General features: G+C 52.6%; 38 protein-coding genes. 36 read left to right on the forward strand and 2 right to left on the reverse strand.

The window, feature by feature from the left end:
* Positions 1-146 precede the first annotated feature (146 nt).
* From ABEB26_RS23755 to ABEB26_RS23790, 8 genes are all read left to right on the forward strand, one after another.
* Positions 147-584: a 2'-5' RNA ligase family protein gene (locus tag ABEB26_RS23755; protein WP_486348329.1), complete on the forward strand. Its 438-nt coding sequence runs from the start codon at positions 147-149 to the stop codon at positions 582-584.
* 1,166 nt (positions 585-1,750) lie between these two features.
* A complete protein-coding gene (locus tag ABEB26_RS23760; protein ID WP_345724578.1) occupies positions 1,751-2,995 on the forward strand; it encodes a hypothetical protein in 1,245 nt (414 codons plus the stop codon).
* On the forward strand, positions 2,996-3,427 hold the full coding sequence (locus ABEB26_RS23765) for a hypothetical protein (RefSeq protein WP_345724579.1): 432 nt from the start codon (positions 2,996-2,998) through the stop codon (positions 3,425-3,427).
* A 161-nt stretch (positions 3,428-3,588) separates the two neighbouring features.
* Positions 3,589-4,296, forward strand: coding sequence for a hypothetical protein (locus tag ABEB26_RS23770; RefSeq protein ID WP_345724580.1), 708 nt, complete (start codon positions 3,589-3,591; stop codon positions 4,294-4,296).
* Between the two features lie 24 nt (positions 4,297-4,320).
* Entirely contained in the window at positions 4,321-5,871 is a 1,551-nt protein-coding gene (locus ABEB26_RS23775; RefSeq protein WP_345724581.1) for an FtsK/SpoIIIE domain-containing protein, read from the forward strand.
* 487 nt (positions 5,872-6,358) lie between these two features.
* The gene (locus ABEB26_RS23780) at positions 6,359-6,799 is read left to right on the forward strand and encodes a hypothetical protein (RefSeq protein WP_345724582.1); all 441 of its coding nucleotides are present in this window, start codon (positions 6,359-6,361) and stop codon (positions 6,797-6,799) included.
* A gap of 101 nt (positions 6,800-6,900) precedes the next feature.
* Positions 6,901-8,214, forward strand: coding sequence for a hypothetical protein (locus ABEB26_RS23785; protein WP_345724583.1), 1,314 nt, complete (start codon positions 6,901-6,903; stop codon positions 8,212-8,214).
* Between the two features lie 712 nt (positions 8,215-8,926).
* Entirely contained in the window at positions 8,927-9,763 is an 837-nt protein-coding gene (locus tag ABEB26_RS23790; RefSeq protein ID WP_345724584.1) for a helix-turn-helix domain-containing protein, read from the forward strand.
* Positions 9,764-9,768: 5 nt separating this feature from the next.
* Here the strand turns inward: ABEB26_RS23790 and ABEB26_RS23795 are convergent, their stop codons facing one another.
* Positions 9,769-10,752: a DNA-methyltransferase gene (locus tag ABEB26_RS23795; RefSeq protein ID WP_486348328.1), complete on the reverse strand. Its 984-nt coding sequence runs from the start codon at positions 10,750-10,752 to the stop codon at positions 9,769-9,771.
* Positions 10,753-11,149: 397 nt separating this feature from the next.
* On the opposite strand from ABEB26_RS23795, the gene ABEB26_RS23800 reads away from it, so the two are divergent.
* The 27 genes from ABEB26_RS23800 to ABEB26_RS23930 all read left to right on the forward strand — a co-directional run bounded on the left by ABEB26_RS23800 (position 11,150) and on the right by ABEB26_RS23930 (position 37,144).
* Positions 11,150-13,177 carry an ATP-binding protein gene (locus ABEB26_RS23800; RefSeq protein ID WP_345724586.1) on the forward strand — a complete coding sequence of 676 codons (2,028 nt, stop codon included), beginning with the start codon at positions 11,150-11,152 and terminating at the stop codon, positions 13,175-13,177.
* Positions 13,178-13,180: 3 nt separating this feature from the next.
* The gene (locus ABEB26_RS23805; RefSeq protein WP_345724587.1) at positions 13,181-14,515 is read left to right on the forward strand and encodes a NurA domain-containing protein; all 1,335 of its coding nucleotides are present in this window, start codon (positions 13,181-13,183) and stop codon (positions 14,513-14,515) included.
* Between the two features lie 442 nt (positions 14,516-14,957).
* Positions 14,958-15,686, forward strand: a complete 729-nt coding sequence (locus ABEB26_RS23810) for a hypothetical protein (protein ID WP_345724588.1) — start codon at positions 14,958-14,960, stop codon at positions 15,684-15,686.
* Between the two features lie 955 nt (positions 15,687-16,641).
* Positions 16,642-16,842, forward strand: a complete 201-nt coding sequence (locus ABEB26_RS23815) for a hypothetical protein (protein WP_345724589.1) — start codon at positions 16,642-16,644, stop codon at positions 16,840-16,842.
* Between the two features lie 719 nt (positions 16,843-17,561).
* Complete coding sequence (locus tag ABEB26_RS23820; RefSeq protein ID WP_345724590.1) at positions 17,562-17,840, forward strand: plasmid related protein; 279 nt, start codon at positions 17,562-17,564, stop codon at positions 17,838-17,840.
* Between the two features lie 136 nt (positions 17,841-17,976).
* Positions 17,977-18,903, forward strand: a complete 927-nt coding sequence (locus ABEB26_RS23825; RefSeq protein WP_345724591.1) for an ArdC-like ssDNA-binding domain-containing protein — start codon at positions 17,977-17,979, stop codon at positions 18,901-18,903.
* 58 nt (positions 18,904-18,961) lie between these two features.
* Entirely contained in the window at positions 18,962-19,312 is a 351-nt protein-coding gene (locus tag ABEB26_RS23830; RefSeq protein ID WP_345724592.1) for a hypothetical protein, read from the forward strand.
* Positions 19,313-19,377: 65 nt separating this feature from the next.
* Entirely contained in the window at positions 19,378-19,962 is a 585-nt protein-coding gene (locus tag ABEB26_RS23835) for a hypothetical protein (protein ID WP_345724593.1), read from the forward strand.
* A gap of 115 nt (positions 19,963-20,077) precedes the next feature.
* Positions 20,078-20,716 carry a hypothetical protein gene (locus ABEB26_RS23840; RefSeq protein ID WP_345724594.1) on the forward strand — a complete coding sequence of 213 codons (639 nt, stop codon included), beginning with the start codon at positions 20,078-20,080 and terminating at the stop codon, positions 20,714-20,716.
* Positions 20,709-20,939 carry a helix-turn-helix domain-containing protein gene (locus ABEB26_RS23845; protein WP_345724595.1) on the forward strand — a complete coding sequence of 77 codons (231 nt, stop codon included), beginning with the start codon at positions 20,709-20,711 and terminating at the stop codon, positions 20,937-20,939. The genes ABEB26_RS23840 and ABEB26_RS23845 overlap by 8 nt, the downstream gene beginning before the upstream one ends.
* The gene (locus tag ABEB26_RS23850; RefSeq protein WP_345724596.1) at positions 20,936-21,367 is read left to right on the forward strand and encodes a hypothetical protein; all 432 of its coding nucleotides are present in this window, start codon (positions 20,936-20,938) and stop codon (positions 21,365-21,367) included. The genes ABEB26_RS23845 and ABEB26_RS23850 overlap by 4 nt, the downstream gene beginning before the upstream one ends.
* A gap of 256 nt (positions 21,368-21,623) precedes the next feature.
* A complete protein-coding gene (locus ABEB26_RS23855; protein WP_345724597.1) occupies positions 21,624-22,196 on the forward strand; it encodes a hypothetical protein in 573 nt (190 codons plus the stop codon).
* Between the two features lie 21 nt (positions 22,197-22,217).
* Positions 22,218-22,439, forward strand: coding sequence for a type II toxin-antitoxin system Phd/YefM family antitoxin (locus ABEB26_RS23860; RefSeq protein ID WP_345724598.1), 222 nt, complete (start codon positions 22,218-22,220; stop codon positions 22,437-22,439).
* Positions 22,436-22,825, forward strand: a complete 390-nt coding sequence (locus ABEB26_RS23865) for a type II toxin-antitoxin system VapC family toxin (RefSeq protein ID WP_345724599.1) — start codon at positions 22,436-22,438, stop codon at positions 22,823-22,825. Before ABEB26_RS23860 ends, ABEB26_RS23865 begins: the two co-directional genes overlap by 4 nt.
* A gap of 21 nt (positions 22,826-22,846) precedes the next feature.
* Complete coding sequence (locus ABEB26_RS23870) at positions 22,847-23,410, forward strand: hypothetical protein (RefSeq protein WP_345724600.1); 564 nt, start codon at positions 22,847-22,849, stop codon at positions 23,408-23,410.
* 161 nt (positions 23,411-23,571) lie between these two features.
* Complete coding sequence (locus tag ABEB26_RS23875) at positions 23,572-24,429, forward strand: plasmid pRiA4b ORF-3 family protein (protein ID WP_345724601.1); 858 nt, start codon at positions 23,572-23,574, stop codon at positions 24,427-24,429.
* 66 nt (positions 24,430-24,495) lie between these two features.
* Entirely contained in the window at positions 24,496-24,888 is a 393-nt protein-coding gene (locus ABEB26_RS23880) for a hypothetical protein (RefSeq protein ID WP_345724602.1), read from the forward strand.
* Between the two features lie 9 nt (positions 24,889-24,897).
* Positions 24,898-25,191, forward strand: coding sequence for a hypothetical protein (locus ABEB26_RS23885; protein WP_345724603.1), 294 nt, complete (start codon positions 24,898-24,900; stop codon positions 25,189-25,191).
* A 46-nt stretch (positions 25,192-25,237) separates the two neighbouring features.
* Entirely contained in the window at positions 25,238-26,440 is a 1,203-nt protein-coding gene (locus tag ABEB26_RS23890) for a competence protein CoiA family protein (RefSeq protein WP_345724604.1), read from the forward strand.
* 101 nt (positions 26,441-26,541) lie between these two features.
* Positions 26,542-27,039 carry a hypothetical protein gene (locus tag ABEB26_RS23895; RefSeq protein WP_345724605.1) on the forward strand — a complete coding sequence of 166 codons (498 nt, stop codon included), beginning with the start codon at positions 26,542-26,544 and terminating at the stop codon, positions 27,037-27,039.
* Between the two features lie 419 nt (positions 27,040-27,458).
* Entirely contained in the window at positions 27,459-31,802 is a 4,344-nt protein-coding gene (locus tag ABEB26_RS23900; protein WP_345724606.1) for a VWA domain-containing protein, read from the forward strand.
* A 158-nt stretch (positions 31,803-31,960) separates the two neighbouring features.
* Positions 31,961-32,644, forward strand: coding sequence for a hypothetical protein (locus tag ABEB26_RS23905; protein ID WP_345724607.1), 684 nt, complete (start codon positions 31,961-31,963; stop codon positions 32,642-32,644).
* A 217-nt stretch (positions 32,645-32,861) separates the two neighbouring features.
* A complete protein-coding gene (locus ABEB26_RS23910) occupies positions 32,862-33,092 on the forward strand; it encodes a hypothetical protein (RefSeq protein WP_345724608.1) in 231 nt (76 codons plus the stop codon).
* A gap of 591 nt (positions 33,093-33,683) precedes the next feature.
* Positions 33,684-34,106, forward strand: coding sequence for a hypothetical protein (locus ABEB26_RS23915; RefSeq protein WP_345724609.1), 423 nt, complete (start codon positions 33,684-33,686; stop codon positions 34,104-34,106).
* A 5-nt stretch (positions 34,107-34,111) separates the two neighbouring features.
* Positions 34,112-35,944 carry a hypothetical protein gene (locus ABEB26_RS23920; protein ID WP_345724610.1) on the forward strand — a complete coding sequence of 611 codons (1,833 nt, stop codon included), beginning with the start codon at positions 34,112-34,114 and terminating at the stop codon, positions 35,942-35,944.
* Between the two features lie 2 nt (positions 35,945-35,946).
* Positions 35,947-36,195: a hypothetical protein gene (locus ABEB26_RS23925; RefSeq protein WP_345724611.1), complete on the forward strand. Its 249-nt coding sequence runs from the start codon at positions 35,947-35,949 to the stop codon at positions 36,193-36,195.
* A gap of 61 nt (positions 36,196-36,256) precedes the next feature.
* Positions 36,257-37,144, forward strand: a complete 888-nt coding sequence (locus ABEB26_RS23930) for a plasmid pRiA4b ORF-3 family protein (RefSeq protein ID WP_345724612.1) — start codon at positions 36,257-36,259, stop codon at positions 37,142-37,144.
* A gap of 149 nt (positions 37,145-37,293) precedes the next feature.
* Here ABEB26_RS23930 and ABEB26_RS23935 read toward each other — a convergent pair whose 3' ends face one another.
* Complete coding sequence (locus tag ABEB26_RS23935) at positions 37,294-37,578, reverse strand: hypothetical protein (RefSeq protein WP_345724613.1); 285 nt, start codon at positions 37,576-37,578, stop codon at positions 37,294-37,296.
* Positions 37,579-38,055: 477 nt separating this feature from the next.
* Between ABEB26_RS23935 and ABEB26_RS23940 the strand changes: the two genes are divergently transcribed.
* Positions 38,056-42,588 (forward strand): tetratricopeptide repeat protein, encoded by a 4,533-nt coding sequence (locus tag ABEB26_RS23940; RefSeq protein ID WP_345724614.1) that lies wholly within the window; start codon positions 38,056-38,058, stop codon positions 42,586-42,588.
* Positions 42,589-42,699: the final 111 nt, after the last annotated feature.

A 42,699-nucleotide genomic window follows, 5' to 3' on the forward strand; every position in this document is an offset into this window, starting at 1 on the left:
GACATGGGGGTGCAATGCACGTCAGATGAGCAGTATTGCCGACGATCGGCCACATTGGGCACGATTGCCGACGATTATTGAGCGCGATTGCTAACGATTTTTGTGTAGTATAGGGCGGAAAGTGACAGCATGGCCATCGACCGCATATCACGATGGCCGCCTATGATACGGTGGATTGGACAGCGTATGGGCAGGTGCTCGGACGATTTGTGCAAGCGCAGCAGGCGTTGCCCATCCGGTTGCATGCCTTGGGTCTTTTTCCTGAGACAGGGGTGGTGTTCCTTGCACCACGGGTTACGGCATCCCTGCTCACCCTCCATACCACACTTTTGGCAGCCTGTGCATCGGTGGAGGATGCGCCTCTCGCCTATGCCCACCATTTGGGTGTGAACACATGGATGCCGCATTGTACGCTCGCACGAGGACAAACACTATCGCAGGCGACGTCGATTGTTGCGACGTGTAGTCGTCACTGGCAAGCGATTGATGGCATGATTGACGGGATTGGCATCCTGATTCCGCCTGCGGTGATCGACGTGGCGCAATACCCCTTTGTACCCATGCCGCACCAGATGCAGGAATAACGCATCACCATCCTGCGCGTTGCCATGGCGTGAGAGGGCGGTGAATCGGTGTGGGCCGTGATCATCCCAGCTGATCACAAACCCCTGCAAAGGACTTGCACGGGGGGAGTGAACAGGGTCAGTGAACACCCAAACGGGCAAATCGAAGCCCGAAACGGGGATACGGAGCTAACGACGATTGCACTTTGGTGGGGGGTATGCTGTCGCCGTTTGACCCACCAGCAAGGGCTAAAGCCTGCTGCGCTGCGCTTGCACTGGTGTTCCATCCGTCGCCATCAACCCCCCACCAAAGTGCAGCCGCCCTGCGGGGCGGCAGGCGCGGCGGCTGCGCCGCGCCACCGTGGGAAATCCCATCGTCCCGGTGCTGCCTATCTCACCTCGCTTCGCGAGCGCCTGCGGCGGTTCTGACGAACGTTGCGATGGACGGCTTAACGCACGCTGGACTCATGGCTGCGCAGCCCCGTTGGGCGACCTACGGTCGGCTTGCTTCGCAACCGCTGCTTGGGGTTCGTCGCGGGGACGCTCCTCACCCGATTTCCCACGGTGGCGCGGCGACGTGCGCTTCAACTCTCAACACATCGAGCCATCACCCAGGGTGTGCAATCACCATAGATTGAGCCATCACCAGGGCGCACTCTGCCTTGCCGCGTCTGCCGCCGTCGCTTCCGCGTGGGAGGTCAGGCCACGCCAACGCCCCTGCACGGCATGGAATCCCCAACGATGATCTGATTAACCAGTGTATCCAGTTCCAACCAGCAAGCTAGAGCGATAGCCGTGCGAGGGCTTATGCCGTGACCCTTCCCGGACGTTTTTAACAGGGCTTCGCGTGGAATGGTCAGTGAAGGCGCGAGAATCTCCGAGAATGAAAAAACACCGCATTATCCACCTGAGGGCACACTAGGAGGCTTCTCAGTGAATCTCTGAGGTTCACTTAAGAGGATTGAATCGGGGCTATCGATGCCTCGATAAGGCGAGACAGAGGATTGTAGAAGTCTCTATTTGAGGAACGCAGAGAACCTATTAAGCCGTGCAAAACGTGTTTTATACTCTGTAATGAATGCGTTTCAATACGTTTCAATACGTTTCAGGTAATTATCGGATACTTGACAAAATGCGTTTCAATTCGTTACAATTCGTTTCACATGGTTACAGGAGGAATAAACCCAATGACAACCCATGCATCAGCGACGATTGACACCGCAACCACGCCCCGCCGTGATCCGTTGACGGTCTACCAATATATGCTCACAGGCCAACCCCTTAAGGACAACAATGCCCAATTGCCTCAAACCGTGGAGGTCAAAGGTCAACCAATGACCGCGATTGGGATTGATCCCGGCAATGGGGAAATGAAAGCAGCGATGATGGGCCTTGATGGACGGCTCGTGACTGTCCAAATCGTGTCAGCCTACCGGATTGCCGTCACGTTGGGCGGTGGTAAAAGCCCGACCACCTACACCGTGAACGGTGGCCCTGCGTTTTGGATTGGCCGTGACGCGGTGCAAATGAAGGGTGACGCACTTCCCATCGGCCCAACCGCGGTGCGTTTAGAAGATCCGCGCCAGATTGACTTCTATGCCGCTGGGGTGGTTGAACTCTTGATCAAAGCGCACTGCGCCCCAGGCCAATACACCCTCGCCACAGGGTTAGCATTGCCAAACATGGAGATGCAAGCCCAAGTCAAGAAGAATGAGTCAGGGGAAGAGGTGGAAGTCTTTGGTGTGGTTCCCGAAACCAAACAGGCGATTAAGGATCACATTTATGGGAAAACCTACCATGTGAATCGCACGGATGAGGATGGGGACGTGACCAACTGGCAGATCACCTTTGGCCAAGTCTATACCCAAGCCCAGAGCTATGGAACCTTCATGGCGTTGACCCATACCATCTTCGGCACGCGCCGCACGGATGGTATTCAAGAGTACGCCATCATTGATATGGGCCGTGGTGACACCCACGAAACCTTGATTCAACTCTCGCCAACCTTCCGCATGATGACCAAGCGCACAGGCGAGGGCACGATCAAGCAAGCCCGCGCCGTTGCCCGCGCCTTGGCTGAGTTTGATTTGAATGATGCCCAAGCCCAAGAAGCCTTGATCACGCGCAGTATTCTGGATGGGGGACGGCCCAAATCGATTAATCATGTCGTCGATAAAGTGGTAGAGCGCGAAACCCAAGAAATGCTCAGCCGCTTGCTACCAGCGCTGCGCAACCGGAATGCCTTCATTGCCTTCACAGGTGGCGGAACGAAAGACGCGACCACGCTGCAAATGATTAACGACCGCATGGACAGCGTAGGGCGCTCAACCGAGAGCTTTGTGATTGTGCATCCCGAAGTCGCCAGTGTCTTGAACGCGGTCGGAACTTTGTTAAAAGTCTTATTTACCGAGCTTGCACGAAAGGGACGATAAATGACAACGACCCCCAAATCGATCCGCGTCGGCGAGCGGAGTATGCAGGTGCTCGATGCCCTGCGGGTTCAGCTTGCCGATCAATATACGAGTGATTCCGCGATTTTGAGTGAAGCCGCCCGCCGTGGCTTACTCGTGATGGCGGTGGAAGCCTGGCATGCCGAGGCGGGTCAATATGGGGGACACAGCCCGAAGGAGCTTGCACGGGTGTTGCGTCACGAGCTGACTGCGGTGTTCAACTTTCTGTTGGAGCAGGACGAATTGCCGCCGATGTTGCGGATTGCGCCTGCTCCAGCAAGTATTGTTGCCGTGCCCATGATGACCACAGCGGAGCCAGTCACTGTGACTGAACCCACGGTTGCGACGGTGGAAATTGATACCAGTGTGATGGATTTGATGCAACTTGCAGGGCAAGACGAGGAGTGGGATTGAGGGATGTTTTCGGATTTGACCATCCTGCTATAATAAGGCAACGAAAATCCCCGCACCACTAAGCGTCAACCCGTGGCCGGGGGATGGACGACCTACAACAACTAGGCCGCCGACCGCAATAATACCATGCGGGACGGCCCCAGCAAAGAAAGGGGCATCGTGTGGATGCACAAGATACGCTGTTGAATCAGGCAGGCGCGGCTGGGAGTACGCTCACCACGGCTGTTGCCACCTTCCCTTCATCAACTCCAACCCAAACTCTTGCTCAAGAACCTGTCCGCCGCACGCCTGCCCGACCCAAACGAACGCCACATTTTAATACCACGGTCGTTTCGAGTGGGATGTATTGGGTGTTTGAAGTCATGGTTGCCGTTGGACTCATGGCCATTGCAGGCTTACTGTGGTATTGGGACGGGGCATTTACCATTAGCTTTATTGCGAAACAATCCACTGCCTTTGCCCAGTGGGGCATCTGGCAATGGACGATTCCGGTCTTTTTTACCGCTGTGACGCTTGGCGCATGGCCACGCAAAGAGATTCGCACCCGATCACACGAGCTGCGTGCGAAGTGGGGCGATACCCACGCCGATGCTGACTATGAGCGCTACGAGAGTATCCGTAAAGAGATTCGGGTACGATGGGCCATGGTGTCGATTGTCGTCCTCGTTAATATTGGCACCTCGTTCTCAGGATTAGTGTTGTGGCTGGCGAATCGCACGGTTGATCTCTTCTTGGGCTGGACGTTTCCTGATACGGGGTGGGGATTGTATGCGCCTGCGACCGTTATCGGTATCATTCTTGCCTTTGGGCCAGAGAAGATTGGCCGTTGGGCCATGAGTCAATTAATGAAATTGTTTGGGCAGTTGTAATCGTCTCATCCACGTGAGGTTTATATGGGTGTAGGAACGACATTACTCTTAGTCACCATCGCCTTTGCCGTCATTGGATGGTATAAGGGGCGTGCGTGGTGGACGCTGTACCGAACATTTCGCGCATGGGAACAACAATATCGGCAAGGGGTTCCCGTTGCTGCGATTACCGTGCCCATGCCACCATTCCCCAAGCAGGTGTCTATTCAGCCAACGGCGATCAACAACAGCGTCAATCATCTGAAAAGCTTTGATTTTCCAGCGCCAACCGACATGACGATCTTGGATGGCGCGGCACGGGCATTAAAGAATCCCCCATCGGACTTGCGGATTTCGATTGCTGAGCTTGATCGGCGTTCAACGCAAGCCCGTTATGGGTTTCCCTTGGGATGGTTTGCGGGGGCTGCGAATCCTGCGCTTGTTTCAGCCGCCTTTGTGGGCGATGTCAACCATATTTTGGTGACGGGGCTAACCGACTCAGGCAAAGATAATATGGTGATTAGCTGGCTCTTGGCCTTAGCCTATCGCTACCGCCCCGAACAAGTGCAAATTGCCTTTGTCGATGGAAAGAACGGCTTGTCACTGAACGGCTGGCACACCAAACAACATACCTTCTTGTTTGCCAAATCTGGTGATCAGTTGGCAGGGGCGATGGAAGCCCTCGTCGCTGAGCGCAAACGCCGCGAACAAATTTTGTGGGATGCCCAGTGCGAAAAGTGGGAAGAATATCCTGGCAGCGATATGCCCTTGTTGATCGTCTATGTTTCAGAGTTGATGTTGCTTCAGAGTGCGGTTGGCAAAACCAGCCTTGGTGATTGGCTTAACGAGGAATTATCAGGGTGTCGCTCGGCAGGGATTCGCTACATTATCGGGACGCAGAATGCGACCAAACTCGATACCCGCTGGCGCAGCCAAATCGGCTTGCATGTCGCGGGGTATCAACAGTCGCAAGATGGCGATGAACCCAATACGGGCTTATCGCCCAAAGCATTACGCGCTTTAGGGACAACGCCCGCCAATATTGTCGTTGGCGTGCCCCCATCCGAATTGCCTGTTCCTCCGAGTGGGGCTGGGGTCTTTACCTTGGTTCAAGGGCGGCGGGTTTTAACGGTGCGAGCACCCTATGTGGATCGTGCGCAGCGATTGTGGTGGTTGCAACAATTGCCTGACCGTGCTGACACCCAAGAACTGTTGCATCAGTTTAAGCAAACGACGATGGTGGGCATGCCACGCTTTCAACCAAGTGAGGCGGTGTTGCCAAATGATCTTGTTGAGGCCCAGCCTGTGATTGCGTTTGCGGCGGTGCAAGAATCATCCCACGACCAAGGCTATGATGCATCGGCACTTGCTGATGTCTTAGCCAGTCTTCGCCAGCGTGATTTAGCAATGAACGAGGTGTTTATTGCTGCCTGTGTTGCTGCTTATAAACGCCATAAGAGCTACAGTGGAGTCATTCGTGAGTTTTGGGGTTCCTACTCTGGCGGTAAGGAGCAAGCTGTCAAGGATGCGCTGGCTAATGCTGATCGGAAGGGTGGAGAAGCTCCAATCCTATCACCAATGGCATCGGCTGCGTAACTATGTACCAACCGCACCGTCCGGACAGAGCAGTAGCACGCAGCCTATTTTGAGCGTGAGCGGCATTCCATCAGTAGCACTATCGGCTATTGAAGGGATTGATCCCGACGAGGTTCAAAAGATTGTTAAGGCTACCCCAAACTACTCATCACGCCGCGTATTGTGTCAAGCCTTATTTGGCTTAAGCGGTGGCGCTCCCTATAACAAAGTGAAGCTGGTGTGTGATGCACTTGGGTTGCTCAATGGGAATCAACCACTGCAACAGGCTGCCTAATAAATAGATATACACGAGCCATTAAAGAGGTATGAAATTAATTTTATGCAACGTACTTCCAAATAGGAGGTACGTTGTATTTTTTACAACTATGCCTTAAGTAATGGATTACAGGATACTTTATCTTGATTTTCCCAATTATAATGTGTTAGGATTATCGTTGTTATGGTAGGACTTGCTTATGGTAATTCTATATTTCTATAGGGGGCAAGTTTGAATAGAGAATATGAAACTCAATGGGATGGAATCGTTTATATCCACAACGATCAACACAGAGATGGTAAAGGTACTAAGTCACAGTGGACTATTTCAAAATCGGAAGAGCTATGTTGCTTTGAACATGCGGCAAGGCTCCTTTTTATTGAAAAGCTAGGTTTGGAAAATACTAGTGAAGGCTGGGGATTGTATCTTATTGATGAACAAGTTGAATATTTAGGAAATTCGTCCACGGAAGGATCGAAATCTTTGAGATTTTTTATTGCTAAATTTGTAGATGGAAATGAAAATGGTAAGTGGCATGGATACCCTGCTGGTCCTGGTGGTAGATCCCAAGATATTCCACCAGGAGATGTGTTACTCTACTGGGTCGGCATGAACTATCTACGACCTGGAGCAATGCGAAAAATAGTAAAAAACCAATACACTAAACCGTGATACTGTTTATATAGGTACTTTTTGAATAACATAATTACAGTGAGTCTTTGTCACAGTAATCATAATAGAGGGAAAATTTTCCTCTACCTGAAGGATAAATTATGAAAGCTATAACTATGACGATTCAAGGTGAATTTTATGATAGCTATATATATGCTGGATTATTATATTTATGGACGCTAGACGGAGAAATTGTTACCATTAATTGGAATAAACTTATCAAATCTGTAAGCGAGTCACAGCCAGATGAGCTACAGTTTGCAACACACTGTGCATTCAATAAAGGCAGTTATTTATATCAAAATGAGTGGATGCTGTTTCGTAAAGATATTGAAATGGTGGGCAGGTTACATGATAGATTTACTACACTTGCATCTACGCCAATAGAATTTGATTCATTTTATAATGATATGTCCAAATTTATTCAATCAAGAGCTAATAATAGTTTTCTTTTCCCTCATGCTGATATACTATTATTTCACGATAATATATTTGTCGGTAATAATAAAGGAATTGAATCTGTAAAAAGAACTTCTATTAATCGTAATTTAAAACATGATAATAATAAAAAAATAAGTGATATTCCAGTATTTAGCCTATCTGCTAATAATTACTTAATTGCTATGGCATCTGGGGAAGATGGTATGTATGAGTATAATATTCAGGATACAGAAAATAAAGACGTGATTCAGCGATCAGAGAATGAATGTTTTTTTGTGCGTTGGATCTATACAAGTATCTTTGGATCATCACACGAAAAAGGATATATTGCTGACTTTGCCCCAGATAATGATGCTAAACAACTTGCTCAATCGATTTCTACTAGAACTGAGATAAGCGAATCACAAGAAACTTTACTTGTGACTTTACCTAAGTTAGAAAGGATTTCAACTACCCACCAAGATCATCTTGAGACACCAAATAGCACACCTAAAAAAAGGAAAGCTCCTAGAAAGTTTAAGAATTTTATATATTCTGCTAATTTATTTGAAAATTCAGACGAACAAGATCGATATGTTTGGGGATCTCATGATAAAATCTGTTTAATCAATAAAGATAATATTTATGTAATTAAGTATAATCCAAATCTATCAAATAGGTATAAACCTATGGGACGTATAAATATTACCAAAAGTGGTTTAAATATACATGAGCTTGGCGATATTGTTAGCTGTGATAGTAGCTACTTTGGTTATATAATTGAATTTGATGAAGGATTAGTAATTATTAATGGTAATGAAGAATTCATGGTTTTGAATGGTGAACCTGTTAATTGGCGTGTTTTCCCAGACTCAAGAGATTATTTAAATCAAATGCACGTTATCTATGATGACTGTATAAAAATATTGTCGTTTTATGATGATTATTTTATTAATCAAAATGCAAAGATTGCTGGATTGAGTAAGCAAGTTTAACCCTTTAATTTTTTACTTGATTATCAAAATAATAATTTTTTCCAGTATCCTTAAAGATGATGGAGTTATTTATGAGCCAACGCCTTGTCGTCGTTGGACAACACATCTGTCAAATGCCCATACCATACTAAGTCAATAGGTGGGTAACATATACCGATCACTCGTGTTGGCAGAGCGTTTTTATGCCATTACAGTGGCATAAAAACGTATCAACGATGATGGGAAAGCTGCATATTCTTGGGCAATACTGCCATGGTGAACGATCGGTATGTGCTACCAAGGCAATGGCTTAGCGTGCCCATACACACGATCACGATCATCTGCCGCTGGTGTGGAATGAAGTCACCATCCAGAGCTGCCTAGGGCGAATGCCGACCTTATACAGCCGTGTCTGTGCCGAAGCCGCCCGCAGCGACTATGACCGCCAACGCAAAGTGCCCTAACGAGCCAACAACGTCACAAGGTTGGAAGTCGATGCACTTTTCCAGTTATCGTGACTCATGGAATATTGTCAGACCTCGCAGCATCAATAATGAGTTCCATATCCTACCTTAATAAGTTCTTGGGTATAGTCGAACCTCATATCTACATGATGTTTATTAACAGGGATAATCGATAAGAACGTACATACAGTACGTGTTATTCCTATTCATAACCTTCTACAGTACAAATACCCGTACAGAAAGTACGGATAGTTTTATCGTAGAAGGTTATGCGCTATAAAACTGCCCGCTCACTCTTTGGACAACGCCTTAAAGCATTGCGGATTGAACACCACCTAACCCAAGAACAACTTGCTGAGCAAATTGGAAAAACAACCGAACATATCAGTTTTCTTGAACGTGGTGAGCGCTCACCATCGTTTGAAGTATTATTTGATCTTGCCCACGTATTTCAAATATCGTTGTCGTATCTCGTTGATATCGATCTTGGAATTGCTACTGATGCAAGCGCAATTTTAACAGCAGGCACTGTTGATGCTGATCAGGTGCTTGCCCTCCCACAGGCAGTCACAACGCATGTCGAGCGGAGCAGCGATCTAGACCGTCTTGAGCGTGCATTTGCAGGCATTCGAGATATGCAACGCCTTGCGAATGATTATGGCATTAATGATATTTTGCAAGATAATGGTGGGAAGGTATTGCAGGTCTTGATTCTTCTTGGGCTGCGAATTTCGCCTGGCCGCGAGGGGAATGATGCGATTGATGCAGAGGGTAATGAGTACGAATTAAAAACGGTTAATCGTGCACTTCGAAAAGGTGCGGGAATTACAACGCATCATCATTTGAATCGTGACATTATCGCGAAATATCGTGCGGTAAAGGCATGGTATATAGCGATTTATGAAGGAATTGAATTAATCGAAATTTATAAGGTCCCTTCAGCGCTTTTAGAACCGCTTTTTACAACATGGGAACAAAAAATTGATCAATCAGGACCGATAAACAACCCAAAGATTCCTATTCGGTATGTCCATCAAGGAGAGCGTGTCTATCCAATAGAACCAACGCTCCCACAACAAACGTCACTATCGTTATCATCTGATTGATCTGGCTATGCTACATCCAATCGTGTTTGATGAAGCTGGTCAAGGTGGATTGGATGGGTTGTTGACTGCAACGTATCATACATCGCCGCAGCCTCTGCTAGCGGGGCATGACTTAAAAACCGAAAGGCAGAGGCTGCCAGATACGCACGATTCTCTTCAAAAGAGAGCCATGTGCGGTTTGTGGCCTCTGCTGCTGCCCCTGTAGTATTCGATCCAGCAAAAATATCAACCACAAGATCGCCAGGATTTGTCAGAAACTCAATGAAAAAGGCGGGAAGTTTTTGAGGAAACCGTGCTGGATGTCCCGCGATCCCAGCCGTTTTACATGCACGAAGGTAGTACGAATTACTTTCTGTATTCGCTATTTGGAGAAGATTCGAGGGAATTGCCCCCCCATTATCGGTTCCAAAGTTACTCCCAATTCCATGGCCTGATGGGCGATCTTTCGGGGTGTAATAGCGTGCTGGGTCGGCTTGTAATTGCTTCATGCGATCAGAATAGGGAACAAGGACATTTCGGATATTCGCTTTCGGAAAATCGGTTTTAGAGAGCCACCAAACGGTGTTTACCGCATCTTTTGCGCGAATCTTGCGTTTGTTAACCCATTCAATCGGGGAAGGAAGTTTTGCGGGGTTGTACCAGAAGAACTCTTCTGCTAAATGGAATCCCAATTCATCACAGAGCTTTATAAGTACTCGGTAATTGTAGAGCGAACGAACTGGCCGTTGTCGTTGATAGGCCCCGCCAAGATCAAGGACAAAGCTTCCATCCTCAGTAAGCACCCGATACACTTTTTCTGCAAATGTGCAGAGCCATTCCACATAGGCTGCTTGATCAACGTTGCCATATTGCTTTTCTCGTTGCAATGCAAAGGGAGGCGATGTCATAACGAGATTCACAGAACGATCGGGTAATTCATCTAACAAGATACGTGAATCGCCCACAATTGCTTGGCCAAGCGCTGTTGTATAGAGTGGTACTGTTTGCATGTCCATACGCCTCATTGTTTAGAACTCATGAACTGATAGCGTACCATATTTTTGACGAATTTTTGCGATGTGTAGCGTCCCTCAAAGGATGATTGGTAATTATAGATAGCGCCCCAAACTTCAGAATATATACCAATGCAATGAAGATATGTCATGGCTTCGGAATCGAACACATGTTGGTCTTGCTGTAATGCTTTGTAATCGCTAGTATAGGAAGCGTATCAACGAGGAAAATGATGCATGCTAATGAAGTATATGGGTGGTATGTAGCCGAGTATCTTGGCCGAAGCTGGATGATGATGGACTGAGGAGAGGACTATTTGATCAATTGCGTATTCAATTTGAGGATCTAGCCCTTTGTAGTACAAACATTTTGATGCAGGAAGGAAGTTCATAAATGCAAATGGGTTTTGTGAATGAGATTGCTAAGATCGCCACGATTGATTTGTTTAAACGGAACAAAAAAACTAACGAACTCGAAACAGGAATGTTTGTTGGACGGCCATTTCATCTTGACTACGATCACGCACATTTATTAATTGCGGATGCATGGAAGCAAAAAGCGGGAGGCATTCCTCAAGGGTCATTCTTGCTCGCATATTATGAAAATGAAGAAGCAATTTCCGAGGCGCTACTTTTACGGGTCTTACATCCAACCAAGCTGCCAACTGACAGTGATGTTATTAGTTCGATGGTGGAATATTATAAGGATAACTTAAAGACAGGGGGACGTGATACCCAACTTGACACCTTTACTCGCTATGAATTTAGCTTTTCGGGTGTAGAGTGTCGTATTCTAGGAACGTTCTATTGTGATCCAAGTGGAAAAATCCAGTTTGGTGCTGATGTAGAAAACTTTTATAGTGCCCATAATTATAGTGTAATCAAACCCAATACCGCTATCTTGGAAGCGATTGTTAACTTTCGCGAAGGTGATCATATTCCTGGCAATGCAACCGATGTTGAAATCGGAAAGGTACGTTACAGTTCCAGCCGGAGATTTCAAGATCATCTTGAAACAGTTCCCGTATTTGTTAGTCCCCAAGATTTTCTCGGGAAACGTACTGCACTTTTTGGGATGACGCGCACGGGTAAGTCGAATACGGTCAAAAAGGTTATTCAAGCAACCGTCTTAATGAGTACAAAGGCTGGGGAATCGTTGCCGAGCCAGAGCAGCGACTCAGCAGAGGAAAACCTCAAATCTTTTACAGATGCTAATATGCCCAAGTATCCAGTAGGGCAAATCATTTTCGATATTAATGGTGAATATGCCAACGCAAATATACAAGATCAAGGAACAGCTATCTTTGAGCTGTATAAAGAGCATGTAACGCGCTATAGCGTTTTAAAAAAGAAGGATTTTCACGTTCTCAAAGTGAATTTTTATAGAGATGTTCGTTCGGGATTCGAGCTTGTCCGTAGTCATCTGTCTACGGATACAGCAGACTATGTGAAAAGCCTTCTTTCCATAGACTTAACTCCACCTGAAGATACTAGCGATAAGTCTGCTATGACGCGCTACGCACGCAAAAAAGCTGCGTACCTTTGTTGTTTATATCAAGCCGGATTTGCACTGCCCAAAGGATTTACCGTCACATTCGCAGGAAAAATAGATCTGAATAAATGGGTCAAAGCTGATGGAAGTCTTGATCCTTCAAAGGGGATTACACTTGAAGAGGCAGTCAACTGGTTTTCAACCATCTGGGATCGATATGAAGATCCATTTTTTGCCTCTTATAAAGACGACAAAGGTCATGAATGGGCCGATGAGGATTTGAAAGCCCTATTAGTATTTTTGACTCGGAAACCAAAACCTCGATCTAGTACTATGATTAGTGGATTTCGTAAATTACGGTCTCTTGCTGATAAACATACCGAAACAGCGGGGAAGCCTTTTGAAATGGAGATTATCGACGAATTACGGAAAGGGAGGATTATTATTGTGGATCTGTCGCAGGGCGATCCTGGAACACAAAAATTATATTCTGAGCGGATCTGCCATCAGATTTTTGCGGATGCTATGGATCGGTTTGTGAAAAATCAACCGAATAATTTCATCCAGTTCTATTTCGAGGAGGCGCATAATCTTTTTCCAAAAAAAGATGACAAGGATTTAAGTCAGATTTATAACCGGATTGCCAAAGAAGGGGCGAAATTAAACTTGGGCCTTATCTATGCAACACAAGAAGTCAGCTCTATTAGTAGTAATATCCTTAAAAATACCCAAAACTGGTTCATTGCACATTTAAATAATGATGATGAAATTAAAGAAATTAAAAAATACTATGATTTTGGTGATTTCACGGCGAGTCTTGTCCGATTTAGCGCCAGTAGTGATAAAGGATTCGTGCGGATGAAAACATACTCGAATCCCTTCGTTGTTCCAGTACAAATTGATCGATTTCCGAAGAATGAAGGGGAGTAAGTGATGGGTTATACCAATAAACGGGGTCGTCGTCCCGCTGAATATGCCAGTAAATCAGCTCATAGCCAAGTGATCAAAGATGAAACAATCCAAGCATTTTTAGCGCACTGCGACCTTCCAAAGACTGGTAATCAGATATCATTGGATGCCCAAAACATTATTTCGTATGCACCGAATGTTCCAAATGGAATTCGACACATTATTGCCCTAGATGGAGGATATACGGAAGTCGCAGTTCGTACCGAATTTCCGTCTGCTACAATTTGCTTCTTCCAGTTTGGCGCATTAATTTTTAGTATTCAAGACTTAGAAGACCTCAATGATCAGTCCTTTATTGATCCTGATGATATGGCGAAACTTAAAAATATTCAGCGGCTAAAACTTGTGCTGCCAACCCAAAATATAACCATACAAGGCCAATCATCGCTGACAGACTCTATTCGTACAGCAATCTACGATTTTTTTTGCCAGCCCCTTGATGATAGCAATCTCGTTGCGACGCTCCAATGGTTTCTGTTCCAAGAATATGCAACACCTACCAATCAATGGATTCTTGCGAGCTGCCCTCATTGTTCAGCAACCCATATTCCACTAAGCCGCCAAGCAATGCAACAGCAGGGGAAATTTCAATGTGCGCAATGCCATGGAGAAATCTTAATTACCGATGTTTTTCGACTCCATGAGGCAATTGATGATGATCTTGGTGCTAGCGGAATCGCAGGCTATGTAACGACCCTCCTTGAGCAAATGATTCTTATTCATCTTATTCGGCTGATCCTGAAAACGAAACCAAGCTTATTAAAACAGATTTTATTTATCAAGGATGGGCCATTGGCGTTTTTTGGACAAACTGCCAATATGCATAAACCCATGCGCTCGCTGATGGATTTTCTTTTTACCCATCATGATATTTTTATGGCTGGATTAGAGAAGAGTGGGGCTTTTGTTGAGCATGCCGACGAGATCGCATCAAGGCTTGACCCAGGATCAATCTTGTTACTCAACAATGAGTATATCTACACCTATATCATTCCTGGTAAAGCTGATCCCGCGAATCCATATGGACAGACAACGTACTATGGTAATAAGGTTATTTTCAAAACACTTGGTGAGCAAATCTATGTAGTATCACTCCCAATGGCAGAACTTGTGGCGAACCCTACGATGAGTGATATCAAAAATCTTATGGTGATCTTAACTAATGTTGAAAAACTTAAGTGCGATATGTATGACAACGCGCTCATGCCTGTTGCTCTTGCCAATAAATTAGTATCTCTTTCGAACCATCCTAGTTCTCGTATTTTGCAAAAATTTGCGGTCGAAGCTTTCAAGCACTAATTCTAAATGAAAAGAGATGCTTTGGTGGCACTTAGAAGCGATAGTTTCTATGATCGATAGGATACTCAGTCCACGCTAAGTCAATAGGTGGGTTACACATACCGATCACTCGTGTTGGCAGAGCGTTTTTATCCCATTGTAATAGGATAAAAACGTATTAATGGTGATGAAAAAGCTGCACATCCTTGGGCAATACTGCCATGGTGAACGATCAGTATGTGTTACCAAGGCAATGGCTTAGCGTGCTCAGTCATTACAAGGGCCTGAAAATGCTCATCCAACTTACCAATGGGAGTGATTCGGATGTGAGACTAACCGCAAGATAACGAGTTTTATTGAGTTTGACTAACACACTTGAAATCATTTGACATAAATATAGATTGGTTATATATTCTGTCCATTATCCCTCACGATACTGGAGTTTTCTATGAGCAAACGCCACGTGATCGTTAACCAACACATTCGTCGCATGCCCATGCGCACGATCACGATTATCTGCCGTTGGTGTGGCAATGAAGTGACCATCCAGAGTTACCCAGGGCGAACCCCGACGCTGTGTAGTCGTGCCTGTGCCGAGGCCGCGCGAAAAGACCACGACCGCCAACGGAGAGCCGCCGAACGCGCCAACAAGCCCGCGCCAGTGTCGCCACGAGGCCGAAAGCCGAAGCCACGACCCACACGGTTTGTGCTGTGGCCGTCGCAGGTGGATCGCAGCCTGGACCGATCGCTTGATCGCCAGTTGAAGGCCATGCAGACCAAGGCCAATGGCAGGCAGCTTGTGGCCACGTTGGAGGTACTCCTGCTCGAATACCTGGCCGTGAATGTGCGGTGGGTAATTTTGGAGTGTCTTGTGCGGGAGCCACAGAAATTGGCCGAACGCACTGAGGTTTCATTGAGCATTGATGATCCCAAGCTCGATTATCGGCGGTGGCAGCGCGAGGTGGATTTGATGCGCAGTGAACTTGCAGGGAATGGAAAACTAAATCAGTCCCAGCGCGATCAGCTATGGTCGCTGGCCCGAACGATTGAAAGCAAGGTGGTAGGACGACATGGGCTGAGTGCGGATTGTGAGGACGGATTAACCGGAGCGCAACGAGCGACCGCCGAGCGAGCGCTGGCAGCGGCCTTGGTCAGACTCGAAGGGCTATTGGCTGGTGCTGAATCAAAATAATATTTATTTTGTCCAGTATCCCTCACGATAGTGGACGATCTTTTTTAATCACCATGCCACGGTCACGATTCGAACCTCCAGAACCGCGCCACGAGCTATGCCAGCCGATAAATGACATTCCCTTACCTCGTGAAATCCCATTGGCCACATCATTCTATTGTGGTGGCGGGTATTCTTCCAGTGCTCTGCACGCCACTTCGCAAGCCAATGCCACCCCACGCTTTGATTGATTCCCGCAACCCCAGCTATATTCACGAACCTGCCGCATCCGCGAACTGTCGTGCGCCGCGAGCTATTCGTGCTACCTCGCTAGGCATGCTGTTCCTTACTTCTCCGTGCCAACTGACCCACCGTCATGCGCCCCGCAAGCGAGCCATAATCACCAAATGCTCATACTCTCTTTTGGGTGGTTATCAGATGGTGGCCCCTACGCGGCAGTTATGTGGTTGGCATTCAAACCCACACGGCAGAACTGGCACGACCGTGGCAATCGGCGTTTTGACACAGGCGATGGCCGCCCTGCGGGCAGCCGACCGACCGACCGACGTGGCAAGCACGCGGGTCAGTCAATCGGCTGTTCCGGCCAGTGTGTCGCCCGCGTCAAAACAAGCACGCGCCGATTGCGTGGAAGCCGAACACGTGGAGACAAAGCGGAAGCGAATCAATGGGGCAGCCTTCCCTTCTCTCCCTCCATGGCAATCAGCGCCATGAAGCGCACCGCACCCCGTACAAGCCCATACAGCGCGTCACAGCCCCCACGAAACGACCCCAACGAGCCAACGCCAAGCCTGAAAATCGAGGCGCTGAATTGGTCGGAATTGGTCGTTTTAGGGCATCAGAAAGCGAAGAAAAGCATTGACAAAATGGGTTAAATTATATATAATATAGTCAAGAAATCAAGAACGGTAGCGAGTGTACCAGCGCCGATGCCGTCTAGCACAAAGGGAGCCAACCTATGAACACCCCGATTGATACCACCATCGACGTAGCGATTTTGAGCGATGCCGAGTTAGCAGCTCGTGAGGCGGCCATTAAGGCCCACATTGACCACTTGAAAGGCTATTTGTGGGAAATCGACGTAGAGCGTTGGAGCCGCAATGAGTTCCCCATGCCCGCGAGTGTTCCCGTGATGGCTGAGTACGAATACGCTGCCTAAGTTGGAATGGAATGGAGAGCCACGAGCGGCCAGCCTTGGCCGCTCGCAGGAGTGAGAGGGGAAGCCCCATGCAACCAACCACCAGCCAAATGGACTTGTTCAGCTACAGCGCCACCGCCCCCGTGATTGTCCAACCCGTCGCCACGCCGTAACCAGCCGCACCGCGTCCAACGGAGCGCACGATCCACGCGAGCCGCTGGATGGGAGTGAGCGTGGTACGCGCGGCCTTCACCAAGCCGAACAGCACCATGGTGCATCTGGTGGTTGGCGAAGCGTGCTACCACTTTGGCGCACGCGAATTGCGCCGTTTGTTGGAAGATGTCGCTGATACCCATACCATCCAGATGAGCGCCGACCCCAAGGGGGAGGCGATCCACATCCAGATCCGCGACGCAGCCCAGCGGATCTATAGCACGATGCGCATTAAGCATGGCGCTTGGCATCGTGAACCCCGCACGCTAAGCCACGACATGATCATGTCGTGGCTTAGCGTGAACCCCGCACGAAGGTTCCTGCCAAGCGGCAGCGCTGGATCATGGGCGATGCAGCGTACACCGCCGCGCATGAAACCGCCGAGCGCGACCGTGCCAAGAAAACCACGGCCCAAACTGTCCGCGTGGTGGTGTATCAGCAGGATTAACAATCCCCGACCGAAGGCAAAGCCGACGCGGCAGCGAATAGACCAGCGTTCGCGCCGCGTGCTATGAAGGAGCCAACCTATGAACAGCCCAATCCGCCCAGCATTCGATGTCGGTCGCGTCCTCTTAACCCGTGGCATCGATGCGCTGAACATTCCAAAATATGATCTGCTTTGGTTACTTCGGCAGCATGTGTGCTGTCAATGGCAAATGGAAGCCGAGGATATCCACGCGAACATGGAGGCGATTAAGCAGGGTTATCGCGTGTTTGGAAGTCTGGTGTTTGACAGGATCACCATTTGGGTGATTACCGAAGCCGACCGCGCAAGCACAACAATCCTATTACCTGACGAATACTAGAAAAGCGTGTTTTAGGGCATAAAAAAGGGAAAAAAGGGATTGACGAAATGGGGAAAATAATATATAATAAATAGGAAGTCAAGAACGGCAGTGCGTGTACCAGCGCCACTGCCGCTGAGCACAAGGGAACCACGCTATGAACACCAAACGCACGACCAGCTTAACCGCCGACGAACGCCAAGCCCGTGATGAAGCTCGCCGCAGCCAGCTTGATAGCGCCTTAATGGAGGGTGTCCAAGCGATTTTGGATAGCGACAGCTTTAAAGCAGCCCTCGCGGCCAATGCCAAGTTTCACACCTATAGCGCGAATAATGCGATGCTGATCTGGTCGCAAAACCCCGCTGCCGAACGGGTGGCAGGCTTTCATACCTGGAAAAAACTAGGGCGAACGGTGAAAAAGGGGGAAAAGGGCATCATGATCTACGCCCCGCGCGTTGCCACAAAAATCGACGCAGCCACGGGCGACGAGCAAACCCATGTGTATTTTGGGATTGAACATGTCTTTGACATCAGCCAAACCGAGGGCGACGACATCCCCTCGTTGGAGTGTCCATTGCTCACTGAGGAACGCGGCCACGACATCTATGATCGCTTGGTTGCCTATGCGACCCGCGACGGCTTGACCGTCAGCAGCGACGCAGCCCACGAATTGAGCGAGGCCATGGGCTACTATTCCGCCGTGTCAAAACGCATTTGGATACGGCCCGCTGCCAAGGCGCAAATGCTCAAGACCCTCATTCATGAGGTTGCCCATCACTTAACCGAGGGCAAGCACACCCGCGAGGCCCATGAAACCATCGCGGAAGGAGTCGCGTTTCAGGTCTGCGCGTGTTTGGGGATTGACAGCGGCGAGCGCTCATTCCCCTATATCGCCGGATGGGCAGCCAGTGAGGGAGGGACGGCCTTAATCAAGCAGGTCTTAGGCCATATCCAAGTCATTACCAAGCAGATCATGGCGATAGTGGACCCAGCGGAGGAGGCGAGCGAGGGAGCGCCCGAACCACCGCCCCCCGCCGTTGCCGCTGCCAAGCGCCGCCGCTCAACCACCGTGATGGCCGCCTAACGAGAGAAAGAATTGGTAGCGGCACAAGGCCGCTACCAATCAGGAAGGAGATCCAAGCATGTCAAACGATGCACAAATCGCCACGCTGTATCAGACCATCGCCGCGCTTGATGCGCAGATTGCCAGCCTGAACACTGAGCGCGAGCAGGCCCGAACGATCTTAAGCAGCCTGATCGAATCCGCAGGAGGCAAGGTCGTGCTTGACGGCATTGCGACGCTCGAAATAACGCGCCCGACCGTGATTGCGAGCTATGATCGGGCAGGATTGGACGATCTGGTGCGGAAATTGGTCGCCAATGGGCGTGGCGGGATTGCGGAAATGATCGCAAAGCAGCGCAAAGAACACCACCGCGCAGGGAGTCTCAGGATTACCAAGGTGAAGGCAACGACGGTCGAAACAGCCGCTTAAAACAATGCGCTGGCGGTGTAACCAGCACCGCCAGCGCGTGTTTAGTACCCAAAGGGAACCAAACTATGAACGCCTTAATTCTACCCGAAGCCGAGCGCATGCGTCAAGCGCTCTATGCCCAGATCGCCACGACCACCAGCGCCCGCGACCTGCATGCGCTGGCACGTTCCTTGTCGGCGATTGATCGCGCTGTGATCCTGATTACGGCCCAGCACCCCCAGGTCATCGACGACCTCTCCGACGAGATGGTGCAGTGCGTCCTGGTCCACGATGGCACGCGCCGCTACCGCGTGACGGTTGGCCACCACCCCTCAGGGGTCGCATGGGCGTGTCACTGTTCGTATCGCCAACGTGGCTATAAGGGGACATGTGTGCATATGCTGGCCGTCTCGCTCTGGTTTGCCGCCGAGCGTGAACGCCAACGCCAAGCCCAATATTATACGGCGCAACAGGTGCTTGGTGTCGCGCTGACGGCCTACGAGGACGCAACAGAGCAGCGCATGAAATGTGAGGAGTGGCTTGCCGAAGCCCACCGCGCGGAGGCCAATGCGTGGCAGGCCGTCTGTGAGCGCCGCGCGGATGTGGCCCGCATTGAGCGGCAGGCTCCCCCGCCGATGATGCCGCGCGAGCGCGAACGCCATGCGGCCTAGCCCACTGCCCGTGCGTCATGGTGGGCATATCCCACCATGACGCAGTCGTTATGAATCGCATGCTTTTGAGGAGGAATTAAGGGATGATACAACCGCATCACCAAGGGAGGCTTGTATGGCCCGACCGACCGACCGAACCTACGCCGATCAGGGCATTCCTGGGCGGGTGAAACAGAGTATCAGCCGCACGACCGGACAACCCGTGACCCTGTATTATGCCGAGCAAGCAGGCATCGAAGCCGATCACCCGTGGGTGGTGGTCTGCGAAACGCATGGGGAGCAGGGGAGTTACCCAACCTTACGCCAAGCGGAGCAGCATATTCCGCTTGGCGATTGGTGTGCCGCATGCATGGCCTCACCCAAGCGAACGATTAAAAAGCGGGAATATACCACGCCACCAAATCCCCACCGAGGACGACGAACGAGTCGTTTTGTTACAGTATCAGGTGATCGGTATATTGCCCTTGGGAAAGAAGCCTATGATCATTTAGGAAACCCTGGATGGATCGACCTCCAGATGAAGGGCAATGAGGTCATTTTGACGGCTGCCGAGGAACCAGAGAAACAGGGGCAAGGGATTCATAAGGTTACGGCAGCAAGCCAGACCAGTGTGTGGTTTGCCGCGATCGCATTTGTAGCTGAACATCAGATTGCGAATGGCAAATACCCGCCGATCTTGAAAGGCAAGACCGTGCGGTTTGTACCAGATCGGACAACTGACCAGGCAATCACTGGAGAAGCGGAGGATGCATAAATTATTATCGACGACCCAAGTGGCCAAACTGTGTAAGCTCTCGCAGCCGATGATTCATCAGGAAATCCTGGCAGGCCGCCTAGTCCCCAGTTTCAAATCAGAAGGCAAGCAGCGCACCCGCTACCTGTTTACGCGCGAGGATGTTCTCGCCTATCAAGCTTGGCGCACGAAAACCTATAACGAGCAGTTTGACCCGCTGCCGGATGAGGAGGAACGCGAATGAATGCCAATCCTATCGGATGGGTGTGTCTCACCATGGCCATAGGCTGTTTGTTCGTAGCAATCATTGCATTGACCATGTATGTGCTGCCTGCGTCCGATCCTCCGCCCTGGTCTCGCACTCTTGCAGCCCGCAGTTTCATGGCCTCGATTGCCTTCATTGGCATCAGCATTCCCATGTGGATCGAGCCAGCCGCCGCTGCGCGATTTGAATTCTGGGTGCTGCATAGCCAGCGGCCCATCACGGGGCCAGCGCTGGGGTGTTTCATCCTTGCGGTTATGAGTATCGGTATTGCGGTTGGGGCAAGCATCGCTGGGGTGTTCAGCAAGTCGATCTGGATCGGGCGATGGCAAACCGCAGCTCGCTCTGCCCGCAGGGCTGCCGTCATGTTTTTGGTGCTGCATGTGGTGGTGTGGAATCTCGCCTCATAGGGAGACGCTGATGAAGGATGGGTTGATCATGCTCATCACAGGGCTATTTGGTGGGTGCGTGCTTGGCGCAGGAGTCGCCACGATCATGCAGTATCTCGTCCCGCTGGAGCGCGTGCTGTGGTTCCGCCATGCATCATTCTGGCTGCTCCGCGCCGCGACCGTTGCCTTGGTCGTGCTGGTTGGAATCAGATTGTTGGGCTAGCACCCACGCCCAGCTATGGGTATACTAGACACCAGTGATGTGAAAGGAATCGCTATGCCAGACGCATTAACCCTCCATCGGGGGTTTATCCAAATGATGATTGAATCGCCAGACCCCTGTTTGGGCTTGGGGATGCTGCTCTGTGGGGGCGTGCGCACGGGCTATGTGGTGATGCGCCCTGCCACGCCGATTCCCGCTCGCGTGACCAATCAGGGCTTTCGTTTTGGCCACGCCATGCTGGGCGATCCGCAGGATCAGGTGATGCTGATGAGTTTGCAGTTTTATGGCGCAACGACCTATCACGGCCTCGTCAATCCGAGCAATCGGGTCGCCTTGGCGGTGATTGATCAGATGCTGGCCATGCGCGATTACTTTTTCATGGTGCTTGACCCCAAGGCAGGGTTGACGGTGTTTCGGTCGCAAGGCGAAGAAGCCAATTTGGTGGGCTTGCGCAGCAATCGCGAAACCTTCCCGACCGCCCAATGCTCGCCCGCCGCCTATACGCGGATGGTGACGATCTTTCGCAAGAATCCCACTCCACCAGGCGAGGTGTTGACCTGGATTGACACCGAGGATCGGCGCATGCTCGATGTCATGAACGACCCATTGGAGCTTCAGGGGAGCTAACCCAACGACACGGAGGCCATCATGACGATTATTGACATAACCAAAGCCCAGCAGGATCTTGCCGCCTTAATTGAGGCCGCCACCCAAGGCAACGAGGTGATTATCACCCGCCCTGATGGCAGTGCCGTCCAACTGATTCCGGTGGCCACGGGAACCCCTCAGTTTGGCAGCGCCCGTGGCAAGATTCGCCTTCGTGCCGATTTTGACGACCCACTCGATGATGGGATGGAGGATGCCGCATGAGGTTTCTCCTCGATACGCATACGTTGCTCTGGTATTTGGCAGGCGATCCCGCGTTGCCCGCAGTGGTGCGCGAGCGGATTGAGCAGCCGAATGCCCAGCGCTTGGTCAGTTTGGCCAGCATCTGGGAAATGGCGATCAAAATTTCGTTGGGCAAGCTCGATTTAGGGATGCCGCTGCGGGAACTGGTGCATGAACTCCTGCCCTCAAATGGCATGCTCTTGTTTGGGATTTCGACGCTGCACCTTGAGCAGATCGTGACCTTACCGCTCCATCACCGTGATCCGTTTGACCGGATGCTGATTGCGCAAGCGCTCGTGGAGCAGATTCCGATTTTTGGGCGCGATAGCGCGTTTGATGCCTATTCGGTCGAACGGTGGTGGGGCTAATGCAGGACAGAGGAGGTTTGGATGGAGTCACCACCCCAAGCGCAGGTTGACCATCTGTTGGAATTGTTAGCGATCCATCGCAAGACACTCCACCATTATTTGACCCAACGCGCAATGCTGAGTCGTGCCCGTATGCCGCCAGAAACCGCACATGGCATCCGCGAGGCCCGCCGCGAGATTGCCGCGATTAAAGCGACATTGCAGATGTGGCATGTGCCCGTTACGGATGATGTGAATGATCTTGAACGTGATGAAGCCCATTGGATTGAGATTGAGCAGCGACTGCGGTCAGGGATGCTCGCCTACACAACATGGTTCTTTCGGATCTACCTGATGACGATTTTCGTATGGGTGACGGCTGCCGTCCGCCATGCCTATCACTGGTATGGCTGGATGCTTGTCCTCGCGATGGGAGGAGCAGGGGGAGTTGGATGGATGATCGGGTCGTCGAGTGCATCGATTTTTGGCGATACCCTCCTGATTGCTGTTCGTTGGAAGGGCAGCGCGTGGTGGAAAAAAGGACTTGCTATTCTGGTGTATGCGAGTCTAGCTGGTATCCCGCTTGGTCTGCTCCTCCTCTTGTAGGACGATCAGCGCGCGCGACGATTGCTTCCTACTCTTATTCCGATGGTAGTACAACCCAAATTGATTCGCGTGGTTAATATGCCCGCCGTTTATCTTGGTGATTGCTGATGGGAAAGGTGGGCGGACAATCGAAAGATCGGTGTCGTACAAAGGAGCCAGTGATGGGTGACGAATGGACACCTGACCCACGGGTGCGGCGCATCGAATTGGATGATCCGCTGGTGGTGCTGTTGCTCATGGAATTGACGCAAGCTGAGCGCGACCGCACAGGCAAAGGAACCCTGACCCCGGCGCAGATGGCAGGCCAGATTATTCATGCGGCCCATGCGGCAATGGTGCGCGATGTGGCTCCCCCGCCACCAATCGCCAAACCCACCGCGTTGCATACGCCAGCGCCGCGCCGCCAGTTGCCTACGTATCGGGGTGCTGATCAGCCCGCGTGGTCGATTGTGCCGCCGTCGCCGTATCACAAAAAGCCCTTACCCACGCCCTCGGCCTATCAGCTGCTGATCGAGTTGCTGCATGTGACCCCACGGGTTTGGCGGCGACTGGTGGTGCGCAGCGATACCACCTTGGCCGATCTGCATGCCTTCATCCAACTTGCCTTTGGGTGGGAGGATTACCACCTGCATCAGTTCACGATTCAGGGCAAGGAGTATGGGATTGACCGCACCGGAGAACTGGGCTTTGTGGGCGATGCTTGGACGATACCCGTGGGGTCGTTTCAGTTTCACCGTGGCGATCAGTTTGCCTACCGCTATGATTTTGGGGATGGGTGGGAGCATCAGATCACGGTGGAAACCTGCCAGGCGCTCAGTCCACGGGCGATGTACCCGCGCTGCATGGATGGGGCACAGTTGGCCCCACCAGAGGATAGTGGTGGGCCGTATGGCTATATGGAGCGGCGTGATGCAGGCGAATTTCCCAAGCCAACCCGCGCGATTGGCCGTGCGGCAATCAATGAGCGCTTGGCGTTGTACGTGGCAGGCTTATTGTGGAATGATGATGAGCAGGAGTAGCGCATATATGTGCGGCCATCGTCTGCGATACTGTTCATGCATGAGGATTGTGAAAGGTCGTGTGCCATGAATCAACCCCCGAAATATGCTGGATCGCAGGTCTATCTGCGGGTCTATAGTCACCTGATTGCCACCGCCGAGCGGCGGGAACGCACCACCTACGGGGCGATTGCCACACTGATGGGCTTACCACCCTCAGGCAATCACATGGGGCGGGAAATTGGAATTATGCTGGGAGAAATCTCGGAAGCCGAGCATGCGCAGCGGCGACCGATGCTCAGTGCCATTGTCGTCAATACGAATGGCATGCCAGGCCCAGTCTTTTTTGTCCTTGCCCATGAGCTAGGGCGCTATCAGGGGACGACGAAGGATGACGAAGCCCGCTTTTGGCATGCGGAAGAAGATGCCGTGTACGCAGCGTGGGATCGGGACGCGGAAGCCGCCCACCACCACGCATAAGGTGGTGGCATGGCCGCCGCCATCTATCGGGTCGGATGGTGGATGGTGCAGGAGGTGGGTCGGATGGTGCTGATTCAGGTGGTCTTTTGGAGCCAAAACCGCCGGACACGGCAAATCAAATGGATTGGGGTTGCCCAGTCACTTGTGCCGAAGCGTTATGCTCGGGTGTTCAGCCAGCGCGATGCCGAGGTTATGGTGGCCCAGCTCCAGCGGTTGGATCGGTTTCGCAGGGCGGTCATGACCCTTGAAACGGCGATGGTGGGGATAATGGCCGAGGGGTATCATGGAGAACCCTTTTCGTGATACACTCAAGCACATCAAAAATGTGTATCACGAAAAGGGTAGGCGTATGTGGCTCGAATACGGCATATCGGACGAGCTTGGACTCATCCATATTAGCGACACCCCGCGCGGGCATACCGATCTCCATTGCCCGTATTGTCATGGGCGACTGGTGGCCAAGAAAGGCCCGACGGTGGCCCATCATTTTGCCCACAACGGCACGACCTGCAACCCCGCCAGCCGAACGACCGATCTGCCACTGTTGCCATTCTTCCACTCCTTTACCCTGCATGTGGCCCCCAGGCTCTTGGCCCAGCTTCAGGCATTTAACGCTGGCCATACCTATGATGCTGATTGGCTGAAAGCGGCGAACCTTATTCGCTATAATGGTTTTACCTTTGCCCATGAACTGACCAAGCTGGGTCAAATCCCCCTTGGGCTGTTATCGGTCAATTTGTTTAGTGCGATCCATGAAGAGCGCTTGGCGGCCCAGCATGATCGACTCGATCAGCGCTTGGCCAGCGCATGGCGGGCAGGCAATGCCGTCGCACTCGCCGAGGCAGAAACCGATTTAATGCTCTATCGAACCCAGTGGCAGCGGGTGTTACGCAGTGCCTTGTATCTCGTGGAGATCGAGACCCGCAATGGGCGCTTCCATAAAGTCGGGATAACCATGCGTCCAATTGCGGAGCGGATTGCCGAGATTCAGGCCGCCCTGCTCCCCCATGTGGGTACGATGACCATGAAGGTGCTGAATGTGTTTCCGCATCGCGGCCATGTGGAGCCGTATGTGAAATTCAAGTATGCGAAGCAGCGCCGCGCGATCGGCAATTTCACCGAATATTTTGATTGGCTCGACCGCACGGGCACGATCCGTGATCTGCGGCGGATGCCTGCCAAGGTGTTAACGAGTCTTGAACAAGGCGTGCTCGATGGGATGCCCTCACCAACGATGCAGGCGATCTTCCAAGCGCACCAAGAACAGGAAGCCGCTGCGCAGCGTGCCGCTCGGGCAGCCGCTCGTGGGGCACGCACCAAGGCGGGGATGGATGCGGCGCGGCAGGCAGGCGTGCATGTCGGGCGGCCCAACGGCTCGGGAGAATCGGCAGCGGCAGTGTTGGCCAAGCCGTGGAGTCGGGCGATTCTCCAGTGTTTGGCGGATGGGATGTCGCTACGCGAGACGGCGGCCATGGTAGGGGTCGCGCTGAACACGGTGCGCAAGGTGAAGGCGGCGGCGGAGCAGGTGGCCACGACAACCCATGATGGATGAGGTCTCGGCAGCGCGGCTTCACGCCCACGCTCGCCCCGCCCGCGAGAAACCCAGGTGCGTCATGACGGCGATAGAACGAGCACTTAACGGAGTATCCATTGATGCGCGCGACCCCGACATTCCACCCGCGTGACAGCCTCATGCTGCTGGGTATGTATGCGATTGGCCTGATTCCTGGGGCTATCCTTGATGGATTGACTCCTGCGGGCGAGCACCTGAGTTGGCTGCCCCTGATCCTTGGGAGTCTGCTGGGAATTGGGATTGGCGGCGGTCTTGGATGGCTGACACGGCGACTGATCCGCCGATCGGGCTACCGTGATGTGGTTCCGATCATGCTGCTGATCTATAGTATGGCGTGGACAGGACCAGCGCTGGTGCGCTATCTTAATAAAGGGTTGGATCGCAGTCCTGCCATGGCGCACATCACCACGATTGTCGCGGTGAACCGCCCGAGCAAGGGGCCAAACCAGATCGTCGTCACCGATTGGCGCGATCCGCGTGAACAGATTACGCTGGTGGGGTCAGGCGCGATTGGCGAGCAGGTGACGGTGCGCAGCCATCGCGGGTGGCTTGGGTTTGCATGGATTGAAGGGTGGTAAGAGTATACAAACCGCAGCCAGGAGCAGGAAGAGAAAAACCCTCACTACACGATGGGTGATTTGCTGGCCTGATAGACAAGAGACTACCACCCGCTGCTCGATTAAGGGCTTGACACGAGCATTGATATCCGCTACGCTAGTCCTCGAAGGAAGGGGATGTTCCCCACGATGTGTAGCAGCCATTTTGCGCAGAATCACCCTTGATTGGTTAACCCACTACCCTCTACGGACTGGTCGCCGTCCTGCTAGGGCGTTCTCGCTTTGCCGCATCCTTGGGTGATGGCACGAGACGCTGGATCGACGGTGCGCCTGCATGGTTGCCTGCGCCTGTATGAGGAGGTTTGAGGGATGCGATTATGCGTTGTATGGTTGCTCGCACGGCCTCCTGTGTGCGATGAGGATACCCTATGCAGCGAACGATGCGCCGTCTTTTGTCATGGATACTGTTGGTGGTGGTGCTGGGCAGCCAGCTTCCCCACGCAACCTATGGGACGACCACCGGAACCATCCTGTTGGTTGTCGGATCGTCCTCGTTAAGTACCGCCGATGCCGCAATTAAGAGCCGCTTGGAAGGCCTTGGCTATGGCGTGACCGTTAAAGCCGCAAAGCAAACCCAAACCGCTGATGCGGCGAGTGTCCAAGCGGTATTGGTCTCATCGAGCGTGACTTCCAGTGATGTCGGGACGAAGTTTCGCGATGTGACGATTCCGGTGATGCTGTGGGAAATGGCCATCTACGATGAGATGAGGCTGACGGGCGCGGTCGTGGGCCAGCATCAAGGGACAACGGAAGCGCTTACCAGCCTTACTGTCGTTAACAGCACACATCCTCTGGCAGCGGGGAGGAGCGGCACGATTTCGGTGGCCACCACAGCCCAGACGATGCCCTATGGTGAACCAGCTGCTTCAGCGGTAGTGATTGCACGGGCAGGCGGGAATCAGCGCAGTGTGGTGTTTGCCTATGAGCGTTGTGCCGTCATGATCGATGGGCAAACGCTTGCCCCCGCCCGTCGGGTTGGGTTTTTCTTAAATGATGCAACACCACCCGTTTTGACAACCGATGGCTGGACACTTTTTGATGCAAGTGTGCAGTGGAGTATGGCCGGATTGCCGTGTGGGAGTACAGTCGCCACGCCGACCGTCTCTGTTCCTACAACAACGGCAACCCAACCCCCAGTGCCTAGTCCAACGGCAACGGCGACCGTGATTCCAAGCAGTACGCCTACGGTTGGGACTCCCACTGCGATCCCCACGGTTCCTCCAACCTCGCCTGCTCAGGCCTTATTTGTGGTGGGATCACTGACCTTGTCACCCAGCGATGCGGCGATTCAGACCCGTTTGCAGCAGTTAGGCTATCAGGTGGTCCTGCGTGATCAAGCGGCAGCAACGACCGCCGATGCCACCGAGAAAACGCTGATTGTGATCTCGGCCACCGTCAATAGTGGGACGATCAATACCAAATTCCGCACGGTGCGGGTTCCGGTGATCACGTGGGAACATGCCCTCTATGACGATCTTGGGATGACGGGATCAACCTTGGGGGATGATTATGGGAATGCGAGTGCGAGTCAAACGACGACCACGATCACGTTTAATGACCCAACGCTGCCCATTACTGCTGGATTGACGGGCACGCACGCGGTCTTTACGACTCCCCAGCCGCTGCCCTTTGGTTTAACCACGTCCGATGGCTATCGGATTGCCAGCTTTGCGACCAGCACAACCAAAGCAACCTTGTTTGCCTATGATCTCTTAGTCCCGATGGTTGGGATGCGTGCGCCTGCCCGCCGTATTGGCTTCTTTCTGTCAGAAGCCGGAGCTGTTCATCTGACTCCTGCCGGATGGGATCTGTTTGATGCGGCAGTGATGTGGGCCGTGGCGCGGATTGATACCGATGGCGATACGATTCCTAATGATCGAGAAATGGCCGTTGGCACAAACCCGCTGGCGGCAGATACCGACGGTGATGGCCTCAGTGATGTCGATGAATTGTTTGCGACATTTACCGATCCGACCCGCCCTGCAACGCGCAATCCAGCTATTCTTGATGGTGCGGATGATCCTGATGGTGATGGGCTATCGAATCGCCAAGAAGTAGATCGATCGACCCATCCGGTAACTGCGGATACTGACGGTGATGGATTAAATGATGGCATTGAGGTGACTAATCAGACTGATCCGACCAATGCCGACACCGATGGCGATGGCCTCACCGATGACAGTGAACAGCGCGTCCTGACGAACCCACTGGTGGCCGATACCGATGGTGATGGAACCCCCGATGGCCACGAGCGCTTTCTCACGACCGCTGCGATGACGACGGGAGCGGCCTTGGTGGAGATGGATGGGATTGGGGATGTTGCCAAAACGGTCACCTTTCAGGATCTCTCTGATGATTCCTTATTCCAGCAGTTGCCAGGCCAAATAACCGCAGCGGTCGATATTACCGCGACGGCTCCCTTTACCCGTGCGCGGGTGAAACTCCGGTTTGATCCGTTGCTGGTGCCGAATAACGATACCGCAAACCTTGAAATTCGGTATTACGATGAGGTTGATCGGGTTTTTAAGCGCCTCGATGCATGGGGCGTTGATCTGGCGACGGGCTATGCGTGGGCGGATACGACCCACTTTACGACGTTTGTCTTATTCTATATTCCCGCGTGGAATGCTGCATGGCAAGTTCCGATGGATGGCGATCAGAATGCCGCCACACCACCGCTGGTGGATGTGATGTTTATTCTGGATACATCCGCCAGTATGGATTGGAATGATCTCAATCGGGTGATGGTTGCGGCAACCCGAACCTTCATCGATGCGCTGGTGCTTGATGATCAGGTGGGGATTGTTGATTTTGATTCGGATGCGGTGTTACTCCACCCGTTAAATACGAATCGGGCCGCGGCGCGAGTTGCGGCTGAATCTTTTTATTATGACGGTGGGAGTAACCTTAGTGCTGGGGTTGCCCTTTCAAACCAACAACTCATCGCCCATGGAAAGCCAGGACATACCAAAGTTGCCATTTTGTTGACGGATGGGGATGTGCTCTATGATACCGCCTTGACGAGTCAAGCGCAGGCGGCGGGCATTGTGATCTATACGATTGGAATTGGCCCCAGTGTGAATGCCGCGGTCCTTCAAGGCATTGCCGCTGGGACGGGCGGAACCTACGAAGCGATTGCCTCAACCGATGATCTGCCAGCGGTCTTGAATCGGCTTGGGCAGCCGATGACCAATGATGGCCTTGATACCGATCAAGACGGCATTCCTGATGCGATTGAAGTTGGCGGGATTCGGCTGGGAACCGGGGCAATCCTGACCACTGATCCCATGCTCTGGGATACCGATGGGGATACCTTGCCCGATGGGTTTGAAGTGGGAACGCGCGAATACGCTCACGATGGAGCGTATTATCGTGGGATTGCTGACCCAACGCGAGCCGATACCGATGGCGATGATCTGATCGATGCGGAGGAGTATACGCTTGAAACCAATATCTATCGGGCTGATAGTGATGGTGATGGCTTAAGCGATAGTGTTGAGGTTGAGGCCAACTTTGACCCAACCCATGCCAATCCGGATGGAGATCCCTGGGGTGATCGCGAAGAAATGTTCCATGATCTCGATCCCTTCTATTATGATTTGCGGGGCTGGGATTATGGGGAGGCAGCACTGGCCGGATTCGTGTATGGGGATGGTGGGCAATGGGCGGTTGATATTGGCTTGGTTGATCACAGCTCGTTAGCCAGTTTTGCCTATATTGCTGGCTGGTTTGCGAGTGGCGTTTTTTCGATTGGCGATATTCGGGATACCTTGGTTGCGATTATCGATGGCAACCTGGGCGATGCCTTGGTCAATGCACTGGGCATCCTCCCGCTCGTCGGCAATGTCGCCAAATCATCCGCGATTGTCACAAAGTATAGCTCATGGATTCCCACGGCTAAATCATCGTTGCTGGGGTGGCTCGTTGGGGAATTCAAAGATTGCACCTATGCTGCCTGCCGCGATTTTATTCGCTTCTTTATCGGTTTTTTTGGGATTACCGATGATCTTGCCTTATTAATTGGGAAAACCGAACTCGATGAATTGGCAGCAGCACGCAATGATATGCACGCTCTTGGGAAGCTCTTCTTTGATAATCCTAATAAATTTGAGTTAGTCCAAGGGAGTCCGGTATCACTGAGTACGATTGATGCACGAATTACCAGCGCAAATGGCTGGAATCCAGGGTTGCAAGGGAAAGCCCTGTCGCATGCCCGCGGAACCGAGACGGCCAAATTGTATTTGGAAGGACGGGGGTATCAGATTCTCTATGCGGACAGTAATATGCCGATTGCGCAGTTAAACGGGTTACCCCCGATGTCTACCGTCCAAGGACCGGATATTATTGCGGTAAATCCTGCGACGGGGAAGGTTGTTGTGGTTGAAGCGAAGGGTTATAGTACGAAGCTGCGGCTTGGACGTGGAAATTTACTGAAGCGCTTAGCCCTTAATCCAGTCCAAGGAGCGCTAACGGCCCAAAATTCTTATGTATGGTTATCCAATGATAGTTATCGATACCTTGATGCCATGAAAAAAGCGGCTGACCCGAATGTTCGTGAGGCCCATAGACGCTTATTCAATGTCATTAACCAAACGGAAACGTATGAAACGATTGTTGTGGCATCAGGAGCGAATCCAAAACTTGGTCGTGGAATGGATGAAGTTTTGATACAACTTGACGAGAACACAACTGCCGTAGAAATCATCAAAATTCCGTGGCGATAGAGGTATAAAAAGATTCGATGATTGTATGGCGTTTCAGTCGTACTATGGTATATCATCCATATATACGTTTGAAGCGCCATACGAGTACTGTGGGTAGCAGGACGATATCCCCCATACACGATGTCAGTGTCTCCTAAAATAAAAAGGGATAGAATTCAATGATTCAACTGAAAACGAAGGCCTTGCAAAAACAACTGAGGTACAGCCTCAATCGCCTTGATCCCATTCAGGATGCTCAGGAAACCGCACTCTGGAGCGATTATGAGATGATTGGGCGGTGTTATTACTATCTGCGTGATGAACGAGCGACCGAGTACCTCCAGCAGGCTGCGGTGTTGCTTGTGCAACGACAGAGCCGTACAATTGAGCCGCGTACATCACATGCGCTGTTTACAAACGCTGCATCCTGGTTCGCTGCCGCTAATCTCTATCGCTTGGTCGGTGATGCAACTTCGATGCGTGCCTGTTTGGCCTCTGTACGAGCGGTAGAATCCTCTCCACTATGGAAGGATTGGCCAAAGCCGCTCGAAGGGTATTGGGATCTGCTGGCATTAGCCGCCCTGATGGACGGCGATGCACCGCAAGCGTTGATCTATGATGCCAAGATTGCGGCGTTGCCGCAGCGTGAAGATCCCGATCGCCCATGGTCGGGACGGTTAGCGGAAGCCATCGTCCACGCTGATGCGTCGGCGATTCGGGCAATTGGCGATGAACTCCATGGCATCTTGACGCGCTATCATGGCAAGCCGTGGGATACGACCTACCTCAATCTCTGGGATTGGTACGCGTTGACCGATCAGATGGCCGCAGAGGTGGAGCGTGCTGCTGTGCCAGCAGCATAGGGCGATGATGAGGACAAAAACCACGCGCGGGCCGAGTGGGGTAATGCCCGTGCGCGGTCGCCAGAATCCAACATACCATACCAGATTCCACCCATGAGTATCGCCGATGTCGCAACCCCGTGCAACATCCATATCCCCCATGCAGGGGATTTTTCAGGCCCATGCCAGAAATGGCCTGTGTGTGGCTCTGGATAGCGTAATCACAGAGGAGGCGATCATGCAGAAACATGAAGCATTGGCCCAAATTGAAGTGATCATTGACGATCTGTCGAATGGTGAACTCTTTAACGCGGTGGGCGAAGTGGGCTATTTGTTGCTTCGCGAGGCCTTGGAAGTCGTTCGACTGGCCTTGCAGGGGCGCATCCCGCCAAGCGAAGCCCATCAGCATGTGTTGCTCGATATCATTAATCAGCAATTGACCAGTCCGCCAGATGAACACCGAAATTAACGAGGGCGCGGAGAGGAGGGAGGATCAGGGATTGACTGATTTGGTATAATGGGCACAGCTTGAACAGCAATCTTTCATGGTTGACATAAAAATAGTGCTGGTGTTCAATTTCACACGGAATGGCTTGCAATGATGCGCGGATTGCGCTCCACAAGCAGGCTCATTTGCAAAAGTGGACACAAGAGACTTGGAATGGCCTTAATCCCCGTGAGAGGATTGAAACCCACGAATCGGCTCCGCCCCAATTGTTGGAAGCGTTGACTTGGAATGGCCTTAATCCCCGTGAGAGGATTGAAACTCAACCGACAACATATTTCGTGGACAACTAATCTCTTGGAATGGCCTTAATCCCCGTGAGAGGATTGAAACATGATCGTGGTCGTTTCGCCGAACAGGGTGGTCGTGCTCTTGGAATGGCCTTAATCCCCGCGAGAGGATCATCATCAATAAACCAGCGCCTCCCACGACGCTGGTTTTTATTGTGTCCAGTATCCCTCACGAGCGTGGACACCAATCCACCACTTGTCGAAACGACCCGCCATGGCGTATCATCAGGCCTACCCGAGGGATGATGCACGCCGGAGGTGATGGATGAATCAGGATATCCTTGCGCAAACGTTGCGGGCAATTCAGGGGGAACGTGTCCATGGCGGCTTCGATACGAGCCATGATTGGGTTGATCGACTGGTCGCCGACGCAGGTGAGGAGCAGTTAGCTGAGCGTCTTGATGCCGTCATTCCGCTTACGTGGCCATGGGAAGTCGTGGCGGATTTATTTGCGATCCTTATCTGGCAAACGAGCGACAATGGCGCAGCCCTATCGGACACAACCGATGACTGGTTGCGTGCGGGCACGAACCTGCGGCGCATCCAGATTGCGCTGCACCTTGATGTCTATCCGTTTCACGATCGCGCTGAAATGGTTCAGGTGCTGGAAGGCATTGCCCAGCGCTTTCCCGAAGTCGCTGATCGGTGCACGGACTTAATCACTAGCCGTAAGTGCTCGAAGGAATGAACCGCATGCCCACCAACCCTCCATTCACTGATTGGCCACCGCACATTGCCGATCGCTTGGAGCTTGCCGATTCCATCGTATCGTTGACGCAATCGCGGCTTGCGGAATGGCCTGCTGCTGCGCCGTTGGCCCCGTATGAGGCTGGCGATCTGCTGGATTTACTGCGCGAGGGGATGGAAGTGTGGGAGCAGGTCGCGGTAGCGCTGGAAATGATTGCGATGGGGTTTCCCCCATCGGGTGTCATCGTGTTGGCCAATCTGGTGTTTGCCCAAGAACGGGTCGCGGCGCAGCTTCAGCCCGCACGCTGGAAGGATACGCTGGCCCCAATCGTTGCCCAGGTGATCAGGATTCAGCCCGTAACGGGCGACATGGCGGTGACGCTGCGGGAGCAGGCAACGACCCTCGTATCCGGACTGGGAGCCGCTGCCGCAACGCTCGATGCAATGGTGCGTGACCGCTGGAATAGCCACCAAGCACAGCAAGCCGAGCAGGCATTGCGCGATCTGAAACGCTTGGCCGATGATTTAACCGCCCTGATGTCCCCGATTCCACTCGCGCCCGTCGCTCCATGGCCTGCTGACTGGTGGGTGCTCACCCCCGACGGCCCTGCCAGTCTTGATAGCATTTTGATGCACGCCCGTGAAATGCAGACGATGTTGATCCAGCACATGCGCCTAATTCAGGTGGCGCGGCGCTCGTCATTGCGTGCATCACGGATTCCCCAATATCAACGAGTGGCGATTGAAGGCTTTGATGCGCTACGGCAGGTGCGGATCGTGCAGCATGTGGTGGCATTTGTGATCAATCGCACCTTGCACGAGTGTCCGGTGATCCTGCCTGTGCCCATCGAGGCCGGACTGGCGTGGGCGATCAGTGGTGACGACTTGGCGATGCTTGAAGCCCAGCGGGCGGTGGTGCTGGCCAAGCCTGACGATGCACAACCGTGGTTGGCGCTGCTTGGAGTGTTGGCCGAGGGGGTGCAGCATGCGCTCGATGAGTACGACGCGATTGATGACACCCAGCTTGGGTTACTCACCGAAGGCTGGGAGGATGTCGATGCCGCGTTGGGGCGGCTGGTGCATGGAGCCGCTGCGCCGCCGCGCCCGATCATGCCGTGGGATACCGAACGGACTGCTGTGCGGGCGATGCAGCAAACCCTACGGCAGCATGCGGCGCAGGTTGTGTATCCCGGCCAAAAAGCATCAAAACGCCGGAATGGGCCGCGTGGGAACATCACCCGAGAATGGGAAACCTGTTTTGACCTGATTCAGGAGGCGATTCGCCAACACCACGCACCGACGATCTTTCGGGCAGGGGTATTGCAGCAGGTGGCGCAGCTCATCCAGCGGCAGGAATCCCCCACGCCGGAATCCTTACGGGAACGCTGGATTGGCCGCGTCTGGTGGGCGTGGAATCACCGCGATACGGAATATCTCTTCCGCGAGGCCGTGCATGCCTCGATGGAATCGGCAGGGTATGGCGTTGCCCATGACCCAGCACCGAGTCCGCAATCGAATAGTTATCTGGCCACCGCTGCCGCACTTGGTGAGGCATTGCGCACCGCCAGTTTGGCCGAGGAGCGGTTGTGGCGCTTGGGGATTGACCCGCGCCCATGGGTTGCGGCGGCGAATCAGGTTTATGGTGCCGTGGATGCCGCCAATCCGCATACCCCCGCGACGGTGTGTTGTGATTGTGGCCAGCCGTTTACCGAACGCTGGTCGTCGATCCAATGCAAATCCTGTGGCAAGCGTGACTGGCATAGCGATGCGATTGCCTTTCGTGAAGAATGGGGCGGAGTGCAGGGCGCGACCATCGACATATCACCGGAAGGAATCTGACCATGCCGATGCTCAAGGCCTTATTGGATGCAGGGATGACGGTGGAGGAGGCGTATCGGGCGGTGTGTAAGGAGATAACCCCCGCCATGCTGGCCAATTTGCGCTGGATGCAGCAGCATCGGCCCGATCAAGTGGCGCACTATGCCGCCGAATGGGAACGGGCTGGGTTTCCGCCGCCATGGGCTGCGCTGCTTGATGGATGGGATGGGGCAGTACCCACCGTGGGTGGAGCGGATGAACCCATCCTATAAGCGATTTCCAGCATCGTGAGGGATACTGGACAAAACTCTTTATTTGCCTGGATAGCCAATCATGGCGTATCATCAAACAGCAGCACACGACGAGGACACAACGATGGCCGATGGCAGACAGAAGAATGGCGGGAAACGCAGTGGGGCAGGCCGCAAGCCCAGTTTGAGTCCCTTGGCATCAGTTCGCTTGCGTGATCCTGACCTTCAAGCCAAGTTGGCTGCCGTGACCCGCCACGAGCGCGAAGTCTCACACGACCCAACCATTAGTCAAGAACGGCTGATTGGGATGCTGATTGAAGAAGCCCACCGCGAGATGGTGGCATTTCAGTCCACAACCACGCCAATGATTGATTCTCCGAGGAATCAATTCAGTGTAGCGAATCGCCCCGCCGTTGCCACGATGGCCTATCAACTTGTCATAACGATTGAAGAGGTCACGCCGCGTATTTGGCGGCGACTGGTGGTGACGAGCGACACGACCTTGGCGCAGCTGCACACCTATCTCCAAATCGCCTTCGAGTGGGGCGACTATCATCTGCATGAATTTCGGCTGCATGGCAATGAATGCGACGAGGCAATGACGTTGGACCAGCTTGGGGTGCGGCATGGCGATTTATTTGATTATATTTATGATTTCAGCGATTACTGGCTGCACGCCATCGCCATTGAGGATTGTACGCCGATGAATCCCCGCGCACGGTATCCCCGCTGTACGGGCGGCGCACAACCTGGACCCGAAGAAGATTCAGGCGGAGCGTATGCCTATTCCCAAAAACTGGCACGATCACGGCGGGCCAAGGCGGCGGCGAAGAAGCGCACGAACAACGCCGGAGGAACGAGCACGGCCAAGAAAAAGCGCTCGACAAGTGTGCGGACATTCAGTCAAGCCACCGTCAATCGGCGATTGGCAGCCTTTTGCGCGGGCGATCCGTTCTACGCAGGTGCGTGATTGATTCGGCGAGGAATCAATTCGGGCATTGGCCAAGCGGGGGATGTGAGCGCGGCAGCCCAGCTGGTGTGCTGAATGGGCATTGTATGGCTATTTTATTCTGTCCTATGTCTTGCAAGACATTAGAAATATTTATTGAAAGCGTGGGATTAACCTTTGCGTGGTCGGCCTCGGCGTACCACAATTCCCGCAGCGGCGCGTTCCGCCTGCTTGGCTTTTCGCTTGGCGGCCTTCTGTTCACGATCAGCCACGAATCGCGCCTCGGCTTGGCATGCCTCGGAACAAAAGCGTGGTGCATTGCCAGGATAGCGATACACGGTCGTTTGGGTGTGGCAAAAGGCACACACGAGATCGTAGCGTTTTAAGGGCACATCGCGGGTGTAGCCGCGCACCTGAACCCGTTTGGTTGGATGGTCATCATCATGGTCGCTCATAAATACGGTCTCCTGTCTTGGAAGATACTGGATTATAGTCGATTATCCTAGGCATGATCAATCGACGATTAACGGTTGTGCTCGATCACTGGCTAAAAAGACACAGCGCCGAAGCGATGATTGATTTGGCGTGCAATCAATCGTTTTGTTGCTGAACAGGCCCAAAGGTCTGCATGGCTTTAATATGTTCTTCTATCGTGCAAGACAGAGGAATATATTGTTTACGAGCGATAGAAAAAGGACATGACGAGCGCGAGCGCATGGCAGCTAGCAGCGGTTCCGGCAGGCGACCGTGCATCGATGATTGGCGGCGTTGTGTGCGGATGATCCGTGGTATGCGAGCGCATGATTGAATAAGCGAGGAATCAATTTGGGGCGATTTTTGGCTATGTATCTGGCAGAATGCGGCATCATCGCTACCATTCCTCGTTAGGCCATGATACGATAGCATCGTGTTGTTAGCCGAGGAGCCACCCCATGAGTCAACCCAACACCCTCACCCTCGAATGTACTCCCGCCGCTGCCGATTCGCCCGATCTTGCCCACTGGACTTTGCGCTTTCATCAACTGACAGCTAGCGGAAGCCTGCCCAAACTGCCCACCAAACAGCAACGGATCGATTTGCGCTGGTATTTTGAGGAGTACCTGCAATGGCCATTTTTAGAGTTTCGCCAGCGTGCGGCAGCCATTGAAGCTGAATTGGTGACGCTTGGTAAAACCCTGTTTAAGGCTATTTTCAAATCGAGCGCCGATGCCGCCGAAATCTATGCCGAATGGATGCAGGGCGATGCGGGCGTTCCAACGCTGCAAATTTTGAGCCTGATTCCCGCCGTGCTGAGTGTGCCGTGGGAGTTGCTGCACGATGATTTTGGCTTTTTGAACCAACGGCGGCGCAATCCGGTCGCGATCTATCGCACCGTTGCAACCGTTCGCTCGCACATGATGGCGCAGCAGATTGCGATGCCGTTGCGGATTCTGGTGGTCGTAGCACGGCCTGATGATCAAGGGTTTCTTGATCCCCGCACATCAGCCCAAACCATTTTTGCGGAATTGCAGCAACTAGAAAACGACCAAAAACTCAAGCCTGGCATGATTGAGCTGGAGTTCTTGCGTCCACCAACCTACGATCAGCTGGCGCGGCGTTTGCAAGATGCCACCAAACCGGTGCATGTGTTGCATTTTGATGGTCATGGTGGTTTTCCCACAAGCCGCCAAACCAGCCAACAAGACTCGCTCTATAAATCGGCGGATGTGCCGCAAGGGATTTTGGCCTTTGAAAACGCCAATTATCAGGGTGATGATGTTAAAGCCAGCCGCTTTGCGGCGCTGTTGAATGACACGGGCGTGCGCTTGGTGTTGCTGGATGCCTGCCAAACCAGCGTGATGGATACCAGCACCAGCGATGATGCTGAGTATCAAAAGCAGCAGGCGTTGAGCAGTGTGGCAACTCAGTTGTTGACGGCGGGTGTGCCAGCGGTGGTGGCGATGAGTGCCAGCGTGTTGCCGATAACCACGGCGATCTTTTTTGGCGAATTCTATGGTTTGATCGCCAAGGGTGAGCCAGTGCCGGTGGCGTTGGAGCGCGCACGCCAAGCCTTGCAAAGCCAACCCGTGCGCTTGCACCTTGCCCGCAATTCCGAACACCCCGCCGATCCCATCAGTTTGGCCGATTGGTGGATGCCGCATTTTTATCAGCAGGTCGCGATCAATCTCACTCCAACGGGTAAACCACGCCGTCCCAAGCCTGCCAAGCTGTCGGGCTTTGTGGAAAACCCACTGCAACGCCCGTTTGTGGGCCGCGCCAAGGAACTGTTGCAGATGGAACGAGCCTTGCTCAACGGCAAAATTGTTTTGTTGTATGGCTTTGGCGGCATTGGCAAAACCCGCCTTGCCAGCGAAGCCGCCGCCTGGCTAACCCAAACCAATCTCTATCACGGCGCATTGCTGCTCTCGTTTGAACATGGTGGCAGCCAAATCGCCTTGCTGAGCGCGATTGCCCGCCATTATGAGTTGCCCGAAATCGATTCGCACGATTTGCAAGCAGCCTTGCAGCGCTTCAAACCGCATTTACGCAGCAAGCCGCTGCTGATTATTGCCGATAATTTGGAGAGTATTTTGCCCAACGCGGGCAATGCCGAGCTGCATGTGTTGGATGCGAACGAACGCCACGCCTTGTGGGATTGTGTGCTGGGCTTGCGGCAAGCAGGCGCAGGTATCATGTTGACCTGCCGTGATTACGATTTGCAGGATAGTCGCTTGGAGCAAGGCCCCTTCACGCATTTGGTGGCCATGCGCGGCTTGGATGCCCCCGCAGCCTACCGCTTTGCCACGACCTTGCTCGATGATTTGGCGATTGATCGGCGGCGTGCGCCCAAACCGCAACTCAGCACCCTCTTGACGCGGCTCGATCATCACCCACTGGCCATGGGTTTGACCCTACGGGCCTTGCGCGACCCCAACCTGAGCATCGAGCAACTCTTGAACGACTATAGCAGCGCCTTGGGGCAATTCACCGATGAAGCCAGCCCCAACCAACGCCATAGCTCGCTCGAAGCCTCGCTCACCTACTCGCTGCAACGGCTCAGCCCAGACCAACGCGAGTGGCTGGCGCGGCTGGCCCCATTTGAAGGCGGCGCATTAGAACCATACCTCTTAGAAATCACTGAGATTCCAGCCGAGCAATGGCCGCAACTCCGCGCTGCCCTTGAGCATGCCGCATTAATTGTGCCTGTGGCAATTGAACATATTATCGTGCCATTTTTGCGTTTTCACCCAACCCTCACGCCCTATCTGCGCCAGCAGCACCCTACTAGCCCTGAGCTAGAGCAACGCTTTGCCGTGCGGTATTACCAGGTATCACACTATTGCTATCAGCAAGATCGCCAAAACCCTCAAGTAATCCGTGCCTTGGTGCGCTATGAACTGCCCAACCTGCAACGGGCAATCCAAGGGTTATTGAGCCTCAAGGAGATTAATGCTGCAGTAGATATGGCTGATAACCTCAATAAGTTTTATAACAATTTTGGCATGCAACGCGAGCGCAATCTGCTTAATCAACAGCTTGCCCAGCATATGGTGGTCAACGAACAGCTTTCGGCAGCCGAATATCTGCATGAATCAGGGCTTGGTGATGCGGACTATAGCCAAGGTCGCTATGATCAAGCATTGCAACGCTTTGGGCAGCTTGTAGCCCGCATTGAGCAGCAGCCAGCCGATCAGCCGCGTGGCGTTGGCTCCTATCAGCATTGTCTAACGCTTACCCGCATTGGGCGTTGTTTACACAGGCTAGGCCAACCGGCGCAAGCCCAAGGGTTTCAGCAGCAAGCATTAACTATGCTTGAGCACTTGCATAGTCAAGCACCAGATAACACATATCTTCGTCAAAAATCCAATTGCTTGATTGATCTTGCCGATTGCCACCGTGATCAAGGCCAATTTGCCCAAGCCAAAAACTACTATGAGCAAGTCCTCGCCATTGCCAAACAACTTGGTGATGCGCGCAATCAAGCGGTAAGTTTCGGCCAACTTGGGCTGTTAGCGCTGGAACAACGTCAATATGCTGAGGCAAACCAACACTATGCTGCGGCTCTAGCTATCTGTCAACACTTGAACGAGCCAAGTATGATGGCGGGTTGCTATCATCAGCTGGGCATGGTTGCCGAACAACAACAAGCGTGGTCGAGCGCCGAACACTACTACCGCCAGAGCCTAGCCATCGAAGAAGGGTTGCGCGATAGCCTTGGGGCCGCCCAAACCTGTAATCAACTGGCAACTGTGACCGCATCAGCAGGCAAACCAAGCGAGGCCGAGGGCTGGTTTCAACGGGCCTTACAAACCCCTAATATGCCAGCGATAAATCGTGCTCGCTGGCTCAATAATCTGGCGAATCTGCTTGCCAACCAAATTCAAGCTGGGGCGTGGCAGTCGAGTCGCTTGGCCGAAGCTCTAGCCTATGCTGAGCAAGCACTTGCCATTCGTAAAGCGCTCGATCCAGCAATTGCCGAAATCTGGACAACATTTGGTATTCTTGCCAGATTAGCCGATTTAGCAGCCCAAACAGCGCAAGCAGCTGGCTATCGCCAGCAAGAGCGAACTGCCTTTGCAGCCCATGCAGCCAATCGCTGGCATATTGATCAACAGTTTGGGCAACTGATTACAGCGATTGTCGCAGCAACTCAAGGCAATCAAGAACTGAGAGCCGCAGTTGAGCAAGTATTACCGCAATTAGACGCAAAGGGCTGGAAGATTAGCGAAGCAGTGCAACGTATTTGGGCAGGCGAGCGCGATTGGCATGACTTGTGTGCTGAGATCGGCAGCAATTCTGCATTGTTGATCGTACGGGTGCTTGAGGAGCTGGAAAAGGTTGGCGACAATCAACACCATGCGGCTTCGAGTCAGCCCATACCGCCGATTGCCAGCCAGATTGCTCCATGGCTAGCAGGCGAACGCGATGAGGCATCATTTATAGGGTTGCTCGACGCGATTAATCATGCCGTGGTTACCGCGCTTCATGGTAATGACGAGTCTGCACGAAAGACTCTAGTAACCCAGCTTGATGCGCTTGGTCAGCGTGATGATCTGCCCATGGATGATGCGCGTATCTTTGTGCAGACGCTTCAAGCATGGCTACGCGGGGATGCAGCCCAGTGGCAAACGTTGCTGCCGCAGGTGAGCGAGCGTTTCCAAGCGGTCATCACGCAGATGCAGATCGCCATCCATCCGATCTATCGCCAGGTTATGCCGTTGTTGCAGGCCGCTGCCGATGCGCTCCATCGCAATGATCCCACCATTACCGATCAACTCATTGACCACCTAACTACGATGAGCGATCAAGCCGCCGAGGGGGAATCAGAGGAATCGCCATGGATGGATGCCGCCCGTGCGTTGCGAGCAGCACGTGCCATCCTTCACGGGGAGGCGATTGATGTGACAGGATTAGGGGAGATCTATCAGGCTATGCTTGGCCAGCTTCAGGCGATAGCGGTCAATCGCCCGGGGACTGTCAAGTAGATTGTGTATTTCGCCCCATTACCCCGGAAAGCGTCCGTCAAAGCGAATGGCCAATTGGTTGCGAATCCGTGCCCAGTTTGGCAGCGTGACCCATTTTGCAGTGATATCGCG

The organism is Herpetosiphon gulosus (assembly GCF_039545135.1).
Classification (GTDB): domain Bacteria; phylum Chloroflexota; class Chloroflexia; order Chloroflexales; family Herpetosiphonaceae; genus Herpetosiphon; species Herpetosiphon gulosus.

What these genes read in the sequence shown, in the direction of transcription:
- ABEB26_RS23760 (WP_345724578.1), top strand. Translation starts at nt 1,751, where the DNA reads ATGACAACCCATGCATCAGCGACGATTGACACCGCAACCACGCCCCGC.
- ABEB26_RS23765 (WP_345724579.1), top strand. Translation starts at nt 2,996, where the DNA reads ATGACAACGACCCCCAAATCGATCCGCGTCGGCGAGCGGAGTATGCAG.
- ABEB26_RS23775 (WP_345724581.1), top strand. Translation starts at nt 4,321, where the DNA reads ATGGGTGTAGGAACGACATTACTCTTAGTCACCATCGCCTTTGCCGTC.
- ABEB26_RS23785 (WP_345724583.1), top strand. Translation starts at nt 6,901, where the DNA reads ATGAAAGCTATAACTATGACGATTCAAGGTGAATTTTATGATAGCTAT.
- ABEB26_RS23790 (WP_345724584.1), top strand. Translation starts at nt 8,927, where the DNA reads ATGCGCTATAAAACTGCCCGCTCACTCTTTGGACAACGCCTTAAAGCA.
- ABEB26_RS23795 (WP_486348328.1), bottom strand. Translation starts at nt 10,752, where the DNA reads ATGCAAACAGTACCACTCTATACAACAGCGCTTGGCCAAGCAATTGTG.
- ABEB26_RS23800 (WP_345724586.1), top strand. Translation starts at nt 11,150, where the DNA reads ATGCAAATGGGTTTTGTGAATGAGATTGCTAAGATCGCCACGATTGAT.
- ABEB26_RS23805 (WP_345724587.1), top strand. Translation starts at nt 13,181, where the DNA reads ATGGGTTATACCAATAAACGGGGTCGTCGTCCCGCTGAATATGCCAGT.
- ABEB26_RS23815 (WP_345724589.1), top strand. Translation starts at nt 16,642, where the DNA reads ATGAACACCCCGATTGATACCACCATCGACGTAGCGATTTTGAGCGAT.
- ABEB26_RS23820 (WP_345724590.1), top strand. Translation starts at nt 17,562, where the DNA reads ATGAACAGCCCAATCCGCCCAGCATTCGATGTCGGTCGCGTCCTCTTA.
- ABEB26_RS23825 (WP_345724591.1), top strand. Translation starts at nt 17,977, where the DNA reads ATGAACACCAAACGCACGACCAGCTTAACCGCCGACGAACGCCAAGCC.
- ABEB26_RS23830 (WP_345724592.1), top strand. Translation starts at nt 18,962, where the DNA reads ATGTCAAACGATGCACAAATCGCCACGCTGTATCAGACCATCGCCGCG.
- ABEB26_RS23835 (WP_345724593.1), top strand. Translation starts at nt 19,378, where the DNA reads ATGAACGCCTTAATTCTACCCGAAGCCGAGCGCATGCGTCAAGCGCTC.
- ABEB26_RS23840 (WP_345724594.1), top strand. Translation starts at nt 20,078, where the DNA reads ATGGCCCGACCGACCGACCGAACCTACGCCGATCAGGGCATTCCTGGG.
- ABEB26_RS23845 (WP_345724595.1), top strand. Translation starts at nt 20,709, where the DNA reads ATGCATAAATTATTATCGACGACCCAAGTGGCCAAACTGTGTAAGCTC.
- ABEB26_RS23850 (WP_345724596.1), top strand. Translation starts at nt 20,936, where the DNA reads ATGAATGCCAATCCTATCGGATGGGTGTGTCTCACCATGGCCATAGGC.
- ABEB26_RS23855 (WP_345724597.1), top strand. Translation starts at nt 21,624, where the DNA reads ATGCCAGACGCATTAACCCTCCATCGGGGGTTTATCCAAATGATGATT.
- ABEB26_RS23860 (WP_345724598.1), top strand. Translation starts at nt 22,218, where the DNA reads ATGACGATTATTGACATAACCAAAGCCCAGCAGGATCTTGCCGCCTTA.
- ABEB26_RS23865 (WP_345724599.1), top strand. Translation starts at nt 22,436, where the DNA reads ATGAGGTTTCTCCTCGATACGCATACGTTGCTCTGGTATTTGGCAGGC.
- ABEB26_RS23870 (WP_345724600.1), top strand. Translation starts at nt 22,847, where the DNA reads ATGGAGTCACCACCCCAAGCGCAGGTTGACCATCTGTTGGAATTGTTA.
- ABEB26_RS23875 (WP_345724601.1), top strand. Translation starts at nt 23,572, where the DNA reads ATGGGTGACGAATGGACACCTGACCCACGGGTGCGGCGCATCGAATTG.
- ABEB26_RS23880 (WP_345724602.1), top strand. Translation starts at nt 24,496, where the DNA reads ATGAATCAACCCCCGAAATATGCTGGATCGCAGGTCTATCTGCGGGTC.
- ABEB26_RS23885 (WP_345724603.1), top strand. Translation starts at nt 24,898, where the DNA reads ATGGCCGCCGCCATCTATCGGGTCGGATGGTGGATGGTGCAGGAGGTG.
- ABEB26_RS23890 (WP_345724604.1), top strand. Translation starts at nt 25,238, where the DNA reads ATGTGGCTCGAATACGGCATATCGGACGAGCTTGGACTCATCCATATT.
- ABEB26_RS23895 (WP_345724605.1), top strand. Translation starts at nt 26,542, where the DNA reads ATGCGCGCGACCCCGACATTCCACCCGCGTGACAGCCTCATGCTGCTG.
- ABEB26_RS23900 (WP_345724606.1), top strand. Translation starts at nt 27,459, where the DNA reads ATGCGCCGTCTTTTGTCATGGATACTGTTGGTGGTGGTGCTGGGCAGC.
- ABEB26_RS23905 (WP_345724607.1), top strand. Translation starts at nt 31,961, where the DNA reads ATGATTCAACTGAAAACGAAGGCCTTGCAAAAACAACTGAGGTACAGC.
- ABEB26_RS23910 (WP_345724608.1), top strand. Translation starts at nt 32,862, where the DNA reads ATGCAGAAACATGAAGCATTGGCCCAAATTGAAGTGATCATTGACGAT.
- ABEB26_RS23915 (WP_345724609.1), top strand. Translation starts at nt 33,684, where the DNA reads ATGAATCAGGATATCCTTGCGCAAACGTTGCGGGCAATTCAGGGGGAA.
- ABEB26_RS23920 (WP_345724610.1), top strand. Translation starts at nt 34,112, where the DNA reads ATGCCCACCAACCCTCCATTCACTGATTGGCCACCGCACATTGCCGAT.
- ABEB26_RS23925 (WP_345724611.1), top strand. Translation starts at nt 35,947, where the DNA reads ATGCCGATGCTCAAGGCCTTATTGGATGCAGGGATGACGGTGGAGGAG.
- ABEB26_RS23930 (WP_345724612.1), top strand. Translation starts at nt 36,257, where the DNA reads ATGGCGTATCATCAAACAGCAGCACACGACGAGGACACAACGATGGCC.
- ABEB26_RS23935 (WP_345724613.1), bottom strand. Translation starts at nt 37,578, where the DNA reads ATGAGCGACCATGATGATGACCATCCAACCAAACGGGTTCAGGTGCGC.
- ABEB26_RS23940 (WP_345724614.1), top strand. Translation starts at nt 38,056, where the DNA reads ATGAGTCAACCCAACACCCTCACCCTCGAATGTACTCCCGCCGCTGCC.